The organism is Arthrobacter sp. LAPM80, assembly GCF_046736435.1.
GTDB lineage: Bacteria > Actinomycetota > Actinomycetes > Actinomycetales > Micrococcaceae > Specibacter.
This window is the reverse complement of sequence record NZ_JBCHVD010000021.1, coordinates 1-55,024: the sequence shown is the minus strand read 5'-3', so window position 1 is coordinate 55,024 and position 55,024 is coordinate 1. Positions and strand designations below refer to the sequence as shown.

Annotated in this window: 55 protein-coding genes and 2 pseudogenes; 28 read left to right on the top strand and 29 right to left on the bottom strand. The window is 61.8% G+C overall.

Translation table 11 applies throughout. From position 1 onward, the window contains the following. The first annotated feature begins 427 nt into the window (after nucleotides 1–427). Nucleotides 428–871 (top strand): glutaminase, encoded by a 444-nt coding sequence (locus AAGW05_RS16330; protein ID WP_411805616.1) that lies wholly within the window; start codon nucleotides 428–430, stop codon nucleotides 869–871. A 542-nt stretch (nucleotides 872–1,413) separates the two neighbouring features. Here AAGW05_RS16330 and AAGW05_RS16325 read toward each other — a convergent pair. Then, complete coding sequence (locus AAGW05_RS16325; protein ID WP_411805615.1) at nucleotides 1,414–1,725, bottom strand: hypothetical protein; 312 nt, start codon at nucleotides 1,723–1,725, stop codon at nucleotides 1,414–1,416. 144 nt (nucleotides 1,726–1,869) lie between these two features. Beyond that, on the bottom strand, nucleotides 1,870–2,268 hold the full coding sequence (locus AAGW05_RS16320; protein WP_411805614.1) for a hypothetical protein: 399 nt from the start codon (nucleotides 2,266–2,268) through the stop codon (nucleotides 1,870–1,872). 253 nt (nucleotides 2,269–2,521) lie between these two features. Here AAGW05_RS16320 and AAGW05_RS16315 point away from each other — a divergent pair, with 253 nt between their 5' ends. The 4 genes from AAGW05_RS16315 to AAGW05_RS16300 all read left to right on the top strand — a co-directional run bounded on the left by AAGW05_RS16315 (nucleotide 2,522) and on the right by AAGW05_RS16300 (nucleotide 5,122). Further along, nucleotides 2,522–3,094, top strand: coding sequence for an MFS transporter (locus AAGW05_RS16315; RefSeq protein ID WP_411805613.1), 573 nt, complete (start codon nucleotides 2,522–2,524; stop codon nucleotides 3,092–3,094). 51 nt (nucleotides 3,095–3,145) lie between these two features. Then, nucleotides 3,146–3,640, top strand: a complete 495-nt coding sequence (locus tag AAGW05_RS16310) for a MarR family winged helix-turn-helix transcriptional regulator (protein ID WP_411805612.1) — start codon at nucleotides 3,146–3,148, stop codon at nucleotides 3,638–3,640. Next, on the top strand, nucleotides 3,637–4,059 hold the full coding sequence (locus AAGW05_RS16305) for an organic hydroperoxide resistance protein (RefSeq protein ID WP_411805611.1): 423 nt from the start codon (nucleotides 3,637–3,639) through the stop codon (nucleotides 4,057–4,059). The genes AAGW05_RS16310 and AAGW05_RS16305 overlap by 4 nt, the downstream gene beginning before the upstream one ends. A gap of 85 nt (nucleotides 4,060–4,144) precedes the next feature. Beyond that, entirely contained in the window at nucleotides 4,145–5,122 is a 978-nt protein-coding gene (locus AAGW05_RS16300; RefSeq protein ID WP_411805610.1) for a zinc-binding dehydrogenase, read from the top strand. 142 nt (nucleotides 5,123–5,264) lie between these two features. On the opposite strand, the gene AAGW05_RS16295 is transcribed toward AAGW05_RS16300, so the two are convergent. Together AAGW05_RS16295 and AAGW05_RS16290 are read right to left on the bottom strand one after the other, a co-directional pair. After that, nucleotides 5,265–5,480: a hypothetical protein gene (locus AAGW05_RS16295; protein ID WP_411805609.1), complete on the bottom strand. Its 216-nt coding sequence runs from the start codon at nucleotides 5,478–5,480 to the stop codon at nucleotides 5,265–5,267. Then, the gene (locus AAGW05_RS16290; protein ID WP_411805608.1) at nucleotides 5,467–5,625 is read right to left on the bottom strand and encodes a hypothetical protein; all 159 of its coding nucleotides are present in this window, start codon (nucleotides 5,623–5,625) and stop codon (nucleotides 5,467–5,469) included. Before AAGW05_RS16290 ends, AAGW05_RS16295 begins: the two co-directional genes overlap by 14 nt. A 276-nt stretch (nucleotides 5,626–5,901) precedes the next feature. Between AAGW05_RS16290 and AAGW05_RS16285 the strand changes: the two genes are divergently transcribed. From AAGW05_RS16285 to AAGW05_RS16270, 4 genes are all read left to right on the top strand, one after another. Then, entirely contained in the window at nucleotides 5,902–7,056 is a 1,155-nt protein-coding gene (locus AAGW05_RS16285) for a hypothetical protein (RefSeq protein WP_411805607.1), read from the top strand. Between the two features lie 297 nt (nucleotides 7,057–7,353). Then, on the top strand, nucleotides 7,354–10,653 hold the full coding sequence (locus AAGW05_RS16280) for an RHS repeat domain-containing protein (protein WP_411805606.1): 3,300 nt from the start codon (nucleotides 7,354–7,356) through the stop codon (nucleotides 10,651–10,653). A gap of 768 nt (nucleotides 10,654–11,421) precedes the next feature. After that, nucleotides 11,422–11,994: a recombinase family protein gene (locus tag AAGW05_RS16275; RefSeq protein ID WP_411805605.1), complete on the top strand. Its 573-nt coding sequence runs from the start codon at nucleotides 11,422–11,424 to the stop codon at nucleotides 11,992–11,994. A 79-nt stretch (nucleotides 11,995–12,073) separates the two neighbouring features. After that, a complete protein-coding gene (locus AAGW05_RS16270) occupies nucleotides 12,074–15,040 on the top strand; it encodes a Tn3 family transposase (protein ID WP_411805604.1) in 2,967 nt (988 codons plus the stop codon). A 659-nt stretch (nucleotides 15,041–15,699) separates the two neighbouring features. Here AAGW05_RS16270 and AAGW05_RS16265 read toward each other — a convergent pair. The 10 genes from AAGW05_RS16265 to AAGW05_RS16220 form a co-directional block, all read right to left on the bottom strand. After that, nucleotides 15,700–16,758, bottom strand: a complete 1,059-nt coding sequence (locus AAGW05_RS16265) for a HoxN/HupN/NixA family nickel/cobalt transporter (protein ID WP_411805603.1) — start codon at nucleotides 16,756–16,758, stop codon at nucleotides 15,700–15,702. Next, nucleotides 16,758–17,621, bottom strand: coding sequence for an urease accessory protein UreD (locus tag AAGW05_RS16260; RefSeq protein ID WP_411805602.1), 864 nt, complete (start codon nucleotides 17,619–17,621; stop codon nucleotides 16,758–16,760). Before AAGW05_RS16260 ends, AAGW05_RS16265 begins: the two co-directional genes overlap by 1 nt. Then, nucleotides 17,618–18,235 carry an urease accessory protein UreG gene (gene ureG, locus AAGW05_RS16255; protein WP_411805601.1) on the bottom strand — a complete coding sequence of 206 codons (618 nt, stop codon included), beginning with the start codon at nucleotides 18,233–18,235 and terminating at the stop codon, nucleotides 17,618–17,620. The genes AAGW05_RS16260 and ureG overlap by 4 nt, the downstream gene beginning before the upstream one ends. Before the next feature lie 24 nt (nucleotides 18,236–18,259). Continuing rightward, nucleotides 18,260–18,967: an urease accessory protein UreF gene (locus AAGW05_RS16250; RefSeq protein ID WP_411805599.1), complete on the bottom strand. Its 708-nt coding sequence runs from the start codon at nucleotides 18,965–18,967 to the stop codon at nucleotides 18,260–18,262. Then, nucleotides 18,948–19,442 carry an urease accessory protein UreE gene (gene ureE / locus AAGW05_RS16245; RefSeq protein WP_411805598.1) on the bottom strand — a complete coding sequence of 165 codons (495 nt, stop codon included), beginning with the start codon at nucleotides 19,440–19,442 and terminating at the stop codon, nucleotides 18,948–18,950. Before ureE ends, AAGW05_RS16250 begins: the two co-directional genes overlap by 20 nt. Nucleotides 19,443–19,453: 11 nt before the next feature. Next, nucleotides 19,454–21,166, bottom strand: a complete 1,713-nt coding sequence (gene ureC, locus AAGW05_RS16240; RefSeq protein ID WP_411805597.1) for an urease subunit alpha — start codon at nucleotides 21,164–21,166, stop codon at nucleotides 19,454–19,456. Continuing rightward, nucleotides 21,163–21,528 (bottom strand): urease subunit beta, encoded by a 366-nt coding sequence (locus tag AAGW05_RS16235; RefSeq protein WP_411805596.1) that lies wholly within the window; start codon nucleotides 21,526–21,528, stop codon nucleotides 21,163–21,165. The genes ureC and AAGW05_RS16235 overlap by 4 nt, the downstream gene beginning before the upstream one ends. A 37-nt stretch (nucleotides 21,529–21,565) precedes the next feature. Continuing rightward, entirely contained in the window at nucleotides 21,566–21,868 is a 303-nt protein-coding gene (locus AAGW05_RS16230) for an urease subunit gamma (RefSeq protein ID WP_411805595.1), read from the bottom strand. Nucleotides 21,869–21,963: 95 nt separating this feature from the next. Then, nucleotides 21,964–22,281 carry an IS3 family transposase gene (locus AAGW05_RS16225; protein WP_411805594.1) on the bottom strand — a complete coding sequence of 106 codons (318 nt, stop codon included), beginning with the start codon at nucleotides 22,279–22,281 and terminating at the stop codon, nucleotides 21,964–21,966. Nucleotides 22,282–23,096: 815 nt separating this feature from the next. Further along, a complete protein-coding gene (locus tag AAGW05_RS16220; RefSeq protein WP_411805593.1) occupies nucleotides 23,097–23,672 on the bottom strand; it encodes an antibiotic biosynthesis monooxygenase in 576 nt (191 codons plus the stop codon). Between the two features lie 588 nt (nucleotides 23,673–24,260). On the opposite strand from AAGW05_RS16220, the pseudogene AAGW05_RS16215 reads away from it, so the two are divergent. From AAGW05_RS16215 to AAGW05_RS16195, 5 genes and pseudogenes are all read left to right on the top strand, one after another. Then, a pseudogene (locus tag AAGW05_RS16215) lies at nucleotides 24,261–24,428 on the top strand (mycothione reductase); the annotation flags it as partial. A 902-nt stretch (nucleotides 24,429–25,330) separates the two neighbouring features. Continuing rightward, a complete protein-coding gene (locus tag AAGW05_RS16210; protein WP_411805592.1) occupies nucleotides 25,331–26,002 on the top strand; it encodes a VOC family protein in 672 nt (223 codons plus the stop codon). A 271-nt stretch (nucleotides 26,003–26,273) separates the two neighbouring features. After that, nucleotides 26,274–27,143 carry a tryptophan 2,3-dioxygenase gene (gene kynA, locus AAGW05_RS16205; RefSeq protein WP_411805591.1) on the top strand — a complete coding sequence of 290 codons (870 nt, stop codon included), beginning with the start codon at nucleotides 26,274–26,276 and terminating at the stop codon, nucleotides 27,141–27,143. A 36-nt stretch (nucleotides 27,144–27,179) separates the two neighbouring features. Beyond that, nucleotides 27,180–28,419, top strand: a pseudogene (locus tag AAGW05_RS16200) (kynureninase). A gap of 17 nt (nucleotides 28,420–28,436) precedes the next feature. Continuing rightward, a complete protein-coding gene (locus AAGW05_RS16195) occupies nucleotides 28,437–29,261 on the top strand; it encodes a PaaX family transcriptional regulator C-terminal domain-containing protein (protein ID WP_411805590.1) in 825 nt (274 codons plus the stop codon). Nucleotides 29,262–29,292: 31 nt separating this feature from the next. Here the strand turns inward: AAGW05_RS16195 and AAGW05_RS16190 are convergent, their stop codons facing one another. After that, nucleotides 29,293–30,030, bottom strand: coding sequence for an alpha/beta hydrolase family protein (locus tag AAGW05_RS16190; RefSeq protein ID WP_411805589.1), 738 nt, complete (start codon nucleotides 30,028–30,030; stop codon nucleotides 29,293–29,295). On the opposite strand from AAGW05_RS16190, the gene AAGW05_RS16185 reads away from it, so the two are divergent. Both AAGW05_RS16185 and AAGW05_RS16180 read left to right on the top strand, forming a co-directional pair. Further along, nucleotides 29,960–31,330 (top strand): 3' terminal RNA ribose 2'-O-methyltransferase Hen1, encoded by a 1,371-nt coding sequence (locus tag AAGW05_RS16185; RefSeq protein WP_411805588.1) that lies wholly within the window; start codon nucleotides 29,960–29,962, stop codon nucleotides 31,328–31,330. The two genes, AAGW05_RS16190 and AAGW05_RS16185, sit on opposite strands and share 71 nt — an antisense overlap. Further along, a complete protein-coding gene (locus AAGW05_RS16180) occupies nucleotides 31,273–33,480 on the top strand; it encodes an AAA family ATPase (protein WP_411805587.1) in 2,208 nt (735 codons plus the stop codon). The genes AAGW05_RS16185 and AAGW05_RS16180 overlap by 58 nt, the downstream gene beginning before the upstream one ends. Nucleotides 33,481–33,750: 270 nt before the next feature. Here AAGW05_RS16180 and AAGW05_RS16175 read toward each other — a convergent pair whose 3' ends face one another. The 3 genes from AAGW05_RS16175 to AAGW05_RS16165 all read right to left on the bottom strand — a co-directional run bounded on the left by AAGW05_RS16175 (nucleotide 33,751) and on the right by AAGW05_RS16165 (nucleotide 35,399). Next, nucleotides 33,751–33,921 carry a hypothetical protein gene (locus tag AAGW05_RS16175; RefSeq protein WP_411805586.1) on the bottom strand — a complete coding sequence of 57 codons (171 nt, stop codon included), beginning with the start codon at nucleotides 33,919–33,921 and terminating at the stop codon, nucleotides 33,751–33,753. Nucleotides 33,922–34,333: 412 nt separating this feature from the next. Beyond that, on the bottom strand, nucleotides 34,334–35,164 hold the full coding sequence (locus AAGW05_RS16170; RefSeq protein WP_411805585.1) for an SDR family NAD(P)-dependent oxidoreductase: 831 nt from the start codon (nucleotides 35,162–35,164) through the stop codon (nucleotides 34,334–34,336). A 103-nt stretch (nucleotides 35,165–35,267) separates the two neighbouring features. Further along, a complete protein-coding gene (locus AAGW05_RS16165; RefSeq protein ID WP_411805584.1) occupies nucleotides 35,268–35,399 on the bottom strand; it encodes a hypothetical protein in 132 nt (43 codons plus the stop codon). A gap of 477 nt (nucleotides 35,400–35,876) precedes the next feature. On the opposite strand from AAGW05_RS16165, the gene AAGW05_RS16160 reads away from it, so the two are divergent. The 3 genes from AAGW05_RS16160 (at nucleotide 35,877) to AAGW05_RS16150 (ending at nucleotide 38,342) form a co-directional block, all read left to right on the top strand. Beyond that, nucleotides 35,877–36,572 (top strand): TetR/AcrR family transcriptional regulator, encoded by a 696-nt coding sequence (locus tag AAGW05_RS16160; RefSeq protein WP_411805583.1) that lies wholly within the window; start codon nucleotides 35,877–35,879, stop codon nucleotides 36,570–36,572. A gap of 27 nt (nucleotides 36,573–36,599) precedes the next feature. After that, entirely contained in the window at nucleotides 36,600–38,021 is a 1,422-nt protein-coding gene (locus AAGW05_RS16155) for a mycothione reductase (protein ID WP_411805582.1), read from the top strand. A 147-nt stretch (nucleotides 38,022–38,168) separates the two neighbouring features. After that, nucleotides 38,169–38,342: a hypothetical protein gene (locus AAGW05_RS16150; RefSeq protein WP_411805581.1), complete on the top strand. Its 174-nt coding sequence runs from the start codon at nucleotides 38,169–38,171 to the stop codon at nucleotides 38,340–38,342. 665 nt (nucleotides 38,343–39,007) lie between these two features. Here AAGW05_RS16150 and AAGW05_RS16145 read toward each other — a convergent pair. From AAGW05_RS16145 to AAGW05_RS16125, 5 genes are all read right to left on the bottom strand, one after another. Next, nucleotides 39,008–39,679 (bottom strand): DUF6596 domain-containing protein, encoded by a 672-nt coding sequence (locus tag AAGW05_RS16145; protein WP_411805580.1) that lies wholly within the window; start codon nucleotides 39,677–39,679, stop codon nucleotides 39,008–39,010. Next, the gene (locus AAGW05_RS16140; protein WP_411805579.1) at nucleotides 39,676–40,053 is read right to left on the bottom strand and encodes a YciI family protein; all 378 of its coding nucleotides are present in this window, start codon (nucleotides 40,051–40,053) and stop codon (nucleotides 39,676–39,678) included. The genes AAGW05_RS16145 and AAGW05_RS16140 overlap by 4 nt, the downstream gene beginning before the upstream one ends. A 129-nt stretch (nucleotides 40,054–40,182) precedes the next feature. Then, nucleotides 40,183–41,214 (bottom strand): aldo/keto reductase, encoded by a 1,032-nt coding sequence (locus AAGW05_RS16135; RefSeq protein ID WP_411805578.1) that lies wholly within the window; start codon nucleotides 41,212–41,214, stop codon nucleotides 40,183–40,185. 50 nt (nucleotides 41,215–41,264) lie between these two features. Then, complete coding sequence (locus tag AAGW05_RS16130) at nucleotides 41,265–42,119, bottom strand: NAD-dependent epimerase/dehydratase family protein (protein WP_411805577.1); 855 nt, start codon at nucleotides 42,117–42,119, stop codon at nucleotides 41,265–41,267. 91 nt (nucleotides 42,120–42,210) lie between these two features. Further along, entirely contained in the window at nucleotides 42,211–43,617 is a 1,407-nt protein-coding gene (locus tag AAGW05_RS16125; protein ID WP_411805576.1) for a PLP-dependent aminotransferase family protein, read from the bottom strand. Between the two features lie 91 nt (nucleotides 43,618–43,708). On the opposite strand from AAGW05_RS16125, the gene arfB reads away from it, so the two are divergent. Both arfB and AAGW05_RS16115 read left to right on the top strand, forming a co-directional pair. Further along, a complete protein-coding gene (arfB, locus tag AAGW05_RS16120; protein WP_411805575.1) occupies nucleotides 43,709–44,131 on the top strand; it encodes an alternative ribosome rescue aminoacyl-tRNA hydrolase ArfB in 423 nt (140 codons plus the stop codon). A gap of 126 nt (nucleotides 44,132–44,257) precedes the next feature. After that, nucleotides 44,258–44,968, top strand: a complete 711-nt coding sequence (locus AAGW05_RS16115; protein WP_411805574.1) for a hypothetical protein — start codon at nucleotides 44,258–44,260, stop codon at nucleotides 44,966–44,968. 5 nt (nucleotides 44,969–44,973) lie between these two features. Here AAGW05_RS16115 and AAGW05_RS16110 read toward each other — a convergent pair whose 3' ends face one another. Further along, nucleotides 44,974–45,921 (bottom strand): EamA family transporter, encoded by a 948-nt coding sequence (locus AAGW05_RS16110; protein ID WP_411805573.1) that lies wholly within the window; start codon nucleotides 45,919–45,921, stop codon nucleotides 44,974–44,976. Between the two features lie 83 nt (nucleotides 45,922–46,004). Here AAGW05_RS16110 and AAGW05_RS16105 point away from each other — a divergent pair, with 83 nt between their 5' ends. The 5 genes from AAGW05_RS16105 (at nucleotide 46,005) to AAGW05_RS16085 (ending at nucleotide 49,377) form a co-directional block, all read left to right on the top strand. After that, the gene (locus AAGW05_RS16105) at nucleotides 46,005–46,928 is read left to right on the top strand and encodes a LysR family transcriptional regulator (RefSeq protein ID WP_411805572.1); all 924 of its coding nucleotides are present in this window, start codon (nucleotides 46,005–46,007) and stop codon (nucleotides 46,926–46,928) included. A 142-nt stretch (nucleotides 46,929–47,070) separates the two neighbouring features. After that, entirely contained in the window at nucleotides 47,071–47,538 is a 468-nt protein-coding gene (locus tag AAGW05_RS16100) for an S-ribosylhomocysteine lyase (protein WP_411805571.1), read from the top strand. Then, the gene (gene mtnN / locus AAGW05_RS16095; RefSeq protein ID WP_411805570.1) at nucleotides 47,535–48,305 is read left to right on the top strand and encodes a 5'-methylthioadenosine/S-adenosylhomocysteine nucleosidase; all 771 of its coding nucleotides are present in this window, start codon (nucleotides 47,535–47,537) and stop codon (nucleotides 48,303–48,305) included. The genes AAGW05_RS16100 and mtnN overlap by 4 nt, the downstream gene beginning before the upstream one ends. 293 nt (nucleotides 48,306–48,598) lie before the next feature. Further along, nucleotides 48,599–48,910, top strand: a complete 312-nt coding sequence (locus AAGW05_RS16090; RefSeq protein ID WP_411805569.1) for a hypothetical protein — start codon at nucleotides 48,599–48,601, stop codon at nucleotides 48,908–48,910. Next, entirely contained in the window at nucleotides 48,907–49,377 is a 471-nt protein-coding gene (locus AAGW05_RS16085; protein WP_411805568.1) for a hypothetical protein, read from the top strand. Before AAGW05_RS16090 ends, AAGW05_RS16085 begins: the two co-directional genes overlap by 4 nt. Before the next feature lie 482 nt (nucleotides 49,378–49,859). On the opposite strand, the gene AAGW05_RS16080 is transcribed toward AAGW05_RS16085, so the two are convergent. Then, complete coding sequence (locus tag AAGW05_RS16080; RefSeq protein ID WP_411805567.1) at nucleotides 49,860–50,375, bottom strand: MarR family winged helix-turn-helix transcriptional regulator; 516 nt, start codon at nucleotides 50,373–50,375, stop codon at nucleotides 49,860–49,862. 119 nt (nucleotides 50,376–50,494) lie between these two features. Here AAGW05_RS16080 and AAGW05_RS16075 point away from each other — a divergent pair, with 119 nt between their 5' ends. Beyond that, entirely contained in the window at nucleotides 50,495–51,280 is a 786-nt protein-coding gene (locus tag AAGW05_RS16075; RefSeq protein ID WP_411805566.1) for an SDR family NAD(P)-dependent oxidoreductase, read from the top strand. Nucleotides 51,281–51,481: 201 nt separating this feature from the next. On the opposite strand, the gene AAGW05_RS16070 is transcribed toward AAGW05_RS16075, so the two are convergent. The 4 genes from AAGW05_RS16070 to AAGW05_RS16055 all read right to left on the bottom strand — a co-directional run bounded on the left by AAGW05_RS16070 (nucleotide 51,482) and on the right by AAGW05_RS16055 (nucleotide 53,987). Beyond that, nucleotides 51,482–51,760 (bottom strand): hypothetical protein, encoded by a 279-nt coding sequence (locus AAGW05_RS16070; RefSeq protein WP_411805565.1) that lies wholly within the window; start codon nucleotides 51,758–51,760, stop codon nucleotides 51,482–51,484. Between the two features lie 197 nt (nucleotides 51,761–51,957). Beyond that, on the bottom strand, nucleotides 51,958–52,251 hold the full coding sequence (locus AAGW05_RS16065; RefSeq protein WP_411805564.1) for a cupredoxin domain-containing protein: 294 nt from the start codon (nucleotides 52,249–52,251) through the stop codon (nucleotides 51,958–51,960). Between the two features lie 229 nt (nucleotides 52,252–52,480). Then, complete coding sequence (locus AAGW05_RS16060) at nucleotides 52,481–53,056, bottom strand: class F sortase (protein WP_411805617.1); 576 nt, start codon at nucleotides 53,054–53,056, stop codon at nucleotides 52,481–52,483. Nucleotides 53,057–53,228: 172 nt separating this feature from the next. Then, complete coding sequence (locus tag AAGW05_RS16055) at nucleotides 53,229–53,987, bottom strand: hypothetical protein (RefSeq protein WP_411805563.1); 759 nt, start codon at nucleotides 53,985–53,987, stop codon at nucleotides 53,229–53,231. A gap of 281 nt (nucleotides 53,988–54,268) precedes the next feature. Here AAGW05_RS16055 and AAGW05_RS16050 point away from each other — a divergent pair. Then, on the top strand, nucleotides 54,269–55,024 hold a 756-nt coding region (locus AAGW05_RS16050), incomplete at its 3' end, for a type 1 glutamine amidotransferase domain-containing protein (RefSeq protein ID WP_411805562.1).

The following is a 55,024-nucleotide window of genomic DNA, read 5'->3' as shown; positions in this document are numbered from 1 at the left end:
AACTTAACCGCGAGTGATATGGTTCCTGAAAAGTGTGAATGTATACCTTAGGGCTCCTTCCAGAGCAGGCACTTGCCACGTCGCTTGAAGGTGCACACAATGCTCCATAGATAAATATCCGCATTTCGGCCCACTCAAGGTTCCCGATACGGACAGGCTCCGGGTGGCTTCCATTGGCAAGCTCGAGTCCAGTGACCACCTAATTCAACTTGCCCTGAGCGTACGATTTTGTCCGTATTCTGTGGTGCCCCCCGTGTAAACGTCTATGGAGTGGAACAGCGGGTTTCCACCGGCACGCTTCCAGGCTGGGTGCAGGTGAATGCCATGGTCGTCGCCGCCCACGAGCGGAATCAGCCGTGCCGGGACGACGCTGTGCCAACTACATTCCCGTTCTGGCTAGGCTGATACCTGGCTGTTTGGGCTTTGCGTGGCCGAAGTCGACGGCGAATTGCACGTGGCCGGCGACGCTGACGAGGTGTATTCCATCCAGAAGGCATCCAACAAGCGAAACCGGGCGATCACGGGATTGCTTGAGAGCTACGGGCGGATCAAGCGGGCCCCGGTTGAGGTCGTGGATGTCTACACCAAACAGTGCTCCCTTCCGGTGAGTGCACGCGTCCTTGCCATCATGCGGGCAACCCTGGCCGACGGCGGCGTGAACCCGATAACGGGGATCCGTGTGGTTTCGGCCGACATCCTCATTACGATCGCACCCGGTAAGGCCGGAATTGGCGCCTTGAACCCGCCGGAAACAGCGTCAGCGGGCAGCGGCCTACCTCTCCCGCGTCCTGGGCCTGAACATCTTTGCCTCCCAGGTATTTACCCCAACAGACTGGGCCGTAGGCGCAGCCAGGGACCCTCCAGGACCTAAGGCAATCTGTGCGAACCGCTCCCCCATCATCCGGTGGGTTTCGCCGTCGGGGTGCAGGGCCTCCGGCAGGGGATGCCCGACGGCGTCCGGGGAACCGTAGAGTTCGGGCCCGTCCAGGTAGTGGATGTTTGGATACTCAGTTGCCCGCTCGGCAACAATGCGGTCCAGTTCGGCACGAATGATGCGCAGCGGCGTGTCCGGGTGGCCCTCGCGGATAGTGTCAAAAAACCGTGGACGGCAGGGCCAAAGGTACGCAGCCGCATGAGGTCACGGTTCACCACGTTGATGCACGTTTTGATGCTGATCGCTTCCGCCGGGGTGTCGCGGATTACCCGCGCCGTGGAGGGGGGCAAGCAGCGCACTTCCGCTGACGCCCAGGTTGGTTAGGTCGACCCGCCGAGCTGGGCAGCGACAGCCGGCCAAATCGCCGTCGGACGCGTTGCGTTGGAACTGTGGCTGATGGAACTGCCGTGATGCAGCCACCGACGCCGGGTGCCCGAGGTAGCGGCGTCCACCGGTGCGTTGGTGCGCAGGGCTACCAGCTAGGTCACCTCATTGTGCGGCAGCCAGATTTCAGTGTCCTTCACCCCCGCGGGGAGGTCCGTGAGGCTGCTGGTGCAGGCAGGCCCGATTTGCTGGCTGGGAACTCCGGTGGCCATGCCGATGGTTGTGGTGTTGCCGCCGCTGGTGACGGCACTGCCGAGGAACTCACCCTTGACCACGAGCTCCATCACACCGTCGGGACGTACCGGGGCGCCTGAAGAGGTGACCCGTGAGCGCAAGGTGTCCAGCTCGATCCCGGTGGCGTCTGTCCTGAAGGCCAGGCGGACACCGGATGGTTGGGATTTGGCCATCAGCAGCTGGGGGTCTTTGTTGCCCTAGACCCTCGCCTTGGCCGGAAGCCGGCCGGGATGGGCTACGTGGTGATCCAGTTCAATGTAGTCCTGCCCGGTTGCGGCTCGGTGTTCAATTGTTTCGGTGTTCAATTGGCAGGGTCCTTACTGCCGGCGTGCGCTCCATGCCCAGGCAACAAGGGGCGCCTGAAGGGGAAGCCGCAGTGCATGGACGCGCCGTGCCTGCGGCGTTCCTTCGGGACCCCACGCACGTTTAAGTGCTGACAGGTGCCCTGCAGTGAATCCCGCAAACATCAATGTGGTGGCGGTGGCGGCGGCCTTGCGCGTGCCCGGGATTAACAACCCCACGGCGCCCAATACTTCAGGCACGGCCGAGGCGAGCACCCATTGGTTTCGTGTCATCAGCCCAAATCTTCCGCCCTTGTCGCTGCACAACGACGGCGGTACAACCGGGTAGTAGAACCTGGGGTTCCGGAGGTGGTTCGCGGCACTGGCGCCCAGCAGGGTGGCCAACGCCAAGGCATTGAGAGTCTGTGGTTTCATAAGGCAATACTTGCACGTACCGGCTGCCGGAATCCGCCGGTGTCGACAGGCCGACGGCGTCAGCCATCCCGATGAATGCTGCGGCAATGAACAGCGGCCACGGATTCGGTACGCCCGGCGCAACCAGCAGTGCAGCCGCGGGGCAACCATCGGTTTTCCCTTCAGGGTTGGCCGCATGCCCCCGACACTAGTTGTGCCGTGCAACAGTGCGGCTCCACAGACTTTTTGATCCTCCACGATTCAGGACCCTCCTATGTCTAGCTCCACCCGCAACGCAGCCGACAGGCTCTCCGCACGGGACCGCACCACCAATACCGCCTTGCTGGTGTCGACGTTCGCGGTGATCCTGAACGAAACCATCATAAACGTGGCCCTGCCGCGCCGCATGGAGCAGTTCCAGGTTTCCCCACCCGCCATCCAGCGCCTGGCAACGGCGTTCATGCTCACGATGTCGGTTGTCATCCCTGCCACCGGCTATCTGCTGACCCGGTTCCCCCTCCGGACTGTGTTCATCCTTGCGATGGGCCTGTTCTCCGCGGGCACGCTGCTTGCCGGTCTCGCGCCGGGCGTCGAGGTCCTGCTCATGGCCTGCGTTGTCCAGGCTTCTGGCACGGCCATCATGATGCCGTTGGTGATGATAACCATCCTAGATCTTGTTCCCTCGCACCGCCGTGGCACTTGTGCTGGGCACGCGTCTACTTCCCCGTGGCAGCAAACGCAGCCGTTCCAAGCTCAACATTCCCTCCGTGCTGATCTCCATTCCCGCGTTCGGTGGCCTTGTGCGGGGCGTCACCGAAGACCCGCGGTGAATCCCAAACGCAAATAGATTGTGCACAAGCGACTTGCGCACAAGCTAATGACATGCAAGACTGTCGGCATGAGCGAGAGCAAAGATTTGACGGAGGCCGGGCCCGATCCTCTGGACCGGATGGTGTGCTTCGCGCTGTACGCAGCCGCGCGGGCAACGAACCGCCGTTACATCTCCCTCCTGGCGCCCTGGGGCCTGACATATCCCCAGTATTTGGTCCTGGTCCTGCTGTGGTCACACCGGTCACTGGCAGTCAAGGAGGTCGCCGAACACCTGATGCTGGACTCGGGAACGACGTCTCCGCTGATCAAGAGGCTGGAACTCCGCGGCTATATTGCGCGGGAGCGTTCCGCCACCGACGAACGGGCCGTCATCGTCACCCTGACCGACTCGGGCGTTGCCCTGAAAGACGAACTCGCCCACATTCAAGGCTGCCTGATCGAGGCCACGCAACTCACGCAGACCGAGGGAAAAGCTGCACTCTCCCTTCTGCACGATCTGACCCACCGGCTCTCCGGTGCATCTGCCGTCGGAGACAATCCTGTTGAAAGGCCCAACTCATGACTCCCCTTTACACTGCCGAAGCCCTCTCCACCGGCGCGGGCCGCAACGGCCATGTAAGGACAACCTCCGGCATGGTCGCGCTCGATCTGGCAATCCCGAAGGAAATGGGTGGATCCGGAAATGGCGCCAACCCGGAAGAGCTGTTCGCCGCCGGATATGCAGCATGCTTTCACTCCGCCCTGCAGCTGGTGGCACGCAAGCACAAGGCCGCCATCGCGGACACGTCGGTAGGAAGTCGCGTAAGCCTGCTGCCCAACGACCAGGGTGGCTTTATTCTCGCCGTCACACTCGAGGTTGCCATTCCCGAGATCGCCAGGGACCAGGCCCAGGCCCTGGTGGATGCCGCCCACCAGGTATGCCCCTATTCCAACGCCACCCGCGGCAACATCGAGGTCACCCTCACCCTCGTCGACGACTAAGCCCGGCACGAGCATCGCTTCAGTATCATCCACATGTACCGCGGTTCCCCCGGAAACCGCACAACAAAACACGATTGAGAGAACCATGCGCGCCCTCATGCATAACGAATTCGGAAACCCCTCGGAAGTCCTCACCGTGGAGAACATCCCCGTCCCGGATCCCGGAGCCGGTGAAGCCCGGGTCAGGCTGCTTCTTTCGCCCATCCACAACCATGATCTGTTGACGATTCGCGGCACGTACGGTTTCAAGCCTGAATTGCCGGCACGCACAGGTTCCGAAGCCGTCGGCATCATCGACGCCGTCGGAGATGGGGTAACGGAACTGGAAGTGGGCCAACGTGTGGCCACCGGCGGCACTTTTGGAGTGTGGGCCGAGTACTTCATCGCCAAGGCTGCAGCCTTGATTCCCCTTGACGACGCCATCGCCGATGAGGAGGCCGCACAACTGATTTCCATGCCTTTCAGTGCAATCAGCCTGCTGGACTCCCTGAATTTGAATAAGGGTGACTGGTTCGTGCAGAACGCTGCCAACGGTACAGTCGGGCGCCTCTTGGCCCAGCTCGCCGTCGCACGCGGGATCAACGTTGTTGGGCTTGTCCGTCGAAGTGCCGGAATCGAGGAGCTGGCCACCCAGGGAATCACCAACATCGTTGCCACTGACTCTGACGGTTGGGCCGCAAAAGTACGCGCCATCGCCGGCCACGCTCCTCTTGTCGCTGGCGTTGATTCCGTCGGTGGCCGCGCCAGTGGCGAGGTTCTTTCGCTCCTCGCCGAGAATGCGACGCTGGTTGTTTTCGGCGCCATGCAGTCCCCCATCATGGAAATCGGATCGGGTGACGTCATCTTCAAGCAGGCCACGGTCCGCGGGTTCTGGGGAAGCCAGGTCAGCGCGTCCATGCCGGCCCCAAAGCGTGGCGCGCTGCTGGGCGAACTCGTTGGCTACATCAGCAGCGGCGTGCTGACGCTTCCGGTGGAAGCTAGCTACTCGTTTGAGGAGGCAGGAACAGCCGCCAAGGCGAACTTCAAGCCGGGTCGCGCAGGCAAGGTCATGCTGCGCCCATAACGATGTGAACTACTGACGAAGGAACCTCACGGTGATTGCCGAGGGGTTCCTTTTTCGGCTTACCGGACGACAGCCATCGGGTAGCCGAATGCCCAGGGGAGTTCCGGCTTCACATCAAAGTTCATGTCATAGATGGCCGAGATCAACGTCGGGGAGAAGAAGATGGCCGCCCAACCCGGAGGACTGCGGTCATGGAGGAAACAGTGTGCTGGACATCGATGACCTCCTGACTGAGGCGGTAAATGCGCTCCGCGGCGGCTGCATTGCCGCTGAAGACCTGGCGTTCGATCTGCTCCCTGTCGGTCGAAAGCCCCTGCAGCACGGGGACGTAGAAGGAGATGGAACTAAGCCAATTCATCCTCCTCCCGGGCGTCGTCATAGCGGGCAAAGCGAACCACAAGGAAGAGCACGTCACCGTAGCTCTCGAGTTTGCGGCGCTGATGGCCGGTAATGACAGCGACCAGCATTGCTGTTGCCAGGCCTGCCCTGCCCTTGACGAACATTGGAACGGTATCCGGCGATAACGGTCCTGGTTTGTTGACCTGGGTGTGAATTCAGCGGCGGTGAAGCGTCGGCGGGAAAGTCTGTAACAGTCCTTCTGGTCTGTGCTGTTGGTCCGGTCTCGGGCCTAGGTTGGGGGTTATGCCGGTTAGGGTTCAGCCTTCAGAATGTCTCAGATAGTCGTCCCGCCATAAAATGTCTTACCTGGCGCCTTGACATTGAAGCTGCCCCAAACGCACCATGAATCGTTGGAGCATCACTAGGCAAGGAGCGCTGGCATGGCCAAACGAACTGCGTCCCCGAGTTCTTCGTCCGGATTGTCATCTGCTGCGCTGGATTCACTGCGGCCCCATGTGGTGGACCTGCAGGACGGCGCATTTTCAACCACCGCTGAACTCAAAACAACGGCCGCCGATGTTGACGCCATCTTCAGCACACACCTTCCAGCGTTCATCAAGTCCCGGGGCGGGCAGCCTGTGCCTGCTATGTTCTGGGCCCACGGAGGGCTGGTTTCGGAGGCATCGGCATTGGCCGTTGCCAGCCTGCAAATCCCTTGGTGGCTCAGCAACGGGATCTATCCAATCTTCTTCATCTGGCATACGGACTTATGGTCCACGGTGGGCGATTTGGTGGCCAACCATGTTCGTGCCGCTGGTTCTTTGCAGCCTGAAGCAGCTCCTGCCTTCAAGTTCTCCGACATCACCGATGCGGCCATCGAAGTGGCAGTCCGGGACCTTGGCGGACCGGCAGTTTGGGGTGCAATGAAGACCAACGCTGAGCGTTCCTCGGCGGCCGGGGGCGGGGCGGCCTACGTTGCCACGGCACTCAAGTCCTATGTTAAGGCCAACCCGGGTACCGTTTCCTTGCACGCCGCGGGGCATAGCGCGGGAGCCGTCTTTCATGCACACTTCGCCCCCACGGTGATTCAGCGGGGCGTCGTCGAATTCGAAACGTGCAGCCTGCTCGCCCCGGCAGTTCGAACAGATGTTTTTGCCAGGACACTGGAACCATTCATCGGTGCCGGAATCAAGTCAACGGCAATGTTCACCATGAATGAGACGGCCGAACGCAACGATAGTTACTTCGGTGTCTATCGAAAGTCACTGCTGTATCTCATCCGCGGGGCACTGGAGCCGGAGCGCAATGCCAACATTTTGGGACTGCAGCAATGCATCGAAAGTGACGCGGTCTTGACGAGATTGTTTCCTACAGCCCCCAGTGCCGGGGACGCCGAGGCCATCTGGTCCCCCACGAACACCGGACCGTTGTCCTCGCGCAGCAACGCGATAACTCATAGCGGTTTCAACAGCGACGTCAGCACCATGGACAGTGTGGCCCGGAGGGTTGCCAACACAGATAATATTCTTTCCTTTGCACTGAGCGGCCACCCCGCTGTTTTGGATGCCGCAACGACGACCCGCCGCCCGCAATAAGGGGTGGCTTGTGAAAAAGTGGAATATCCGACGCTAAGGTGCTGTGGCTCGGTCTGTTCCGTTTAGGGATCGCTGGATGCAGGGGCGGGACGGGTGTTGCTCTCAATGCACTTGCTTTTGTGACTCATGGCGACTCGGCATTTTCTCTGGACGGCTGTGATTTGCATGTATTTGTGGTCAAGTCAATGGGCGATGGAGGGTGTTTTCGAAAAAATAGCTTGATTCGATTCTCTTGCCTTCTGGTGTGGACGGGAGTAGACATAGCCCATCACATTCGCTTCGGTTTGGGGGACGACGATGTCTATGAAAACTACGCGCCGACGGCATTCTGTTGACGGTCAAGAGCACAGCTATTCAACGATTACACGCACACGGTGGGGTGCAGTGGGGCGGAAGTCCGTTGCCGGCACCGTGACGTTGGGGCTGGTGTTCGCGGTGGATTTGGGGGCTGCGGCCCCCTCGTTTGCGGCGTTGCCGACGGGTGATGTGTCCACGTTGGGGTTGTTGGGTGCCCGCCCTGGTGGAACCCGGCTCCCGGTCCCGGTCAGTGACCAGGTCAGCGGCTCGATCGATGTCGGCACCGGCAACCTCTCCCTGAGCGTGGGCGCGTTGTCGTTGCCGGGGATTGGCGGCACTGTGGGGTTGGGGATGAGTTTCAATTCCCTTTCGGCCGATACCGGCACGTCGGGGTTGGTGGCCCCACGCTGGACCCTGGCCCTGGGCTCCGCCGGGTCCCTCTCGCAAACATCGACGGGGGTGTTGTTTACCTCCGGTGACGGGTACTCGGCCCTGTTCACCCCCGTGACCGGGTCCACGACGGCCTACACCTCCCCGGCCGGGGTCAAAGCCGATCTGGTCAAGACCGGCACCACGGGCTGGACGTTGACGTCGCGGACGAGTGCGTCGGTGGTGACCTTCGATACGGACGGGAAGGCCACGAAGGTCACCGACCGGAACAACAACCCCACCACGATTACCTGGACCTCCGGGCGGCCCCGCACCGTGACTTCCACCCGGGGTGTGGCCGGGGCCAGGGTTGCAAACCTCGGCTATGACTCCAGCAGCGGCTTGCTGGCTTCGATCTCCCAGACCTCCGGCACCTCATCACGGTCGGTCTCCTTCGCCCGCGACGGGTCGCAGAATCTGGCCGGGTTCACGGACCTGGCCGGGAAAACCACCACCTTCGGATACACCGCCAACCGGGTCACCACCATCACCTCCCCCGCCGGCGGGGTCACGAACCTTAGCTACGACAGCACCGGACGGGTCACCCGGATCCAACAAGTCAATGGTTCTGCCGGCTCCCCCGGGGATTCCATCACCCGCCTGGCCTACCCCACCAGTTCCCAAACCCTGCTGGCCGGGCCGAACACGAACCAATCCGTGGCGGTCGCGACGGGCCCGCACACCACGTACACGCTGACCACCACCGCCCGGGTCCTCGCGGCAACGGACCCCATGGGCCGGGCCCGCTCCGGCACCTACACTGCGGACTTCGACACGTTGACCGCCACCCAGGGCACCGGCACCACCGCCGGAACGACCACCAACACCTACGGGGCCAACACCGGCCAATCCCTGACCCAATCCACCGCCCCGGGCGGGGCCGCCAACTCGTTCGCCTACGGCAACACGGCTGCCTCGACCAAGTATTTGCCGACCTCCTCGACCAGTGATGCCGGGGACACGTCCTTGTACACCTTCGATGGGACCGGAAACCCGCTCACGTCCGCCGATTCCCTGGCGGCGACGGCGACGCTGACGTACAACACGGACGGGACGGTAGCCACCGCGTTGGCGCCCGGGAACGGGAGCAACAAAACCCTGTACGGCTACAACAGCAATCACGAGCTGGTTACGGTGACCCCGGTCACCGGGTCCTCCCTGAACACCCAATCCAGGACCTACGACGTGTGGGGGCGGCTAGCCACCCAGACCACCGGGGCCGGGACGACGTTGACGTATTCCTACGACGGGGTGGGCCGGTTGGCCGGGACCAGCTTCTCCGACAGCACCCCGGCCATCTCCTACACATACAACGAGAACGGGCAGGTCCTGACCCGCACCGACGGGGCCGGGACCACCACCTATGCCTATGACCAGATGGGGAGACTCACTTCCCGGACCAACACCGCCGGGGGTGGCACGATTGGCTACGGCTATGATTTGGCCTCGAATCTGGCCTCCACGACCGACACCCGCGGGACCACCAGCTACGCCTACGACACCTCCGGGGTCCCGACCTCGTTGACGTATCTGCAAAACCTCGGCGGCGTCCCGAACGCCGGAACCCTCGGCTTTGCCACGGACGACCGGGGCCGGCGCACCGATACCTGGCTGCAAACCAACCCCGCCCACACCACCTGGACCGCCCACACCCACACCGACTACGACACCACCGGACGGGTCTCGCGCACCATTGCACAACAGGGCACCGGAAACACCTCCAACACCACCGTCCTGGACATCAGCTACTGCCACGCCGCCGGCTCCACCCCACCCACCTGTCCCACCACGGCCAGCGCGGATCGGGCGAACATCCAATGGGCCAAGGACAATCTCACCGGCTCCGCCACCGCCTACACCTATGACGGGGCGAACCGGTTGACGAAGGCCGCGACCACCGGCGGCACCACCCCGGCCATCACCTACTCCTATACCTACGATGTGCGCGGGAACCGGCTCACCGCCGCCACGACCGGAGCCACCACCACCAACCAAACCTTCACCGCCAACGCCGCCAACCAAATCACCACCACCGGCTACAGCTACGACGGCACAGGAAACCTCACCAAAGACCCCAACGGGACCTACACCTACACCGGGGCCTCCCAACTCGCCACCACCACCAAGGGTGGCACCACCTACACCTACAGCTACGCCGGTGCCTCCCAAAACGAGCTCCTGGCCCAAACCACCCCCACCGCGACTTACTCCTACACCTACGGGCGCACCGATACCCAGGGCCAGCCCATCATTGAACAAGTCCACGAAAACGCGAACACCGCCTACATCGAACACGACCCCGTCACCGGTGAACCACTCATGCTCCGCACCAGCTCCGGGCTGCAATCGTTGTACGTCAACGACGGCACCGGCAACCCGGTCGGGGTCATCACCACCGCCGGCTACCCCGGCTTCACCTACACTTACGACCCCTACGGTGCCCCGACCCTGACCCAAACAGCAGGAGGCAACGGCGTGCCTCAAAACCCGTACCTGTTCAAACAAGGCACCCAAGACCGCACCACCGGCTGGGTCAAATACGGGGCCCGCTACTACAACCCCACCACCGGCCGCTTCACCCAACAAGACACCCTCGACACACCCCTGAACCCAGCCAACGCCAACCGCTACACCTACGCCAACAACAACCCCCTCAACCTCTCGGACCCCACAGGGCTTATCAGTCAGTGCTCCCTCCTTACTGATGCATCACTGGGACTTGGTGCAGTTTCACTTGCAACTGGTGTAGGAGCAATATTTGCAACTGGAACGATTTTGGGAGCTCCAGCAGGAGCCTTCTTGACTGGAGTTTCAATAGCTTCAGGAGCACTCGGCTTGGTGTACGGTGTTGAAGCCTTATTCGCTTGCTGATCGGAGAAGGACATGCAACTCATCATAATTTTAGTAATCATCGGCGTGATCCTTGGAATACCTGGAACCGTCTACGCGGGCACGCACCAGCGGCAAAAAGGACAACCTTTCACTCCTGCACGACGAAAGTGGCTAGCTCTCACGCTGATAGGTGGTGCGTTCATCGTCGCCGCGTTCGTCGTTAGCTTGGTGAAAAATACGTAACTACTCTACAAGCTCAAAGGCATCACAGTTACACCGGCGTCGACGATCACAGACACCACCATCATCACCCCCGCAACCCCCGCGGACAAGGGCTCACGGCACCACGGAAACGCACAAATTTTCGACACCCACTGGCGCGGCGCAGCCGCCCATTCGCTACTCTCTACGTTTAGACGGTGGTGGCAGGTATCTAAGGAAGCCATCTTTGGAGTGTGCGCAAGGCGACGGAGGCTGACTGCTGACCTTGTTTGCGGGCGGTCGAGTGGTGGGAACGTTGCCGGACGAATGTTTCGGCGCCGTTCAGGGTGCGTAGGCAGGCGGAAATCTTCATGCTGATCTTCAGGGCTTACGTGCTCCCGAATGTGTCGGGAGCACGTAAGCCCTGAAGGGGTGGGTGAATTCGTCAAATATCCCACGCTAAGCCGACATGGCGTCCGGTAACGATCGTTCGTGAGACACTCCTTCTCCGGTTTGTTGGCCCGCGGATTCCTGCGGGGGATTTTGTAACGCTTGCCATGTACGCGGCAATGTAACGCTCAACCGGGTTGGTGATACATTTTTGGCATGCGAATCGGATATGGGCGTGTCTCAACACGCGATCAGCACCCCGAGGCCCAACACGATGCCCTGCGCGCGGCCGGCTGCGAGCAGGTCTTCCTCGACACCGCCTCGGGGAAACTCGCCCGCAGGCCTGAACTCGACAAGGCACTGCTCTCGGCCAACCGATCCGGCGATCAGCTCGTTGTCACCAAGCTGGACCGGCTCGGGCGGTCGCTGGAAAACCTCATCGACCTGTCCAAGTTGCTGCAGGAGCGCGGCGTGGACCTGGTGGTCCTGGACCAGGGCGTCGATACGTCCACACCCGCCGGGCGGATGTTTTTTCAGATCATCGGTTCAATCGCCGAGTTCGAACACGCGTTGATGTCCGAACGGACCCGTGACGGGCTGGCCGCCGCGCGGGCACGTGGGCGGACTGGTGGGCAGAAACCAAAGCTCGGTCCCCGCCAGGTCAAGCTGGCAAGAGAAATGTATGAGGAAAAAGATGCCGACGGGAAACGTGCCCATACCGTCGAGCACATCGCCCAGGAATTTGGCGTCAGCCGTCCCACCATCTACCGGCACCTGGCCAAACCATGATTCGCAGGCATGGTGCTCCGCAGCCGTACCAGGACAAGTCCATAGATCGCGGCCTTCCAACTAACAAGGACTTCTGACTGTGGCCCTTCGTTCCTTGCTCACGACTGCCGAACGCGGCCAAGTCCTTGAAATCCCCATCGGCACCGAGGACCTGGCTGCCCACTACACACTGAGCGAAACGGACATGTCGTTGATTCGACAACACCGCGGAGATGCCAACAGGCTGGGCTTTGCCATCCACCTGTGTCTGTTGCGGCACCCGGGTATCGCGCTGGCCGAGGACACCGAAGTGCCCACTGCAATGATCGACTGGGTCGCGGCCCACCTGGCCATCCCGGCAGAAGCCTGGGATGAATATGGGACACGTGGGGAAACTCGGCAGGAACACGGACGGGTGATTCGTGCGTATCTGGGCATGACCGCGTTCGGCATCACGGATTTTCGCCAGCTCGTGGAGCATGTCGGTGAGGTTGCCGCGCAAACGGACAAGGGCCTTGTCTTGGTCGAAGCAGCGCGGGACTTCCTGCAATCAAGGAAGGTCGCCTCGCCCGGAATCGGGATCATTGAAAGGGCCTGCGCGCAGGCCCTGACCCGGGCGAACCGGCGAATCCACACCACGTTGTGCGATCACCTCTCACCCGAACACCGAGGCCGTCTAGATGGCTTGTTGCTTCGCCGCCCCGACAGTTCTTTGACCCAAATCGGCTGGCTGCGGCAGGCACCACTGCGACCGAACGCACGGGCCATGAATGAGCACATCACCCGGCTCACTGCCTGGCGTGCCTTGGGCCTTCCCTGGGACGCGAGCAAACTGGTGCACCGCAACAGGCTATTGAAACTGGCCCGCGAGGGCGCCTCCATGACGGCAGCCGACTTGGCCAAGTTTGAACCTGGACGCCGGTACGCAACCCTCTTCGCCATGTCCGTGGAAAGCATGGCAACGGTCACCGATGAAATCATTGATCTCCACGACCGAATCATTGGCCGGATTATTCGCACCGCCCAGAACAAGCAAAACCGGAACACCCTGGCCTCCCGCACCACCGTCGCGGCCATGATGCGCCTGCACTCCAAGCTCGGCGATGCCCTGATGGCAGCCAAGGAAAACGGTGAGGATCCCTTCGCCGCGATCGACACAACCATCGGCTGGGAAACCTTGGCCGAAAGCATCGCCCAAGCCAAGGAACTGACCCGACCCGCCCTCGAAGACCATCTCGCCCTCGTCAGTGCCCACTTCACCACGATCCGTCGCTACACCCCGGCATTTCTTGCCGTCCTTGACCTCGAGGCAGCCCCAGCGGCGCAAGACCTGCTGGCCGCCATCAAGGTCATCTGCACCTTGAATACCACAGGTGCCCGAAAGGTCCCCGAAGATGCACCCACGTCGTTCATCCGGCCCCGCTGGAAGCCGCTGGTGTTCACCGAGAACGGCACAGACCGGGGATTCTACGAGTTCTGCGCCCTGGCGGAACTCAAGAACGCGCTTCGGTCCGGAGACATGTGGGTCACCGGTTCCCGGCAATTCCGCGACTTCGATGACTACCTGCTAGCAGGCTCCGACTACACGCTCATGAAGAACGCTGGGGAACTGCCCCTGGTCACAGCCAATGGCGGCGAAGAATATCTCAAGGACCGTCTTGCCCTGCTCAGCGAACGGCTGCACCAAGTCAACGCCCTGGCCTCCCGCGATGAACTGCCCGGGGTGCTGATCACGGAAAACGGCGTGAAGATCACCCCGCTCGAGACGATCGTGCCACAACACGCGCAACCCTTGATCGACCAGGCCAGCGCCATGTTCCCGCGAATCCGGATCACCGACCTGCTGATGGAAGTCGATGGCTGGACCGGATTCACACGCCACTTCACCAACCTCAAATCCGGCCAACCCTCCAAGGACAAGCAGCTCCTGCTCACCGCCATCCTGGCCGACGGAATCAACCTGGGATTGACGAAGATGTCCGAATCATGCACCGGCGTCACCTACGCCCAATTGGACCGCCAGCAGGCTTCCCATATCCGGGATGAAACCTACAGCGCCGCCCTGGCCGAGCTGGTCAATACCCAGCACGCACACTCCTTCGCAGCGCACTGGGGCGACGGCACCACCTCTTCCTCGGACGGGCAACGCTTCCGCGCCGGCAGCCATGCCGAATCCACCGGCCATGTGAACCCGAAATACGGGGCCGAGCCCGGACGGATGATCTACACGCACGTCTCAGACAAATACTCACCCTTCCACAGCAAACTCATCAATGTCGGTGACCGCGACGCGACCTACGTCTTGGACGGGCTGCTGTATCACGAGTCCGACCTGGCGATCCAAGAGCATTACACCGACACCGCAGGGTTCACCGACCATCTCTTCGCGCTGATGCACCTGCTCGGCTACCGGTTCGCACCCCGGATCCGCAACATCGGCGATACCCGCCTCTACACCCCCACCAACGATCCAGACCTTGCCACCTTGGCGCCGCTGATCGGCGGCACCATCAACACCAAAACCATCGCCGCGCACTGGGATGAAATCCTCCGCCTGGCCACATCCATCAAAACCGGCACCGTGACCGCATCGTTAATGATGCGCAAACTTGGCGCCTATCCACGCCAAAACGGCCTCGCCACCGCCCTGCGGGAACTGGGCAAATTGGAACGAACTCTCTTCCTGCTGGATTGGCTCCAAGATCCCGACCTGCGCCGTAAGGTCACAGCCGGGCTGAACAAGGGAGAAGCCCGGAACACCCTGGCCCGGGCCGTTTTCTTCAACCGGCTTGGAGAGATCCGCGATCGCTCCTTCGAGCAGCAGCGTTACCGGGCCTCGGGGCTGAACCTCCTCACCGCGGCTATCGTTCTCTGGAACACCGTCTACCTTGACCGCACCATCACCACCTTGAATCAGGAGGGCAACGCCCCGGACCCTGACCTGCTGCGGTTCCTCTCACCCCTGGGATGGGAACACATCAACCTCACCGGCGACTACACCTGGCCACGCACCAACCACATCAAACCCGGCAAATACAGGCCCCTACGACGCTCAACAAAACCTTAGCGTCGGATATTTCACTTTTTCACAAGCCACCCCAATAAGTCACTGGTCTCCAAAAAACACCGTGACCGGAGAGCCGGTCGGGCTGACTGGATTGGCCAGCTGGCTCTGATGCTTCACCACGTCAGTCGCAGAGGGTACGACCGTGGCACACTGCCCAGCGTCAGGATTTGCCACGAGCGGAGACGGAATAAGCTTAAACGCGGTGGTTCCCAAGGGTGACTTGCCCTCTTCCATCCGCATTCCAGCAAGGTTCGGCACTGTGTCCTTAACTCCGGTGGCCTTGGCGGAGAAGTAGAAGGCAATCGCCGCACCAACTGAGGCAGTGACTCCGCCGATCAATCCACTGCGAAGGGCAGTATCTTTCCGTCACGCGCCTGGGGGTGGTACGAGTCAGCATGATAACGATCGACACAACCACGACCAGGATTGCAACGATTCCTAAGGCAATGAGACCACCCAGCGTCTACAAGGCGTCGGGGTGACTGGAGCATCGATAGCGGAGATTCCAAACGGTAGCTGACCGCAGACTGACAACATCATGATGGACATGTGAACCTCCCTTATGGATTTCCCTCACGCTTTCGGCTCCAGTGCGAAATCTACTCCCATCGCCGCCCATGTCAAGGAAAAGTGGCGCACAGTTGCTATCGCCAGGCACATCAGGCCATGAGATTGCCAGGCTGGGACAAACGACGGCGGCGCCAGCCCAGCGCCGCAATCCCCCACATCGTCAAGAACAGCCCGACCAGGATCAGCCCAGCGTGGCCGAGGTCAAGGTTAGCCAGCCAGCTGGTGACGGGATCGGTCAGACCAAGGACATCGTGCAGGATTGTGGCGATAGTCAGCAGCGAGATGAACAACGCTGACGTTGCCGACAACCCGGTGACAACCATGTTGAATCCGATGCGCCTGGCCGGATTCATCACGGCCGATCTGTACATCTTCATCATGGCCATGCCGTTGGCGGTGTCGCACAAAGTCATGGCAGCTGTGAACGCCAGCGGCAGCGCTAGCAGGGCTGCGATGGAGATCCCAGCCAAGGCGGCCGATGCCGTCAGCAGCAGGAACGCAATCGTGGAGGCAGTGTCAAAGCCCAACCCAAAGAGGAATCCCAACACGTAAATGTCCCTCGGCCGCTTCACCCGTGACAACGGCTTGTCCATGAGCCGGGCGACCATGCCTGTGGGGGCCAGTTCGTCATCGTCCACCGCCCCTCCCCCGCGCACCCGGCGGAACAACACATTTGCTTTCAGGAACGCCGAGCCATTGAACAAGCCGATGGCAAGCAGGAACAGCGCCGATACGCTGGCACCGAAGAGTGACAGCACCATGTTTGCAACTGACCCTTCCTGCAGCACGGTTCCCATGATCCCTGCCCCGCTGACCACAAGGACCCCAGCCAGCATGACAACGGAACTGTGGCCCATGCTGAACGCAAAGCCCACACTGACAGGAGCCCTGCCCTGGGCGGCAAACTTGCGGCTGGAGTTGTCGATGGCGGCGATGTGGTCCCAGTCGTAGCTGTGCTTCACGCCTGCGAGATACGCGGTGATCACCAGGCCAATGGCCAACGGGTGGACGTCGTGCAGCAGCGAATAGGCCAGCAGTCCGGCCACAATGATGTGCAGTGCGGCCACAGCCGAAAATGTCACACCCATCCTTCTGGCGACCGGGAGCTTTTCGCGTTCCAGATATCCAAGGCGGGCAGTGGCCGACATCAGTACTTCCTTAAGTTCAGTGCTTCCTGACCGTACCAGCGCAGACGCAGGTGGTCCACGGCGGTCGCCAGCATGCTGTTCAATGGTTCGGTCGCGTGCGACAACGCACGCAGGGCAAGGCCGGGCCCCTCAAGCAGGGTTATTCCCAGCTGGCCTTGAGGGTCGATGGGTGCCAGCAGTGCGTGGAGCTCATCAATGAGGCTTGCATCAACCCGCCCGTCCATCACCAGCAGCGAGCCCAGGTGGGTGTAGTGCTGCATGAAGCAGCTGCTGTCCACGGGGGAACCGGTGCCGGGGCGGATCAGCAAATTATCCAGCACCGTCAGCCGGCCGCCGATGGAAATTTCGTTGCGCATCCGGATCTCGTCGTACCTGAAAAGCCTGCCGTCGGGCGACCATCCGGGAGTCACAACCTCGGCCATGACAAGCGAAGCCGTGGGGTCCATGTCCACGCAGGTCACCTGCCCGTAGCTGGCTTCTCGGTAGACAATCAAGGGATCCGGCAACAGTTCCAGCCGGGCCCGGCCTTCCAAGCGAACGTGCATGTGCTGCTCTGCCCTGTCGCGGGGCGTCCGGTAAACCTTCGTCGCCGACTGCGTCGTCAACAACAAGTCGGCCCCGTCGGCGACGGAAACCTCAATCAGGTACTTGTCCCCGCCCAGGAAAGCCCCGCCCGGGTTGATCACCACGTAGCAAACCTGCCCGGAGTTATCGAGGTAATGCGGCCGAAGGATCCGCAGCGCACCGTCGTGGAACTGGCGCACCGCAATCGAACGGCTTTCGCGGCGGTCGATGTCCAAGGAAAGCGTGCCCGCCCACTTATCAGGTGCGGCGAGACGCCCTACGGTCGCGGCTGCGGTCACCGTGTTTCCAGGTCAAGCATGAGCACGTCGCGCCTGATCCAGTTCAGGACCTGGTCCAAGCCGTCGTCGGTCTTCAGGTTGGTGAAGCAGTACGGCTTGTGGCCGCGGAATTCCAGGGTGTCAGCCTCCATGACGGACAAGTCGGCACCAACATAGGGGGCAAGGTCGGTCTTGTTGATGATGAAAAGGTCGGACTTGATCATGCCCTGCCCCGCTTTACGCGGGATTTTTTCCCCCTGCGCCACGTCAATGATGTAGATGGAGAAATCAACCAATTCGGGACTAAACGTTGCCGACAAGTTATCCCCGCCTGACTCGATGAAGATCAGCTGCAGGTCCGGGTGGCGGGCCTCCAACTCGGCCACTGCGGCCGAGTTCATCGAGGTGTCCTCGCGAATGGCCGTGTGCGGGCAGCCGCCGGTTTCTATGCCGATGATCCGATCCAGCGGCAGCACGCCGTTCGCGGCCAGGATCTTGGCGTCCTCAATGGTGTAGATGTCGTTGGTGATGGCAGCGCTTGACACTTCCCCGTCAAGGGCGCGCGTGAGGCGTTCCACGAGCTGGGTCTTGCCGGCGCCAACCGGTCCGCCGATGCCAATTTTGATCGGTTTCATTGTGCTCCTTCTAAGTTTTGTTGGTCAGGACATGAACATGCGCGCGCGTTGGCGCTCATGCTGCATTTGGCCGATTTCCAGGCCGGGGGCAGTGACGCCGAAGTCCTCGCGGCCCAGCGTTTGGATCAGCACGACGCCGTCACCCACCTCCTGGTGGGCAGCACGCAGGACACGCTGGCCGGCGCTTTGGCCCAGGGGGATGCCACGGATCGCGTTCTGCGTCAGCGAGGTGACGGCTGAAAACAGGTACGTACCCAGCAGTTCGGCCAATGGCACGCCCAGATTCTTTCCGGCGATGGCGAAGGCCAGTGCCGGGTGCCCGGCACACTCGCCGTTCCTGACAGCTTCAGCGTAGCCTTCAAGTTCCTCACAGGGGAACACTGAACCCGCGATGTCAAGCATGCGCACACCCATCTTCACCCCCGCTTCCCGGATTTCCCGGGGCAGGGCAGCCGCGTGCAGTTCCCTGTCCACGCGGAAAAGCTGTGCCTGTGTTTGTGCCTCAAAAGCGAAGCGGATGGCTAGCCCGTCGGAGTGCACGAGCTGGATGCGGATGAACTGGGTCAGCCAGTTGGCGAAGGTCTCCTCGTCATGGACCAGCCCCTGGTCCAGGTGGGTCTCCAGGCCCAGCGAGTGGCTGAACGCGCCGGTGGGCAGGGCCGAATCGCTCAGCTGCAGCAGCGGCAGCAGGTAACTCGGTGCGCTCCTCACCTCAGTGCGTGTGTTCTGCATGGCGGAAGGGCACGGGCATGACACGTTCCTGCCGTGAGTACGGGACCCCAACGTGCTTGAGGTAGTCCTCCACCGTGTGGTCGTACGCAAGCACCATGACCTGGGCGCCGTAGTCGCTGTCCCCGTCAAAGAACTGCGCCTGCATGTGCCTGTTGCCCAGGTTGTGCGCCACAACGCCCATGTCCTTGATGGATCGGGGTGCGATCACCAGGACGTCGCTGTGTTCGACACTGATGACAATGGCGTCCTTTTCATCGACATGCAGGACGTCGCCATCGCGCAGGTCGGCAACCGAATCGCCTGACAGGCGGATGCCCAGCTCCCGGCCGTGGTCGGTGGTGACACGTTGGATCCGCTTGACCAGCAGGGCCGAGGGCAGGATTACGCGTTCTTCATGCAACTTCTCCAGGGCTGCAGGGTCAAAGGTGTCTGTCGCGGGGTCAAATTTGTTGCCAAGAATTGTTTCAATGATCAATGGTTCTCCTGTTAAAAAAGGAAGTAGCGCTGCGCCATGGGCAGCACGCTGGAGGGTTCGGCCGTGACAATCTCGCCGTCGACACGAACCTCATAGGTTTCGGGGTCAACCTGGATGTCGGGTGTTTCGCCGTTGTGCTTCATGTCCGCCTTGGTCAGGTTGCGGATGCCGTGACAGGCCCGCACCTGGTGCTGCAGGCCAAGTTCGGCGGGAACACCGGCGTCAACGGCGGCCTGGGACAGGAACGTGATGGAGGAGGAATGCACGGCCCGGCCCATGGAGGCAAAGTTGGGCCTGAACGTGCGCGGCTGCGGGGTGGGGATGGAGCCGTTGGGGTCACCCATGATGGACATGACCATCTGCCCGCCCTTGATGACCATTTCCGGTTTCACACCGAAGAAGGCCGGTTCCCACAGGACCAGGTCGGCAAACTTACCCTCCTCGACACTTCCAACATAGTCGGAGATGCCGTGGGCGATGGCCGGGTTGATCGTGTATTTCGCAACGAAACGCTTGAGGCGGGCATTGTCGCCAACCTCGGGGTCGTCGTCGTACTTCCCACGCTGACGCTTCATGGCATCAGCCACCTGCCAGGTACGCAGAATAACCTCTCCCACACGGCCCATGGCCTGAGAGTCGGAGGAGGTGATGGAGAAGATGCCCATGTCGTGCAGGACGTCCTCGGCGGCGATGGTTTCCTTGCGGATGCGGGAGTCGGCAAACGCCACATCTTCGGGGATGTCGGGGCTGAGGTGGTGGCAGACCATGAGCATGTCAAGGTGCTCGTCGATCGTGTTGATCGTGTAGGGCAGGGTGGGGTTGGTCGACGCCGGCAGCACGTTGGGCAGGCCTGCCACCTTGATGATGTCGGGGGCGTGCCCGCCGCCGGCACCTTCGGTGTGGAAGGTGTGGATGACACGGCCGCCAATGGCCTTGATGGTGTCCTCGACGAATCCGAATTCGTTCAGGGTGTCGGAGTGGATGGCGACCTGAACGTCGAACTCGTCGGCGATCTTCAGTGACATGTCGATCGATGACAGGGTTGCACCCCAGTCCTCGTGGACCTTCAGTCCGATCGCCCCGGCACGGATTTGCTCGGCCAGCGGCTCGCGGGCACTGGCGTGGCCCTTGCCCAGGAAGCCGATATTGATGGGGAGGTTGTCAACGGCCTGCAACATGCGCGAGATATGCCAGGGACCCGGCGTCACTGTGGTTGCTTTGCTGGCCTCGGATGGCCCGGAACCGCCACCGATGAGAGTTGTCACGCCACTGGAGAGAGCCACCGGGATCTGGTCGGGGCTGACAAAGTGCACGTGCGTGTCAATGCCGCCCGCGGTGAGAATCTTCCCTTCGCCGGCAATGATGTCCGTGGCCACGCCGATGGTGATGTTCACGCCGTCGGAAATATCAGGGTTTCCGGCCTTGCCGATCTTGAAGATGTGACCGTCGCGCAAGGCGACGTCGGCCTTGTAGATGCCTGTGTAGTCGAGGACGACCACATTGGTGATGACAGTGTCGGGGATGTCCTGGTCACGGCTGCGCTGGCCGTTTTGGCCCATGCCATCGCGGATGACCTTCCCGCCGCCGTACACCACTTCCTCACCGTATTTGGTGTGATCAGCTTCGATCTCGGCAAACAGTTCCGTGTCGGCGAGGCGGATGGCGTCGCCGGTGGTGGGCCCGTATAAGTCCGAGTACTGCTTGCGACTCAGCTCAAAGCTCATTTCGCGGCGTCCTTTGCTGATTGTGCGTCCTGGGGACCTTTCGGTGCATCCGGTGCTGTAAGTGGTCCGTTGACGTGATCCCGGAAGCCGTAGACGGCCCTGGCGCCGGAAAGCTCAATGAGGTGCACCGTTTTGGCATCGCCGGGCTCAAAGCGGACGGCGGTTCCTGCCGGTATGTCCAGCCGCCGCCCATAAGCCGCAGCGCGGTCAAATTCCAGGGCGTCGTTGGTTTCGGCAAAGTGGTAATGAGAGCCGACTTGGATGGGTCGGTCGCCTCGGTTGGTGACCTTGAGCAGGCGTGGTTCACTTCCCGCATTGCAGGTCACTGCGTCCGAACGTAAAATATATTCCCCGGGAATCATGAGATTAGCTCCTTTGGCGCCTCTGCAGGCCGTGGCTTCAGCGGATAGGGTTGTGCACTGTGACGAGCTTGGTGCCATCGGGGAACGTTGCCTCGATCTGGACATCCTTAATCATCTCGACCACCCCCTCCATGACGTCGGTGCGGGAAAGAATGGTACTCCCCCAGCTCATGAGGTCGGCTACGGTCCGGCCGTCACGGGCCCCCTCAATGAGTTCGTAGGACAGGATGGCGACGGCTTCGGGATAGTTGAGTTTCAAGTTGCGGGCCTGCCTGCGCCGGGCTAGATCGGCGGCGACAACGATCATGAGTTTTTCTTGCTCACGGGGCGTCAAATGCATGTATTCCTCCTCAAGGAACTAACGGATTCAAGTGTCCACCCGTTATCTGCGACCGGCAAGTGAAGTTGCCGGGAGGACCGTGGAATAAGGCAACATTAGCAGAGTGAAAAGACCTCGTTGAACGCCTCGGAATCGGCCGGGGTCAGGGGGAACAAGGCGGCAATTCCCCGGCCGCCGGCCATGCCCGTGGCTGGCGGGTCGTTGCGGGTCCCGACAAACGCCCCCACGGATGAAAAATGAACGGCTCCCCGGACGGTGGACCGGCTGTTTACGAGTCTGTGCAGCGTTAACGGGATGCGGTCGTGGCCGTACCAGTGGATATAGTCTTCGAGTTCGGTCAGAAACCCGTCGGTGTCGGTGAATTCTTGCCGGTGGGACATTTCTTCCTTAAGGAGCCCGAAGAAATGTTCCATCCCCGAGCCATCTAGACGATTTCCCTTGCGCGACATGGATTGGAGCACGTCAGCGCCACTGAGGTGCTTCTGCCAGCCGCGGCGCATCAGGACGGCCCTTGGCATTGGGGCGCGGGCCCATGCTCGCAAGAGGTCCAAGGAACTGAGCTGAGGCATCCGGGCAAGGCCCTGCCGCGTCGCCTCCGCGTCGAGATACGGGCGAACAACCGCCCGCTGGGACTCAACGGACTTCCCCTTCTTGGTTGGTTTGTTTTCCGATGCTGCCCTAGCCCCAATCTTGAACCGACTCTCCTCCTTGCAGATTGCCGACCCTCTGACTCCCTGGATCGAGGATACCGCGCGATAACCAAACCCTTCCTCAAACAGATCGACCAACGGCGCGACCCCCTTGTTGATCCGCCACGACGGGCAAGTGTGGGCGAAGCACCTCAATCTCACGTCGTTCCTGGATGCCGCAGTCAGGGCTGGAGTCCTGCATGTGGCCATGGTCGATTTCCTGGGCGGAACCACAGGGGGCAGGAATTGAGCGAGCTAGGCGGGCCCACTGTCTCCGGCGCGAGCTAGGGCGGCCTTGCCGCGCTGTGGCGCTGCGACCGGGCCGGGCCGCTGTCGCGGGTCCTGGGCCGGTGGTGTTGCGATTGCAGACGGGTATTTATGAGCCGGACATCCACCAAACCTCAACCAAGCGGCTCGATGATCTGGAACCGCTAGGCGCCAACATCCATCTGACCAACGAAACCGGTGGCCACGACTGGGCGTGGTGGAATCCGTGGGCTGCGGGAGCTGCTGGGCTAGTCAGCCGTCCTGGCCCTTTCCTAGGATGAGCGGGGTTTGCGCGGGGCCTGCAGCCAGGGGCGGAGGATCCGGGTGCTCAAAGGCAGGAAGAGGTAGGTCATGATCGGCGTCAGGAGGAAGACATTGAGCAGCACGGTCAGAACCAGCGGCCAAGAACCAGTGACGGGGTGAAGCAGGAAGTTCGCCAGCAGGCTCAGCGGGTAGAACGGCAAGAAGATGCTCACGGCCTGCTTCCAGCGCGGCGGGACAACTGTTTCGGGCACGGTGATCGACACGTCCCCGGGCTGGTCGAACCAGCCCTCAATGCCCGTGCGGTGCTCTACCCGGGTGATTTCCATGAGGCTGCCACTGCTGTCAATCCACCATTTGCGCTCGTGCGACTCGTCCCAGTCGCGCAGCGTTTCAGCAGAGGAAAAGCGGTACATCACATGCCATTCATCCGACTCCGGGGCCGTCCTGACCCAGCCTGAACCCAGATATCCGGGCCATTCGCGGGCCAGCTCCTGGCCGGCATGCGCCCACGCGGCAAATTGGCGGTGGTAGCCCGGCTGGACTGTACGGGCGATGGATACTGTCACGGGCTGGGAATTTGGCACCGGCCTATTCTATGGCCAAATTGCAACCGCCATCCACCATGTGGACGGTGGTTGCGACTTTAGTCCCTCGACGCCCTGCGAAACCAGCCCTAGTGGCTTGGCCTCTTGTACTGCCCGTGGGTGGCAACCAAACCCATGATGATGGTCACGACAACAATGACGCCAATGACAACAACCAGTCCCCACATGTTCATGACGGGTCAGCTCCTTAAGTCGCGGCGGTGTTCGCCTACCTCCATCATGCACCCGCGGACCGAATGTCTCTAGGGGTTCCTGCTCGGCCGCGGAGCCGGGGGTGGCTCCGTTCTTGAGCGAGATGACCAGCCTGAGGCTCGGGCTCCGGATCCAGAGAAGTCCGAGTCTCGTCTCCTGCGGAACTAACCGCACTGTCCACTCCAGTGGATTCGCCCCGCCCTCCGCGAGTCGGCAAATCACGCCCTCATGTGATGAAATTCGCGAGAATGAGGGCGTGAAATGCGAAGCCACGTGCGCTGGCGTGGCCGACGACGTGGCTCGGTCTTCACCACTGGTTTCACGAACAGCGATCCTTCACCCATGCATCGAAACTGCTAGCGAAGGTGCGCCACCATGCAGCACTTTGACCTCGTTACCAACGGCACGGGATCGGGAAATTCCCTCCCTGGACCGGAATTCGACCACTGGAACATCGCCATCGTCGAGGACGCCCTGTTCGGCGGCACGTGCCTGAACGTGGGCTGCATCCCGACGAAAATGTTCGTCTACCCGGCGCGCGTACCGCGAGTGCCCGGAGTGCCCCAACATCACAGTTGTCGCCGGGGGACGGTTCACAGGGCGCAAAATCCTTCACATTGACCTGCACGACGGCGGCGACCGTGCCCAGCAAATCCTTGCACACCTCGGACTCCATCATGCGTTTAGCGGACCTGCCGGAAGCATCGTGAGCCTGGGTGGGGGTTACATTCCGCGGAGTTTGCGCAGGTGTTTTCTTCATGTGGCGTCCAGCTCACGCACGTGGCGAACCCCGGCGCTCCCAACAGCTCCGACCACCGTTTGGTAGCAGCCACCGTATTTACGGATCCGCAAATCGCCTCCGTCGGCATGACGGAGAGGCACGGGGTGAAGGCTGGCATCCCGCCTGCTGTGAAGGTGCAGGCGTACGCGAACACGGGGCTGTTGCTGGGGGCTCCCGTCGATCGAGCGTTTTCTTGGTGACGAAGTCCTGCTGGAACGCCCTAAGGGGAAGAATGGCCATGGGGTATTTCTTGGAGGTTCCAGCACCTGCGCAGTGGTTGTGCCAAGGCCATGCATGGTGTGTGGCGCACGACATCTACGCTCGAAGCGTTCTCGTGGCCGCTGACGCAGACTGCATCAAGGCGCTATTCGCCCATCCGTATTTTGATGTCCATTCCGTAGGAATCACAGACGTCGTGCTGCCGGAGGGCTACCAGCCACAACGCCAAGACCCCTGGGTGGGCTGTGTAGTTCGAGCCGACTACCCATGGTGCAGGGCACCCGTTTGACCTCCAGTTGGCTGGAGCTAGTTCGATGGATTCATACGCCTTTGGTCACACGGCGGATCCTGACCGCCCTATTTCCTGCAGGAGTTTTCGGTGGAAGAATCTTCCACGTCCGAAGGCATCCTGCAGCACCCATTTCAAACTGAAGGCAACGCACAAATGAAAATCCTCAACGTCACCATCACAGTCCAAGACCTTGCGAAGGCCGTGCAGTTCTACCGTGACACACTGTTGCTGCCCGTCGAGCTGACCCCTGCAGGCGCGGCCGTGACCATTGGTTCAAGCAGGCTGATGTTGTCCCCCGGCGACACCTTTGCGGGCGTACACCACCTCGCGTTTGGAGTCCTGCCGTCCGAGTTTGAACTGGCACACGCCTGGCTGGCGGCCCGGGTCCCCCTGCTGACGGCGGATGGCTCAGAGATCATCCGCGGTTCGGACGACTGGAAATCCCGCTCGTTGTATTTCCTGGGCCCCGAAGGCATCATCCTGGAACTCATTTCACGTGCGGCTGACGCGTCCACGATGTCCGGCAAGGGCGACACCCCGCGAATTCTCTCCATCAGTGAAGTCGGCTTTGGCGTCGACGACGTATTGGACACCGCAGCAACGCTCACTCGGGAATTGGGCATCCCCCATTTCCATGATCTCTCCAGGAGCTTCGCATCAATGGGCAGCGATGATGGCCTCCTGATCCTTGTACACCAGAACCGGGTCTGGTTCCCCACCAAGTCCTCTGAACCTGCTCGCGGACCCCTCACAGTTCTCATCGAATCACCGGCGGTGAATTCGCAGGTACAACTCAACGCGAGAATCTCGATAGTCAGCGAATAGCGAGACCGCCCGCTGGTCGAGATCCAGGGTCTCTGCCAGCTCGACCATGCACGTCGATCAGGAAGAGACCGCCGAGCGGCATCGTCGTCCCGGCACACGCCCCTTCCCGCACCGCCTGGAAGCTACGTTCCTGACTGTGATGATGGTTGCGCCGGGAGAGATCGTCCAACTGGATATGCCGCTGTCGCCTTCATCCGCGCTTCCCCACGACCCACCCACATTGGCACTTTCATCCTTGTGACGTCCGTCAATATATTGATACAGTAGCTGCATGAGCTGCCCCCACGCAGAAACTCCCCCCGGTGTCCGCGAAATTGAAAGCACAGTGCGCACTGACTTCCACAGCGCCATGTCCTACGGAAGCTACCTGGATCTGGATCGCCTGCTCTCGTCGCAGCACCCTGTGAGCTCCCCTGAGCACCACGATGAAATGCTCTTCATCATTCAGCACCAGACCAGCGAACTCTGGCTCAAACTTGTCCTCCACGAGCTAAACGAGTGCCGCCGCTTGATGGACAAGGACGACATCGGCAAAGCATTGAAGTGCCTTGCGCGGGTCAAACACATCCAAAAGACTCTCACCGAGCAGTGGTCGGTACTGGCCACCTTGACCCCACGTGAGTACGCTCAATTCCGCGGAGCCCTCGGTTCCTCCTCCGGCTTCCAGTCCTTCCAATACAGGGCTGTTGAGTTCATCCTGGGCAACAAGCACCGCGGCATGCTCACGGTCTTTGAATCCGATCCGCAAGCTCACAAACTACTCTCCACACTCTTGAATGAGCCCACCGTCTACGACGCATTCCTGCACGCACTGGCCCGTGCCGGATATGCCATCCCGATCAGCATCCTTGAGCGGGACGTCAGTGAAGCGTGGGTCATCCACGAATCGCTGGTGCCGGTGTTCAAGGAAATCTACGAGTCGGACACGACCCAGTGGAGCTTCTACCAAGCCTGTGAGGATCTGGTGGACCTTGAAGACAACTTCCAAGCATGGCGGTTCCGCCACATGAGCGTCGTCAAGCGGACCATCGGTTTCAAGGCCGGCACTGGCGGCTCCTCCGGCGTGGATTTCCTCAAGCGAGCCCTGGACCTGACGTTTTTCCCCGAGCTTTTCGCGGTCCGCACTGAAATCGGAAAATAGTCCCACTCCCTGCCCCGCCTCACGAAGGACACCCCGATGACCAAAAGCACGGAACTTTCCCCTCCCACCAGCAAACAGCTTGATGACAATGACAAGCTGGCCCCCTACCGCGAGCGCTTCGTCGAACCCGAGGACGGCTCCGTCGTCGCCTATCTTGATGGAAACTCACTGGGGCGGCCCTTGCGCGCAACAGCGGGCAGTCTTGGTGCCTTTGTCCAGGGAGATTGGGGCAGCGGTCTGATCAGGTCGTGGGACAAGAAATGGATGGACGAGCCCACCGTGCTCGGAAACCGGCTTGGCGAAGTTGTGCTGGGTGCGGCGCCGGGGCAGACCTTTTATCGGAGATTCGACGTCCGTACTGCTCTATAAGTTGCTGCGCGCGGGACTGGACGGACAGCCCGGACGCAACCAGATCGTCCTTGACCGGGACAACTTCCCCACCGATCGATTCATCGTTGAGGGCATCGCCGCCGATCGCGGCGCGGAGATCGTATGGATAGATCCGGATCCGACGACAGGCGTCACACCCACGAATGTTGCCGCTGCCGTCGGGCCCCGCACTGCAGTGGTCCTGCTAAGCCATGTTGCCTACCGCTCCGGGTTTCTGGCCGACGCCCGGGCGATCACGCGTCTGGTCAAGGATGCTGGCGGGTTGATGCTGTGGGATCTTAGCCATTCCATTGGCTCCGTCCCCTTGGAACTTGATGCCTGGGGTGTGGACCTTGCCGTGGGCTGCACGTACAAGTACCTCAATGGCGGCCCCGGCGCACCGGCGCTCGCCTACATCAATAGTTCGCTGATTTCCCGACTGCGGCAACCGATCTGGGGCTGGATGGGCGCGGCGGATCCTTTCGGGATGTCAGCCCACTTTGAGCCAGCTGCCACCGTGCGGCGGTTCATTACCGGCACTCCACCCATCCTGGCCATGCAGCCACTCAAGGACATGACCGAGCTGATTGCCGACGTCGGCATGGCTGCCATTCGGGAGAAATCGATCGCACTCACCGAGCATGCCCTTCACCTGGCGGAGGAGCAACTGGAGCCGCTCGGCGTGGAAATTGCCAGTCCCCGCGATCCCTCGCAACGCGGATCTCATGTGAGCTTTAACCACCCGATGTTCGCCGATGTCACGGCCCGGCTGTGGGAGCAGGGAGTAATTCCGGACTTCCGCCCGCCCTGTGGACTGCGCATCGGCCTCTCACCGCTGAGCACAAGCTTTGCCGAGGTGCAGCTGGGCATCGAGGCAATCCGGGATGTCTTGGTATCACTGCAGTGACGGCGGTTCTTGATGACATGGACTCCAGACCCGGAAGCACCACTTCACTTTTGCGTACAGTCATCGGGTTGTACCTGAGGGAGGCAGGGGGGTGGATGGCATCCAATGCCCTGGTCGAGCTGATGCAGGCCATGGACGTCCCAGCAACCCTGACACGGACTGCCTTGACGCGGCTGCGGAAAAAGGGTGTGGTGGTTGCGGCGGTGCGTGGTGGGATGGCCGGGTATGAGCTGGATTCACGTGCGGCGCGAATGCTGGAGCGTGGCGACAGGCGCATCCATACCCCGCGATCCATGGGTGCGCAGGATCCCTGGTGCCTTATCTCCTTTTCCCTGCCAGAGTCCGAACGCGAACGCCGGCACCAGTTGCGCCGTCAATTGCATTGGATCGGGTGCGGGATGGTCTCCCCGGGCTTGTGGGTGGCGCCGGAATATCTGCGCACGGAGGTCGAAGAGATCCTGGACTCTTTGAGCATGCGCGGGCGGGCGGTGTTATTCACCACCTCGCGCCCGCACGTCGTTGGAGAACTGTGCGATGTGGTCGCCGGCTGGTGGGATCTTGGTGCCGTTGCCACCCTGTACCTGGACTTCATCAAGTTTCACGAGGACGTCCCCACGGGTGCGGTGGGAGCCGACCCTCGAACGTTTGCCACCTATGTGAACTTGATTGATCGCTGGCGCATGATTCCCTATCTGGACCCTGGGTTGCCAGCCGACTGCCTTCCCTCAGACTGGCCAGGTGTCCAAGGCGTCGCGATATTCCAGCGGATTACCAATTCCCATGCCCTGGCCAGCAAGGCCTTCGTCAGTTCCATGGTCGGTTCTGGCTCAATCCGAGCTTGATTCAATACTCGACGACGGCGCTCCGGGCTGGTCAGCGCTGTTCCATCCAAAGAACTGCGCCTTCCCAATGCGGAGCCGCCGGGTCTATCGCACCCATATGATCCAACCCCCGGGACTTCCGGAAGTCGACGACGTCTCCAGCCGCCAGTGCCGCGGCAACAAAGTCCTCCGAGTGCCCCTCCGGAACCCAAACATCGGCATCCCCCTGAATGACGAGCATCGGCCGGTCAATGGGCACCTGGCAGATCGGTGAGGCCAAGTCATACGCGGCTGGCATATCAGCATAGTGTCCGCCCATGAAGCCGAGCGCTGCGTTGTCATCCAGCTCCTCGGCGTCGACACGCCGCACGTCAGTCACCGGAGCCAGAGCCACGACGGCGTCGGCATGGTGGGCGGCCAGAAGCGCCAGCTGACCACCCACGGAATGGCCCACATTGACGACGGCGCCCGCGGCACACCACTGCGGGCGCGCGTCCTTGGCGCACTGGATGCCAGCCAATACGTCCTCGAGTGTGGCAGGCCAGCCGCCGCCGTTGCCTACACTCCGGTACTCGATATTGGCCACGGCCCAGCCACGGGCTAGCAGATCCTCGGCGAGGGAGTGCATGAGCGTGACATCCCACATGGCCCGCCAGTACCCGCCATGGATCAGGATGGCGTAGCCTCTCGGGGGTTGAACTTGGGGCGCCCAAAGCTCAATGAACTGTGGGCCCGATGCCCCATACCTCACTATGTCCGGCTCAACGATCGTCGGCGATGTGTTTCCCATGCACTCACACTACCGAAGGCCCTCTCACTACACGCTCGGAGCAATGGGCATGCTGGATGAAGGAAGAATCCTGCACAATGCAGTGGTCCCCTGCGTGAGGTGCCGGGTCGGAGCCGCCCCAGGACCTCCCTGCAGTAACGTGGTTCACAATGCCTGGTGGATAACCTGTCGTGTGCAGATCCCTGGAAGGTGGGACATTGCTGATCGCCATCACCCTCGAGCCCGCGGCCGTGACGGGCACGATCTGGCGCAACGGTTGTTCGCACCCTTGGGCTGGACAATCGAGCAGCGGCCCATCCCCTTGGACCCGGACTACCACTTATGGGATGACTCGCGTTACAGCAGTCTGGTGCTCACCGGGATGGTGCCATTGCACGCAGCCCTGCGCCAGCTTTATGTCCTGCTTCCGGTATTGGATGACAGCAAGCACTATTGGGTCACCGAGGATGAGTCCAAGAAATTGGTGCGCCAAGGCGAGGGGTGGCTGCCAGGGCATCCCGAGCGTGGCTTGATCTCCCACCGGTATCTCGCCCACCAGCAGGACCTGGTGGCTGTGGCGGATGCACGAATTGCAGGAGAAACCTATGTGCCCGCAGAGAACACCACGGCGCCGTCCCCCTCCACTGGTGCGCCAGCGCAGCCGTTGCGCGTGCAGCGTGCGGAGGCGGTCATGACGGCGCTCAAGGATTGCGGCGCCCATCAGGTGGTGGATGTTGGTTCGGGGTCAGGTGCGTTGTTACGCCGGATGCAGGAGGATAGGTTTTTCACACGGATCCTCGGCACAGATGTATCGGCTCATCCGCTGGAACAAGCAGCCCGCGCCATGAACCTGGACGAGCTCGCTGACACCGACAAGGCCCGGATCGGTTTGCTGCACAGCTCCGTACTGTACCGGGACGAACGGATTGAAGGTTTTGATGCGATGGTCCTAATGGAGGTCATTGAACATATCGAACCAAGCAGGCTTTCCGCGCTGGAGGATTCGATCTTTGCCGGGGCCGCACCGCCCACCGTGATCGTGACGACCCCGAACGCTGAGTACAACCACTTGTATCTGGCATTGGCTGAGGGAAGCCTGCGGCATGATGACCACCGGTTCGAATGGACGCGGGCCGAGTTTGCCCAATGGGCGGAGGCGGTCGCGGAACGCCAGGGCTACGGCGTCGAATACCGCCCCGTGGGTGAAGCGTCGGTGAGCGCCGGAGCGCCCACTCAGATGGCAATTTTCCGAAAGGCGGCAGCATGCGCGAGATTCAGATCCCGCAAGTCGGGCTGGTGCTGCGGGTCGGCAATGACATGACTGACCAGTCCGTGACGCCGGCGGCTTTTGAGGCTTTGAATTTCGTGGCCACCAAGCATTTGGAAGCCGGGCTGCTGACAGTCGTGGATGCCACGAATGTGCAGCCCTCCGCCCGGCAGAGCTTAGTGGACGTGGCGAGGTCACAGGACGTGTTGGTTTCGGCAATCGTGCTGAATGTGCCCCTGGAGCTATGCCCGGAACGCAATGAAGAGCGTGGGACCAGGGACGTCGCCCCGACGGTGATTGCCCGCCAGCACCGGCAGCTGAGCAAGTCCCTGCGTGGAATGCGGCGGGAGGGTTTCTTGCGGGTGCATGTGTTGTCCTCGCAGGAGGAAGTCGACGACGCGACAATCCGCCGGCACAATCTGCTCAATGATTTCCGCGACGAGCACGGGCCGTTCGACCTGATTGGGGACGTCCACGGCTGCCTGGATGAACTGTTGCTGTTGCTTGAGGAACTGGGCTACACAGTGGCCAGTGATGAAGCTGGTCCTGCCACTGATGCCATCCATCCCGAAAGTCGTCGGGTTATTTTTGTGGGCGACCTGGTGGACCGCGGTCCTGACTCTGCCGGTGTTCTGCGGCTGGCCATGGGCATGGTCGGAAATCGCCATGCGTTGTGTGTGCCTGGCAACCATGAGGAAAAGCTGGTCCGTGCGTTGCGTGGGCGCAAGGTTGCCCTGACCCACGAGCTGGATGCCCTGGTACTGGATGACGGCAATCTGGTGATCGCCCACGCGGGGCTGATCCAGCAATACCATGGCCGGGCCTCCAAACGGGTGCGTGCCTTTGCCCTCTACGGGCAGGTGAGCGGAGAAATTGATGAATACGGCCTGCCGGTGCGCCACCCTTGGGCCAATGAGTATCGCGGGGACGCGATGGTGCTCTACGGGCACACCCCGGTCACGGAGGTGGCGTGGATCAATAAAACCGCATGCTTGGATACCGGCTGTGTCTTTGGCGGTGCACTCAGTGCCATGCGCTGTCCCGAACGTGAGGTCATCCAGGTCAAGGCGTTGAAGAAGTATTGCGAACCGGGAAGGCCGCTGGAGTCCCCGCGCGGTCCGGAGCGCAAGCCCGGTGTTCTGTCCATGGAGGACGTCACCGGTCCGCTTCATTTGAGGTCCGAGGGTCTGGGAACGGTTCGAATAAGCGAGACCCAGGCCGCTGGCGCCTTGGAAGCCATGAGCCGGTACGCCATCGACCCGCGGTGGCTGTGCTATTTGCCGCCAACCATGTCTCCGGCCGAATCGTCCTCCCAGGCCGGTTACTTGGAGCACCCGGACGAAGCATTTGGCTACTTCAGGCGGCAGGGTGTCACGCAGCTCATCTGCGAGGAGAAGCACATGGGTTCCCGCGCGGTGATGCTCCTGTCACAAAATCCCGGACGATTCGACGCCCCTGAAGGCTGGCTGGGTGCACTGCATACCCGCGCCGGGCTGTGGGACGAGATGGGCAGCGACTGGCTGATTCTCGATGGCGAGTTGATGCCATGGTCACTGAAGGCTGAGCCGCTGATCAAAGACACATATGCCTCGGTGGGCGCTGCAGCGATTGCGGCGACCGATGCCGCCGTCGCAATCTTGGAAAGCACTACCCGCACCGGCATTGACGTCCACGACTTGCTCTCTCGTACCCGTGCGCGCAACTCGAATGCCAAGGCGTTCCGGGAATCCTATCGGCGCTATGTAGGTTCGGCCGAGGACTTGCGTGTCGCTGCTTTTCAAGTGATGGCTGCCGAGGGACAGAGCTTTGAGACCCGGAACCACGGATGGCACTTGGAGATCAGCGACAGGCTCGCTGCGGTGCGCTGGTGGGAAGAGGCAACGGCTACTGGTTCCGAAGGGATGGTGGTCAAGCCGTGGCAGAACCTTACCAAGTCGAAGCGAGGCTGGGTGCAACCAGGCATCAAGGTACGCGGACGGGAGTATTTGCGGTTGATTTATGGCCCGGACTACTTGGAGGAAGCCAACCTCGAACGCCTGCGCCAGCGTGCCACGGACAAGAAACGCAACCGTGCCCTACAGGAGTACATTTTGGGTCTTGAAGCCTTGCGGCTGACATCCGCGGGAGCACCACTTTGGAAGATACACCAGATGGTTTTCGGAGTCCTCGCTCTCGAATCAGAACCCCTGGATCCCCGGTTGTAGTCGGGACAGGCGTGCCCATTCAGGCTGGCGTGCACACGTCGAATTTTTCGCCCATGTCTCTGTGCTGGCCGTTCCAATGATGAAACCGCGAACCCGCCGACAGGCTGATGGCGAGAGCACTCAAGGCGGCTGTTGCTTCCGGGATGACCGCCACCACTCCGAGTGGTTCAAGCCACTTGCCACAGCCAAAGCGATTACAGGCGGTCGCCGTAGGTGCGGTGTTTGACCGGCGCGGCAACAGCAGGGGCGGTGACGTCCCGTGAAGTGGTGTTACCGTTTTGTGATGGCCACGGTGGTCTTCCGGCCGTCGCCATTGACCAGGACACCGACGACGCCGGTTCCGGCCAGGTGTCTGATCGAGTAGGCCCATGCGGCAATTCTTTCGGCGACAATGGTGGTCTGTACCGTGGCGAGGGTGGGGCTGGCAGGAACGCTGCGCAATCCGGTGACACCGTAAAATTCTCGTCTGCCCGGAGCGGCTGTTCCAGCTTTTCTGACGCCGCCATGGCCCGGGGCACCAAGGCCAGAAGCCGGCCCAGCCTGGTGCGCCTGCCGACGCTTGCACCCATCCGCAGTGGCCCGGCGTCGACCGTGAGGATCTCACCCCCGCCGGCGGACCGCCCCCAATGAGTGCTTACCGGTGCTAGCAGCACCTCGTCGAAGGAATAGGTGGCTTGGATGAAGTTGGCGATTTCCTGCCGGGGGGCCACAAGGAGCCGCCTGCCCGCCGGCAATTCCACCATGGCGTCGGCGAAGGCCCCGTAAGGGGACTCGTCCCAGATCCCCACCACCGCGCGAAGCCCAGACTGGCTGCCGATCCCTGCGATGCGCCCTCGAAAAATCCAGCGTTCGCTCATGGCAACCAGGCCGCCACCATGTTCGCGCTCTCCTCCCACAGCTGCCTGGCCAGAATGCCGTCCTTGGCCGCCCGGCTGGTCCTGGCCGGTTTGGATTTGGCAAAGTATTCGCCTGAACGCCAGTCCAGGCCGGGTTCACCGATGGCCAGCCAGACCAGGGTTTGCGCACCCTGTGCAGGGGTGAGCATGTAAGTGCGGAAACCGCTGCCGTACATGAAGCGCAGGGGGCTTTTGGATCCTGCCGAAAAGTTCGTCGCCACCCCGCCCGGGTGGAAGGCTGCTGAACTGAGTCCCTGTTCGTTGAAGCGGCGGTGCAATTCGCGGGTGAAAAGGATGTTGGCCAGCTTGGCGTTACCGTAGGCACGGCTGGATGAGTACTTTTTGGTCAACTCAAGGTCGGCAATGTCCAGCTTTCCGAACAAAGCATGAGCCACGCTGGAGGTGCTGATCACCTTGGCTGCGCTGGCGAGCAGTGTGTCTTCAAGGAGGCGTGTCAGGAGAAAGGGTGCCAGGTGGTTCACCTGAAACGTTTTCTCATGGCCGTCCACGGTGAGTTCACGGCCTGCCATGATGCCACCGGCATTGTTGACCAGAACGTCGATTCTTGGGTACTTGTCCTTGAGGGCCACTGCCAGTTCCGCCACTTGGTCAAGCCGGGAAAAATCGGCAATAAAATGATCGGCGCCAATGTCGTCGGCAACAGCCTGGGTTCGCTGCACCGACCGCCCAACGACGACGATGGTGTCGCCTGTCTGGGCCAGCGTTCGCGCCGCGGCCTCACCAATCCCACTGCTGGCACCGGTGATGACGATGGTGCGTGGCTCCATTGCGTTACTCCCAAAAGTGAACATTTCCCCGGCCATTGTTCCGGTTTCGTTTACGTTAGCGCACCCATGTGCAATGTCCCCCTCCCTGCGCACGGTGCATGATTCAGTCCAGCTCCCCCGTGGTGTCAAGGTAATGCGCACCGGCCGCGAGCGCGGCCTCGACGGTGTACTCGACCTGGACGACGTCGGACTGGGCCGTCTCGAAGCCCGGCACCTTCTCAACCACCTCCTTCACACGCTCGCCGTCGCGCCCCGCTGCGATGAAGGGGACGCTGAATTCGCTCAGGCACTCAATGATGAGCCGGTCTCGGTGATGAATCCGGCTGCGTCGGAGGCGATGTTCACCAGGATGTCCAGTCCGCCCAGTGCGTCCATCACTTGGGGCATTGTTTCATCCCAGCTCGCTTCATCGGTGACATCCAGGTGCACAAAGCTGGTTTTTGGCCCCGCCTGCCACCAGCGACTCGCGGCCTGTCAGGTCAAATTGGCTCATCTAAAACTCCCCCTTGAGTTTGATGTACCGATCCATGCACCGCCCTTGCCGCGCCGGCTATCGGTCCCTCCGATCGCCATAGGACGGCCATGGGACACCGTCAAGAGTTTTTTGGCCACTTGTATAAAACTTACAAGGTGACATGCCCGACCCGAACGTGTCACACGCCACAGGGTGAGGTGGCTTCGGGGCTATAGTGGCGATAGAGGGGAGGCTGTCGTGGCCAATCGAACGGCATTTGGGGCACTGAACACAACTGATTCACCGGACGGGCGGGCGATGGATGCCGCCGTGGGGTCCAAAGGCTGGGCTGTGGACAAATTCTCTGCGCGACGGGCCGAGCTTGCCGCTGCGGCACTGGCCACGCTCTCCGACTTTGGATATGCGCACACCAGCCTGCGCGAAATTGCCCAAAAGTCTGGATTCGCACACGGCGTCTTTCATTACTACTTCCGCGACAAGGTTGACCTGATCACGTACTGCGTGCGCGAGTACAAGGCGGCCTGCATCAGCCACTATGACGAGATCACCTCGGGCGCGACAACGGCCGAACAGGTCAGGTTGGCCTTTGCTGCAGCCCTTGCCGCGTCTGCCCGGGACGATACGGCCATGCACCGGCTTTGGTACGACCTGCGCAACCAAGGCATGTTTGACAAGGACTTCAAGGCCGATGTCGCCGAGGTGGATGACAGCCTTGAACGGATGGTCTGGCGCATCGTCACCACCTACGCCCGATTCCTTGATACCGACGTGGCGCTGTCCAAACACACCGTGTACGCGCTCGTCGACGGCCTGTTCCAGCAGGCCATCCTGAGCCTGAACGCCGGAAACGAGGACGCCGTCGCCTCCCTCCATGAAGGGGTCTGGCAACTTCTTCCCCGGCTTTTGACAGGTTTCCCCGCGGCATCTAGCTGAGCACCGACCGCGAACGAAAGCAGAACCATGGTCCACTTCGACCTCGTCATCATCGGCACGGGCTCGGGCAACTCCATCCCCGGCCCGGAATTCGACCACTGGAACATTGCCATCGTGGAGGACGGCCTGTTCGGCGGCACCTGCCTGAACGTCGGCTGCATCCCCACGAAAATGTACGTCCACCCGGCCGAACTGGCTGACGCCGCACGGCACGGGCGGGCGCTGGGCATCGACGCGCAGCTCAACTCCGTGGACTGGCCGGGCATCAGGGACAGGATCTTCGCCCGCATCGACGCCATCGAGGCCGGTGGCAGAAAGTACCGCGAGGGTCCGCAGTGCCCCAACATCACAGTCTTCGCGGGGCGGGGGCGGTTCACCGGACACAAGGCCCTGCACGTTGACCTGCACGACGGCGGCACCGCCGAGGTGACTGCCGGCAGGTTTGTCCTTGCCGCAGGATCCCATGCAGTGGTCCCGGACATTCCGGGCCTCGTTGCGGGTCCTGACAGGGCCGGCATGGCGACCTTTCACACCTCGGATACGATCATGCGCCTTGAAGCACTGCCGGCGAGCATCGTCATCCTGGGCGGCGGGTACATCGCCGCTGAATTCGCGCATGTGTTTTCCTCCTTTGGCGTGCACGTCACTCAGATCGCCCGCGGGAAACGGCTGCTCAAGTCCCAGGACGCCGATGTCTCCGCCCAATTCACGAAGGAGGCCTCGGCACGCTATACGGTCCTGTTCGAGACCACCGTGGCATCCGTGGCGGACTCGGCCAACGGCGTCGACATTGAAGTGCACGGGCCCCTCGGGCCGCACACTCTGCGGGCCGAGGTGCTGCTGGTGGCCACTGGCCGCAGGCCCAACGGGGCGGGGTTGGACGTGGAATTGACGGGGGTGGGCCTTGACGGCCACGACAGGGTGGTGGTTGACGGGTTCCAGCGCACGGCGGCCGATGGCATTTACGCACTCGGCGACATCTCCTCACACTTTCAGCTCAAGCACGTGGCAAATCACGAGGCTAAGGTTGTCAGGCACAATCTGTTGCACCCTGAGGCACCCATCAGCTCCGACCACCGTTTTGTGCCGGCCGCGGTGTTCACGGACCCGCAAATCGCATCGGTGGGAATAACTGAAGCACACGCGGTCAGGGCCGGGATCCCCCACGCCGTGAAGGTGCAAAAGTATGCCGACATTGCGGCGGGCTGGGCGCGTGAGGACAGCGGCCACTTCCTGAAGGTGCTGGCCGACCCTGCCACGGGTCTGCTGCTGGGTGCCCATGTGATCGGCCCGGAGGCGGCAACGGTCATCCAGCCGCTGATCCAGGCCATGCACTTCGGTCAGAGCGCCCATGACGTGGCAAAGAACCAGTACTGGATCCACCCGGCCCTGTCCGAGCTGGTCGAAAATGCGCTGCTTGGCCTGCCCGAACCACGCCCCGGCGGCTGAGCCCGGCCCGACTCTACGGCGTCAGGGCCCAGCGCGGCGCGGCACCGGCCATGGCCTCCAGCGGGGCAAGCCCGGCAGCCGGCGTTTCGGCTCGCCTGACCCCAGAGCTATCCAGAGATCCCGGTGAGCATGTCCACTGAGCAACCCATGAGCAACCATGTCCAGCGCATTGCCGAACTGGAACAACAGCTTGCGGCATTCGCCAATGAGCGCGCGGAAGATTTCCGTATGGCATTGCGGATGATCGAGGGAACAAGGCCTGAGCAACCAGCTCCCGGCGGTGCTCGCCGATGGCGAAACTTTGGACGGCGCAACGGCTGAGCATCTTCGGACGCTACCCCAGATAGCGTAAGCCATCCTCATATCGGTAAGGTTCGAAAATAAACGAGTACCCAATACTCTTTGTTTTTCCCAGATATTCCTAGATGCTAGTAACGCATTCCGAGCCATGCCCCTGCCACGGAATGCCGCAGGGGATAAAACCGGTTGTGGCGGAAACCCATGGTTTCCGTCCCGTTTTCGGCATTAGGAGTCTCATGTTCAAACTCAAACGCTCCGTTATCCGTACCGCAGCCACCTCCGCAGGAGTGGTTGGGTTGATCCTCGCAGGGTCAGTCCTCCCCGCACAGGCCGCAGGCAGCCATTTGCTAACCGTGCATGTCAGCAGCAGCAACTGTCCTTGGGGCTATGGCGGAGGGGTCAAGTCCATACAGCTCGGCGTCGTGCCTTCTTCATCGAAGAACCCCTATCCTGTGGCGGGGTCTACACAGACTTTCACGGTCCCCGGTACTGCGCAGCTTTTCACCATCGCTGGAAACATCACATGTGGGAAGTCTGGATGGAACATTTTTGGTAAAGCGGCCACCAACGCGTATCTGGTTAAGTATGTAAGTCTCACGGCCACTCAACGAGACGTGTACGTCTAGCTCGTGTTGCGATGGCGCCGGTCGGAACCGGCACCATCGCAACATGGCAGGAAACAAGAATTAGTCGACACGCCGCTCATCTACGCGGCCGCCTGCGCCACCTGTGCGCCCAGGCTGGGGGCCACGGCGATCAGTGCGGCAGACAGTGTCCGCAGCGCGCCCCAGTCGGTTGAACCGGTGCGGGCCCTGGTGCAGTGCACCGCCTGGATGGCGGCCTCGAGCTGAAAACGCCCCGGTGACCTGCTCCTCGAGCGGGGCGCCGTCCGTGGCACTGCTTGCCGGCGCACGGGCAAGTGCAAGCGTGATCAATGCTGCAAGGCCCCACGCCTCAGGCTCGGTCCGCAGCATCCCTGACAGTGTCACAGCCAGGTACGGCGCCTCGCCGCGGAGGTCGCCGGGGATGCGCTGCTGCTGCATCCCGAAATCCTGAGGTCCGGACTCCTGCCACGCAATGGTGTGGCAGCCGTACACCGCCTCTAGCACGGCGAAGGCCGCCCCAATCCGGGATGCGTCGAAGCCAAGGACCGTTTGCAGCATCAACGGGGTGCGGACAGCAGGGTGGGCGCAGACAAACAGCAGCTCAAGCCGCTTGTCGCCAATGGTGTCGAAATCCAGTGCGTCAGGGCTCCCCTCGGGCACCCCGTCAATTGGCCACGTGGTGAGCGCCACCAGCCGCCCGTGGGAGGCGCTGGCAATCCGCTCGGCGGCCGCCCGCGCCTCCACGGTCGTCATGTATTTGGCGTCCAGACGCCGTCGACGGTAAAGGTGGCGCCAGGCCGGACCTCCACGGCACCCCATCCGATGGCCGGAGCCTGCCCGGCCCACCCGATGGCGGCCTCGAGGTCGGGCACATCAATGACGAAGGTGCCGCCCAGCTGTTCCTTGGTGTCGGCAAACGGACCGTCCTGCACGTGCAGGGCGCCACCGGACATCGTCAGCGTCGTGCTTGAAGATGAAGGCTGGAGCATCTCGGCCCCCACCAGGACACCCGCCTTCTGCAGTGTTGCCGCGTAGCTGCTAAAGGCACGCTGCCCATCGGCCATGGCCTGCGGGCCAATCGAGGCGCCATCCATTTCGGGATAGTGCAAAAGAAGTGTGTAACGCATGATCAATTCTCCTTCAGTGCCTGTGTGCCGCCCCAGGGACGACGGCGGTCTGCCTGACGGTGCTTGTGCGCCGGGGTCCTGCACAGTGATGACGATTGACCTGCGCCGGGATCGACAGTTCCCCTGCCCTTACCTGCCCCCTTCGATTCTGCGGCTGATCTGGTGGCGGGCCATCAGGCCGTAGGGGTAGGCGTCAAGGCGTGGCTCGCTGGCCGCCGTCAGCCGCTGGACTTCATCGTCGGAGAGTTCCAGGTCCGCGGCCGCCAGATTGTCCTCGAGCTGTTGCGTGGTGCGGGCTCCAAGGATCACCGATGTGACGGCCGTGCGTCCCGCAAGCCAGGCAAGCGAAACCTGCGATGCCGAGGCGCCGTGGGCTGCGGCGACCTCCTGCACAACCTCCAGCACCTCCCAGGTCTGGGGGTTGTCGTTGCGCTGCTGCCAGGCTTCCATGCCGCGGGTGGGGTTCTCACCCAGCCTCGTGGCGCCGGTGGGCACCTCATCCCGTTTGTATTTGCCGCTCAGCCAGCCTCCAGCCAGCGGGGACCACGGCAACAGTCCCATTCCGGCATCCAGTGCGGCGGGGACAATTTCGGCCTCGATCCCGCGGACCAGCAGGCTGTATTGGGGCTGCAAGGTGACCGGGGTGTTCCAGCCGTGGGCCCGTGCCAGATGCACGGCCTTGGTCAGGTGCCAGCCGAGGAAGTTGGAGAATCCGTAGTAGCCGATCTTGCCCAAGGTGACAGCATCTTCCAAAAAGCGCAGCGTCTCCTCAATGGGAGTGATCGGGTCCCAGGCATGCATCTGGTAGAGGTCGATCTGCTCGACCTTCAAGCGGCGCAACGAATCATCCAGGGCCCGGGTCAGATGCCTGCGGGACGTGCCGACGTCGTTCGGGGACGGGCCCATCGGGAACCGGGCCTTGGTGGCCAACACCACCTTGTCCCTAGCCCCGGGCCGTGCGGCCAGCCATCGACCGATGATCTCCTCCGAGACTCCAGCGCTGTAGACATCGGCCGTGTCGATGAAGTTGCCGCCGGCTGCCACATAGTTGTCGAGGATGGCGTGGGACGTGTCCCTGTTGGCCTCGGCCCCAAACGTCATGGTGCCGAGGGCGTAGTTGGAGACAACAGCGCCGCTGGTGCCCAAGGTGCGATACTGCATGGCATTCCTCATTCCTTGATGTGGCAGGGCCCTGACAGGTGCGGGGCCGGCTAGCCCTGGTTCAGCTGGGCCCGCCAGCTGTGTTCGGGTTCGAACCCCAACAGGCGCCTGGCCTTGTCGATGGAGAGCAGGGTCTCGTGCTCGCCCAGTTCCTTGCGCACTTCTACGGTCGGGAACACCTCGGCGGCCAGGCCTGCGCTTGAACGGGACATGACGGTGTCGGCGTTGGCGATGATGAAGGCCTCGAAGCCGGGGGTGGCATTTTCAAGGGCACGGGCCACAGCCTGCGCCCCGTCCCTGCCGTCAATGTAGCCCCACAGGTTCCATTTGCGCGCCATGGCATCGGAGTCGAAGGACGGGAACGCCGCGTAGTCCTCCACGTCCATGACATTGGAGAAGCGCAGCGCCGTGATGTCCAGTAGTGGATCCCACCGCACCAGCTCCCGTGCCATCTGCTCCTCGAGGTGCTTCACGAGCGAGTAGGTGCTCTCGGGCCGGGCCGGGTATTCCTCATCGACGGGCAGATAGGGAGGGTCGAGGTCGAACGGAAGTCCCAGCACCGTCTCACTGGAGGCATACACAAGTTTCTTGATTCCGGCCCGCCGGGCTGCCTGGAACACGTTGTAGGTGGAGAGCATGTTGTTCTCGAACGTCGCGGCGTCCGGCAGCAGGCCCGGTGCCGGAATGGCACCCAGGTGCACGACGGCGTCGAACCCGCCGTGCCTGTCGTCCACACCAAGGAGGGCATCAAGCACCTGTCCGTAGTTCCGCAGGTCCACGAGGACCAGTCCCGGCCCGCGCTCACCGGCCCGGTCAAGGTTCAGCACCTGGTGCCCGTCGGCGGTGAGCCTGCGCACTACATGCCGTCCCAATTTTCCGCTGCCGCCTGTCACTGCAATCTTCATCCGAACTCCTACTCGTGGTCTGGTCGTCAATCCAGCCTAGGACCAACAGCCCCGTGCGTCCATGGACGTCCAGCCACGGCTACTGTCGCTACTAAGCCCGCTCGGCAGCGGCGGACAGGCCCGGCAGAAGTGTGGCGACGCGGCGGACTCCGGCCTGGATCTGGGCGATGGACGCTGCACTATAGGACAGGCGAATGTAGGGGGCGGGCGGCTCGTCCACGTAATACTGTCTGCCGTCACCAACAAGCACACCCGCCCTGTTGGCCGCGGCCGTGAGCGCGGTGGAGTCTGTTCCGTCGGGGAGCTTCACCCACAGGTGGATGCCCCCGGTGGGGACGTTGACAACCCTGGCACCGGACATCGATGAATGGATCTCCGCGACCATGGCGTCGCGCCGCTCCAGCAGTCCCGTTCGCAGGCGCTTGAGATGCCGGGGCCAGGCGCTTGAGGTCAACAGCGCGAGTGCGATCTCCTGCGTCAGCGCAGGAACGCACATGTCATCGGCGATTCGTGCGGTGCGCAGGCGCTCGCCGGCGGGGCCCCTGGCTGCGATGGCCCCCACGCGCAGCCCCGGGGCTGCCGGCTTGCTCAGTGTGGCAATGGAAACAACGTGCCCATCAGGGTCCTGGGTAAACAGGGGCGGCGGGGCCGAACCCTCAAGGGACAGGTTCCTGGCCCAGTCGTCTTCGATGATGAATGCGCCGTACTGCTTGGCCAGGGCAATGACCTCCAACCGCCGTTCAGGACTCAGGACCGAACCTGTGGGGTTCGCAAAACAGGGCTGGAGGTAGATCAGCTTGGCGCGGGTGCGTTCGAGGGCCTCGGCGAGGTGGTCGGTGCGGATGCCGTGTTCATCGGCGGGGACTGCGGTGAGGTTCAGTCCGGCAGCCTGGGCGGCAATGGTAGCACCGGGGTAGCTGGGACTTTCGGTGATGACGGTGGTACCAGGGTCGGCAAGAGTGCGCATGGCAAAGGCGAGTGACTGCTGGCCGCCAGGCATGATCAGGACGTCGCCGGGTTCGGCACTGAGTTCCTCGGCAAAGACACGGCGCAATTCGGGCAGGCCCATGGGCGGTGCCATGGTCCAGGCCCGGTGGCTTTTCGCACACCGGGATCCAATGGTGCGCAGCTCATCGAAGGGCTGTAGTTCTGGTGCCAGGTAGCCCCACGACAATTGGACGTGCTCGGCCGTCCCGTTTCCGCCGAACTTCCCGGCGCGGCCGGGATCGACGCGCGAGCGCCCCAAGGTGGAGGATTGCCAGGCAAAATCAGGCTCGGCGGGACTGTTTCGCCCGGCAACGAAGGTGCCACGCCCGGGTTCGGCACGGACCACTCCCTGCGCGGAGAGCGACGTAATGGCCTGCGTGATGGTGACAGGGCTCGCCGCGTACGTTTTTGAAAGCTCCCGGACCGAAGGCAGTTTCTCTCCCACCCGCATCAAGCCCGCCTGCAGTTTGAGCATGTCCGCAATTTCATCAGCCCTGTTACCAGTAAACATAGGATAACTAGATAACGTTACTTTCCGTGTGTCAAGAGTGTTACCTAGTGTTGCCTACGCCTGCACCACGCGGGCATGCAAGACTTGTCGCATGGATCTGGAGGTATCACCGGCGTTGACTATTCCCGCAGCCGAACTCGGGTGGCGCTTCTCGCGGTCTTCAGGTCCGGGCGGCCAGCACGTGAACACCTCCGACAGCCGTGTTGAGCTTCTGTGGAACATAGCGGAATCGGCCGCGCTCACCGATGCGCAGCGACTGATGCTGACCAGCCGCCTTGTACGCCGCCTGAACGCAGGGGTGCTGAGCGTCACCGCATCCGAGCAGCGCTCGCAGCTGCGGAACCGTGAAATCGCCCTTGAAAAGCTCGCCGCGATTGTCACCGCGGGCCTTGCCCCCGATGCGCCGGTACGCCGCGCGTCCAAGCCAAGCAAGGGCTCCCGCAGGAGGCATCAGGCCGCAAAACAACAACGTTCGGCCACCAAGGCGCTGCGGCAGCGGCCCCGGTCGGAGTAATGCGCGAATCACCACGTGAACTTCAGTTCCGCTGCCCATTGCGGTGAGCATCACGGGAATTCATTCGATGAATCCCTCGGAAGACTGGGAAGATCTAAGTGCAGCCTTTACCGATGGAGAACCCCCGTGAATACCCTGTTCCAAAAATTCCTTGCCCTTTTTTCCTCTGCCGCACCGGAGCACCCCGCGGCTCCCGACGCCGCCCTCCCGCTAGGTGGGATGCCATTGGCCAGCGCCACCTACCTGCGCGAGTTTGCCCAGCGGCTCGGGCTGGAAGTGGACGACCTCTCACCCGCTGAGCAGGCAGAATTGACGTCCCGCCTTGACCGCTCCATGGACTTCCGGGAAGAAAACTACAGCTTCCTGTACCACGAGGTCTACCAGCTTGGACATGGCTTTTCCCTAGCTGATGCAAGCCGCGTCAGCGCCCTGATCAACGAGATCACCGCCGAGTCAACGGCCAGGGCCTATTTGGATTACCGCGAGAACGCGGTAGCGGCTGAGGCATTGATGGCAGCAGGTGCCCTCCTTGAGAAGGAAGGCGACGCCCTCGCTGCAGCACGGTTGTTCAAGCTCGCGGATGCCCGCCGCCACCGCAGCTCGCTATTGGAGATCAACGCGGCTAACGAACCGGCAGTGAATCCTGTTGCAGAGACAACGGTGGCGGAGGAAAAGGACACCCCCGCGGCTTCTGATGAGGTGGCCACTGAGGTCTCAGTCGATGACTTGCCCGCCAATGGGCACGTAGCCGACGGTGGACAGGCCACCAACGCCGAAGAAGGCGGACTTGCAGGGCTCATGGACACCGCAGTGGGAGCTAAGAAGAAGACCAGGTAGCCCGGCTACCCCTGTTTCGGCGAGGCTGGCACCAACAGGGGGTCCGCCGTCGTGCTTTCTGATGGTGGCATGAGCACGCTTGGCCGGCGGCGTCCAGTACGGGTGGCCCCGATGCCCGCGGCGATGACAAGCACGATCCCTGCCAGTGCTGCGGGGCGCGGCACCTGGCCCAGTGCCAGCAGGCCGACAAGCGTCGCAATGGCGGGTTCGAGACACATCAGCGTCCCGAAGGCGGCCGTTGTCAGCCGGCGCAGGGCCAGCAGCTCAAGGCTGAAGGGAATGACGGGCAGCAGCAGTGCCAGCGCGAGGCCGATGAGCACCAGCTGCCAGTCGAGTTGGCCCACCACCCCCGGGCCCACGAAAAAGGTTGCGGCCACCGCGGCGACAGGCAGGGAGATGGCGAGTGCACTGACGCCCTGCACGGCGTCACCCGCCTTCTGGGTCAACAGCACGTAGCCGGCCCAGCAGGCGGCGGCGCCGAGGGCGAAGAGCACGCCCGCCATGTCTGTGGCACCTTGCCATGGCTCCGTCAGGGCGAGCACCCCGGCCGCGGCGGCAAGCGCCCACCAGCGCGCGACTCCCCTGCCCTGGATCACCGCAATGGAGAGCGGGCCCAGGAATTCAAGCGCGCTTGCGGTGCCCAGCGGAATCGTCCGCACTGCCAGCATGAAGCCCATTGTCATCCCTGCCGTCGCCACGCCCAGCAGGGCACACATGGACAGGGTTGAGCGGCTGAACTTCACCCGCCAGGGACGGGCAATGGCGACCATGATGACAGCGGCCCAGGCGAGCCGCAGCCAGCCGACGCCCTCGGCACTCATTTTGTCCATGAGGCCAACGGAAGCGGCGAGCCCGAGTTGGACGCAGCACATGGCGGCGACGGCCATGATGGAACCGCTACCTGCCGTGTTCTTTGCGGGGCCGGGCGCTGATGCCGTCGATGGGGATGCCATGGTTCCAGTAGACCGGATGGCTCCGTCCACGTCCACGTTGGATTTTGCAGTTGATTGTTCGGAATTCATGGACAATGGGATCCATGGACACCAGAAGGCTTCGATACCTGCTCGAACTGTCCCGCGTGGGATCGATGCGCGCCGTCGCCGACCTGCTGGGGGCAACGACGTCGACCGTGTCGCAGCAGATTGGGCTGCTCGCCCAAGACACGGGAGCCCAGCTCATCGAGCCTGACGGCCGCGGGGTGCGCCTGACCCCGGCCGGACATCGCCTGGCCGAACACGCAGCGATCATCCTCGCCGCGGTGGATTCCGCGCGCCTGGAACTTGACCCGGCGGCCGAACCCTCAGGCATCCTGCGCGTGGCCGGCTTTGCGACGGCGATCCGGAGGACGCTGATGCCGATTATCCACGAGGTGGCACAGCTTCATCCCAGGCTGGAGATCGTGGTGCTCGAGCACGAACCCGCCGAGGCGCTGAAGAAACTGGCCATCGACGAAATCGACCTGGCACTCACTTACGACTACAACCTGGCGCCGGACCAGGCCGGTCCAGGCGTCGATACGCTGCAATTGTGGTCGGCCCCCTGGGGACTTGGGGTGCCGTCGGCCGGTGCCGGCAGCTTGCTTTCGACGGAGGACGAGGCCGTATCGGTCTTCTCCGCCTTTCGCGGCCACGACTGGATTGGGAATTCGCGCAATGTGGCGGACGAAACCGTGCTCCGGACGATTGCCTCCATGGCGGGCTTCGAACCGGCACTGCGCCACCAGTCGGACAGCCTTGACCTGGTGGAGGACCTCATCATCGCGGGCCTCGGCGTGGGCCTACTCCCCCTTGACCGCCTCCCGCGGGAAGGCATCACCATCCTTCCACTGAAGAATCCCGGGGTGCAGCTGCGTGCGTTCGCCAGGACCCGCCAGGGTCGCAGCGCGTGGCCTGCCCTGGCATTGGTCCTTGACAGGCTCGGGCATTCCGGGGATGGACTTCAGGTCCCGCTTCCCCGATAGGCCAGCGCGGCAATGGCGTGCCGTTAACCTGCCGGCGGGCCGGACCCCGAACAAGCCAGTACCGCCGCCAGCTACTATGAATGTGGCAAGAAATTGGCCCCGAGGAACCCCCGCCTCGGCACTTACGCAGGAAAGCACAACCATGAATCCCTCACGAATGAACGCAGAGTCCTTCAACCTCGACCACCGCACGGTCGCAGCACCGTATGTGCGTGTTGCGGACCGCAAGGAGCTTCCCCACGGTGACGTCATTACCAAATATGACGTGCGGTTCACGCAGCCCAACGTAGCGCACCTTGAGATGAAGGCGATCCACTCGCTCGAGCACCTCTTTGCCGAATGCTCGCGAAACCACTCGCAGGCCGTCATCGACTTCTCTCCGATGGGCTGCCAGACCGGGTACTACCTCATTCTTCAGGGCGAGCCGGATGTCGAGGCAGTCATGGCTCTCATTGAGGCCACCCTGACGGACGTTTTGGACGCATCTGAAGTCCCGGCGGCGAACGAAATCCAGTGCGGCTGGGGCGAAAACCACTCGCTCGCGGATGCACAGGACGCCGCCCGGACTTTCCTGGCACAGCGTGCACAGTGGCAGCAGGTGTCGGCATGAGCGCGGTTGAAATAATCGTCATTGCCGCCATGGAAGAGGAGATCACCCCTTTCCTCCATCGCGCCAGCTCCGTCGGTGATCCTGTCCAGGTCGGCAATGCCATCCACCATTTAGGTGTCATCCACGGCCGGAACGCCCTCTTTGTCCAGGGCGGCATCGGCCTTGTCAACGCGGCAGGGGCGGCCACGTCAGCGCTGCTGCTGGCGAACAGGGACACCCCCGGCGCGCCGCCTCCCCTTGTCATCAGTGCCGGCAGCGCCGGCGGACTGGGCGAGTCAGTGCGGGTCGGCGATGTAGTGATTGGCACTGACACCATCAACGCCGACGCCGATGCCCGCGCCTTCGGTTACGTGCTTGGACAGGTGCCAGGCATGCCGGTTTCCTACCCTGTCCCCGACGTCCTGGTGGCGGCCAGCGCCGTCGGCACACCCGGGGAGCGCCTGGTTGACACGGTGCATCACGGACTGATGGTGTCCAGCTACGCCTTTGTGGGCAACGAGCGTGCCGTGGTCATCAAGGGCCAGTTTGACGAGGTTCTTGCCACAGACATGGAGTCGTCTGCGATTGCACAGACGTGCCACGCCTACAAGGCGCCGTTCCTTGCCATCCGCGGAATCTCGGACCTGTGCGGTCCGGCATCCGAAGCCGACTTCCTTACCCACGTTGACGACGCCGCCGAGCGTTCGGCGGAGATTGCCACGGCAGTCATCGGGTCCTGGATCGATGCCGGGACACCCCGCCCGGAAGCCAAGACCGCCATTTCCTGATGCGGCGGGGCTGCATGTGACCGGTGAATCGGCGATCCCCAGGATGTCGTCGAGAATGCCCAGGCCACGGCTTGCGTCCTCAACGCTGATGTTGCACGGGGAATCACGTGGATGCGGTTGAAGTTGCTGGAGGTAATCAAGCCCCGCTCCTTGCCTGCCGCCTCGATCTGGGTCCTTACCGGCGAGGAGCTGCCGTACGGGGCCCACGGGTGGCCGGAGTAGGTCAGGCCGACTGGGTAGACGCGCGAACCAGAAGACGTACATCACTCAAAATTTGGAAGAGGCGATGCTAAGTGGCCCACCCCAGCCCCGATCTGGCGGAGGAACTCCTCTCCGAACGACGCGTGCGACTCGATGCGGACACGATCATCGACGCAGTACTGGTACTGGCTCGCGAGGAACCACAGTCGCGTTTCACCTTCAAGAGCCTCGGCGAGGCCCTTGGCGCCAATCCAACGGCCATGTGCCGCCACTTCCGCAACTGCGACGCAATCCTGCAGGCAGCGCGCTCTACAGGCGGTTCATCATGGCGTTTGAGGGAGGGACTACGACTCAGGCTCCGAAGGAGTGGCGCCCAAGGCTTGAGCGCTGCCTCAACGCCGTGATCGATGTCTTCATCAAATACCCGTCGATCGGCTGCGATGCCTTTGCCACGGACACCTTTGGCCAGGGCGAGCTCCACACCATCGAATTCGTTCTTGGTTGCCTCAAGGATGCCGGCCTGCCCGGGGATCGCATGGTGCATTCTTACGGAGCCCTGGAAGGCTCCACCCTGGGTTACGGTTCAGGACTCGCCCGGGAAGTGCTGGCGAAACCAAACGCCGATGGCCATGACCCCTGGCTTGAGGCAATTGCTGTGGCCTCGGTCACTGGTTTTCCATTGATCCAGGAACTTCGTCAGCGTCTTCTTGACCTTGACGGCACCCGTGTTTCGGCCGCACCCATCCATTCCCCATGGAATGATGATGTACCAGTTGATCAACTTCATCATCCGGCAGGTCTCTTCGGCCCAGACGCACGACGCCATCAAGCCGGCCACGGGCGCCATCCTCGCCACGAGGCGAAGTTCTGAGCGAACGTGCCAAGGATTCCCCATAGGTCGAAAGTAGCCGGAACGGCAAACCACTGCGGCTGACCCGGACCTTTGACATGCCGGCGCGCCCGTAATTGGGCGAGGCCCAGGTTCTTTGAACGCAAGGATCTTTCCTCGTTGATCTGCTTGATACCGGTGGCAGGCACCGCGGCCGTCGAGCCCAGCAACAATGCCGTGACCTAGGAAATGCTCGACGTCGCCTACCTTGCCGCCCGCGCATCCCAGGAGCGCTTTGCGGCGGGCGGTTCGCAGCTCGGCGCAATGGAAGACCTTCTGTTGCGCGCCCTCCATGGCACGTTGGGGGGGTGTTACCCACAACCCGTAGAACACGGAGCTGACGCCTGGTGGTTCATCCGGCGGTTCGGGCGTGGCCCTTTCCGCCGGCGAGAGCATTTTGGGGCCACCGCAGAAATCGGAAAAATCGTACGCTATGGGCAAGTCGAGCCCGATGGCTGTCGGTGTTAGTCCGATGCTGCGCGAGAGTGGACACTTCGCTGTGGTCGCCATCCTTCTTGGGTTCTGATGGCCTGTTGGATGCTCAAGGTGATCTCGTGCAGCTGGCGTCTTTGAGTGGTTGTTAGCGGATCAAGGACTAACCTTCTGACGGTTTCAACATGACACGGGGTTGCTTCATTGAGCACCTCCAAACCATCGTTGGTCAGGGCCGCACGAGTAGATCTCCCGTCCGCGGGGTCTGGTGAGCGCCGAACCCAGCCGCGCCTTTGCAGCCGTGACACAGCGCGAGATAGCCGCGAGAGGGAGCTATTGGCAAAACCCGCCAGATCACCCATGCGAAGCGTGTGATCCGGTGCGCCTTTTAAGGCGAACAGGATGCCGTACTCGAAGTGGGTGAGGTCAAAATCATTCACTAACGGCGCATCGAGCGCAGGTGGCAACCACTCCAGAACCGTAGCAAGTCCCGCCCATGTCTGAAGGTCAGGCCCAATGAGAACTCGAGGATTAGAGGTATCAGTCATAACTTCAGAGTACGAGACTGAAACGGAATGCACCGCTCAGTTAGTTGACCAGGCAATCATTATTCCGTAGCCTTTAGTTTCCCAAGCAACTAAAAAGCGAGGATAGCAAGAATATGGATATGCAGTTAGCGACCAAGCGAGCCTTCATCAGTGGATCCACCAAAGGCATTGGTTACTCCATTGCGGAAGCGCTTCTCCGAGAGGGAGTTTCCGTCGTCATCAATGGACGCCTTGAGAGTCGGGTCGAGAGCGCGGTGCAGAAACTGAGGTTGGACGTACCAGGCGCGAACGTCTCAGGCATTGCTGCAGACTTCAGAGAACCCACACAAGTCCAGCATCTACTGGGTTCGCTGGGAAACATCGACATACTTGTGAACAACGTCGGTCTCTTCGAAGTGAAACCCTTCGAGGAGATCTCTGACCATGAATGGGCGCGCTACTTCGAGATCAATGTTATGAGTGGTGTCCGGCTATCTCGCGCGCTTCTTCCACAGATGATTAGCACGGGATGGGGCCGGATCATTTTCATTGGGAGCGAATCGGGTGTGAACATCCCTGCGGATATGACGCATTACGGAGTTACCAAAGCGGGACTGCTCGGTTTGAGCAACGGACTGGCTAAGCTCACCCGCGGTACTGGCGTTACTGTGAACACGATCCTTGGTGGACCCACCTATTCAGACGGTGTTGCCGAAACAATCGAGCAAATCGCCAAGACCCAGCAAATCACAACAAGTGAGCTCAAGTCGGTCATTATCGGCGGAAATCAGACCTCGCTCCTAGAGCGGTTCATCGAACCTGAAGAAATCGCTAACCTGGCAGTATTCCTCGCAAGCCCGCTCTCCTCCGCGACAAACGGTACCGCCGTGCGCGCCGATGGCGGCGTGCTCACCTCAATGCTCTAACCTGCATGAACGCGCTACGACAATTCAACGCAACCACCGGGTCCAGAGCCGGCTGACAAATCTAGAACGCCCGGAAACGTGAATCTCGACGCCTAGCGGCTCCTCAAGAGGGACCTTTTGTGGGCCGCCAGCAGGTGGTTGAGGGGTGCGGTTTCAGAGGATGTCTCCCGCGGGCGGGTGGGTGAAGGCAAGAGAGGCAGGTTAGCCGGTGAAGGAGCGGGTAGGTCGGTGGAGGGTAAGTGCGATGATGGCCAAGAGGATGACGAATGCTTGGGATAGTGCGGTCAGGGTTTTCTCGAAGAACCAGATGGGTTCGTACATGGCCGGGAAGGGCCCGAAAGCCGGGATATCGAAGTAGCGGTAAAGGAGTAGCACTGCCAGGCCACCCCCAGCGGTCAGAAGAGCCACGATCCAGGCCAGGCGGCTGCCCCGGATGAGGACGTAGAGTCCAGCTGCGGCGGCGACTGCGGCTTCTGCCAAGAAGAGGTTACCTTCTCCGAAACCCCCGGGAGAGGCGGACTGATAGCCACCGGCGAGTCTGGCGTGGACGATGGCGTCCACCGCCAAAGCTGCCGTTGCCAGCACCCGAAGTATTATGGCCAAGGCTGTGGGACGGTGAGGGCGGATCGATTCCGAGGGTTCCCTGTACGGGCTTTGACTGGAGCTTTTATCCGAGGTCATTTTACGACCAGGGTTCCGTGCATACTGGAGTGGTAGGTGCAGTGGTACGTGTAGGCACCGGGTTTTTTTGGTGCGGTAAACGTGACATTGCTACCTGGCTTGACGACGACGTCAAAGGAGCCGTCATCTGCGGTAACAGTATGTGCTTGGGCGTCCATGTTCATCACGGAGATAGTCGCTCCAGCTGGAACACTGTCCGGTCCCGTATAGGCAAAAGATTCGATGTGAATCGTGAGCTCGGCTGGGGTCGCTGTGGAACCCGTGGTAGGCCCGGTGGGGGTTCCGTTCATACTTGGCTCCATCGATGCAGCTGATGAGGCTGCCGTCGATGGGGGTACCACTGATGGGCCGGACCCCGTCCCGGTGCTCCCGCAGGCGCTGATACCGATGATGATGGCTGCGGAGACTAAAGCGAGGCCGAGACGTTGGTGCGTTTGGTTCGTTGTCATGGGGTTCCCATTTCATGGAGCTAACAAAAAAGATGCTGAACATTTTCCGGTGTCTTGGTCACAGTGAGGACTACACCGGGTGGCTGGCGGTCAAGGTGGCGTACACGACCGTGTTTTCGAGGTATTCCCCCGTGGCCCGGTCATAGCCTCCACAGGTGATGAGTCGAACTTCTGGACGGGTAGCGTTTCGGTAAACCTCCACGGTCGGGAAAGTGGCTTTGGGGTAGGTGTCGTTTTTGTCAACAGTGAATACTGCCGCAGTGTGGTCGGCGCGTATGACGGTGATGGTCTGACCCGGGGTGAGTTCGTGGAGTCGGTAAAACAAGCCTTGGGCGGAATTGTTGGTGTTGACGTGGCCAAGGATGACGGCGGAACCGGTTTGTCCGGGGGTGGGTGAGTGCGTATACCAACCCCCGGGTGAGCCGGCCTCGCCAGGCGGGGTCTCAATTTCGCCATTGGCCTGCTTACCTAATTCCAGCAAGGCTGCGTCTACACCGATCGATGGGATCTCCATCCGGATCGGAACGGAAGCAGGTAGCGCAGTTTCCGGAGCAACAGGAACGGGTAGCGCAGGGGTGGAAGTGTGCGCGGGCGGGATCGGAGCCGGGTCAGGGGTTGGTGTTACGGCCAATGCAGTACCACTCATGAAAGGTGCAGCGGCGGTTGGACTGCTGCCTCTCTCCGGTGCCAGAGGTGGAACATGGAGTCCAAAGCCGATGGTTGTGACGCCACCGGCTAGCAGCAGGGCAGCCGTCGCGGACGCGGCAAGGCGTCCACGACGGCTGCTTGTCTCAGATCGCATTAGTTTCCTGCGCCTATCAGACCTTGGTGCTCATCCGGCGACGGATCGCGTAAGCTCCGCCAGCTGCCAGAACGAGACCGCCACCGGCCGCAACGATACCCAAATTGGGTCCATCCGAGGAGACCTGGGTAGTAATACCGGTTCCGGGGGCTCCGGCAGGCATGGCGGTCAATGTACCGCACAAGGCCGGTGAGGTAGCCGCCAGTGGCAGTGTGGGGACCAGGTCACTCGGCTCCTTCTGGGCCGCAGCGGGCAAGGTGGCCGGATCCAAGCCGTGAACGACGACGACGGCCGTTCCGGCCTTGAGAGAATCAGCGGTTTTCGCATCCAAGGTAAAGGTCCGCTCGTAGGTGTATGAGGCACCCATGCCGGCCACTTCCAAATTGGTGGCGGCAGCCGGGCTAGTATCACCGCTGGTGGACAACGTCACGCCGATCCCCCCATAGAACGGGGCACCTTCGGTGGTACTGATGACGCCATCCTTGCTGGTGTCCGCTGACATGTCCGGGCACGTGCCCTTCGCGCCGATGTGGATGTGCTGGACGTGTGGATAGGGCTTGCCATCGAAAGTTGCGGCCAGGCCCGAGACATTTTCGGTGACAGTGGCCTGGTCGCCATTGACCGTGACCATGAATGTTCCGGAAGCATTGCTGCCATTGATCGCAGCCAGATTAGCCTGATAGGTGCTGCTGTCTGCAGCCAGAGCCGGACCAGCGGACAGAGCGAGGGCGCCCAAGGCAAGTGCCGGGACGATCAGATACGTGGACTTCTTCACGAGATTTCCTCCTATGAGAATGGACATTCCCCCAATGGGCACGGCCATAGGTCTGACCATAACTGATTATTGTGTTCTATGTCACAAGAATTAAAAGATTAGCGAAACTGTCACCGAAAGGCTGATTCCTAGTAAGAGGTGAATGCCAAGCCCCGTTTGGTGGCCCACCACACGGAAGAGATCCGGCTTCCAGCAACGTATTTCGAGCCGGAGACGCACTGTTGCTCTGGCAGGATCTCAAGCACACGCCTAGGGTGGGAATTGGATGAAAGGAGCATTCCATGAAAAAAATTCTCATGGTCTTGACCAGCATTTCCGAAATAGGCGATACAGCAGAGAAGACCGGCTACAACGTGGCCGAGGCCGCGCATCCGTGGAAGGTCTTCAAGGATTCCGGGCATTTTGTCGACTTCGCGTCCATCAAGGGCGGCCAGCCCCCGCGCGACGAGGTGGACTCCCACGATCCCATCCAGGTTGCCTTCACCGAAGATGAGGCCGCGCGAGCTGGCCTCTACAACACTGCCCGTGTCGACGTCGTTGATCCCGAACAGTACGACGCCATCTATCTTGTGGGCGGCCACGGCACCATGTGGGACTTCCCGGACAGCGAGGGCCTGCAGAACCTGGTGGCCAGCGTCTACAACGGCGGTGGCCTAGTTGGCGCAGTGTGCCATGGACCGGCCGGCCTGGTGAACGTGAAATTGCAGAACGGGCTTGGCCTCGTTCAGGGCCGGAATGTGGCGGCCTTCACCAACGACGAGGAGGTGGCTGCAGGCAAAGACAAGGTTATCCCGTTCTTCCTGGCAGACCGGCTGGTGGAACGAGGCGCAACCCACGTCTTCGCCGCTGTCTTTGAGGAAAAGGTCGTTGTCGACGGGCGGCTGGTGACCGGACAGAACCCGGCCTCGGCCGCCGGCGTGGCCAAGGAGATGGAGAAGCTCTTTGCGGAGGTCATCCACCACGAGAAGGCTGAAGAGCACAGCGAGGCGGAGGCGCTGCGTGCAGCGAAGGACGCCGAGAAAAGCGCCAAGAAAAAG

Coding starts and splice junctions, on each gene's coding strand:
- AAGW05_RS16110 (WP_411805573.1), bottom strand. CDS start 45,921: ATGGCATCCCCATCGACGGCATCAGCGCCCGGCCCCGCAAAGAACACG.
- AAGW05_RS16075 (WP_411805566.1), top strand. CDS start 50,495: ATGCAGTTAGCGACCAAGCGAGCCTTCATCAGTGGATCCACCAAAGGC.
- AAGW05_RS16280 (WP_411805606.1), top strand. CDS start 7,354: ATGTCTATGAAAACTACGCGCCGACGGCATTCTGTTGACGGTCAAGAG.
- AAGW05_RS16210 (WP_411805592.1), top strand. CDS start 25,331: ATGAAAATCCTCAACGTCACCATCACAGTCCAAGACCTTGCGAAGGCC.
- AAGW05_RS16315 (WP_411805613.1), top strand. CDS start 2,522: ATGTCTAGCTCCACCCGCAACGCAGCCGACAGGCTCTCCGCACGGGAC.
- ureC (WP_411805597.1), bottom strand. CDS start 21,166: ATGAGCTTTGAGCTGAGTCGCAAGCAGTACTCGGACTTATACGGGCCC.
- AAGW05_RS16065 (WP_411805564.1), bottom strand. CDS start 52,251: ATGAACGGAACCCCCACCGGGCCTACCACGGGTTCCACAGCGACCCCA.
- AAGW05_RS16310 (WP_411805612.1), top strand. CDS start 3,146: ATGAGCGAGAGCAAAGATTTGACGGAGGCCGGGCCCGATCCTCTGGAC.
- AAGW05_RS16105 (WP_411805572.1), top strand. CDS start 46,005: ATGGACACCAGAAGGCTTCGATACCTGCTCGAACTGTCCCGCGTGGGA.
- AAGW05_RS16140 (WP_411805579.1), bottom strand. CDS start 40,053: ATGCGTTACACACTTCTTTTGCACTATCCCGAAATGGATGGCGCCTCG.
- AAGW05_RS16190 (WP_411805589.1), bottom strand. CDS start 30,030: ATGGGAAACACATCGCCGACGATCGTTGAGCCGGACATAGTGAGGTAT.
- AAGW05_RS16135 (WP_411805578.1), bottom strand. CDS start 41,214: ATGCAGTATCGCACCTTGGGCACCAGCGGCGCTGTTGTCTCCAACTAC.
- AAGW05_RS16150 (WP_411805581.1), top strand. CDS start 38,169: ATGAGCAACCATGTCCAGCGCATTGCCGAACTGGAACAACAGCTTGCG.
- AAGW05_RS16195 (WP_411805590.1), top strand. CDS start 28,437: ATGGACTCCAGACCCGGAAGCACCACTTCACTTTTGCGTACAGTCATC.
- AAGW05_RS16290 (WP_411805608.1), bottom strand. CDS start 5,625: ATGTTCGTCAAGGGCAGGGCAGGCCTGGCAACAGCAATGCTGGTCGCT.
- AAGW05_RS16080 (WP_411805567.1), bottom strand. CDS start 50,375: ATGACTGATACCTCTAATCCTCGAGTTCTCATTGGGCCTGACCTTCAG.
- AAGW05_RS16285 (WP_411805607.1), top strand. CDS start 5,902: ATGGCCAAACGAACTGCGTCCCCGAGTTCTTCGTCCGGATTGTCATCT.
- AAGW05_RS16185 (WP_411805588.1), top strand. CDS start 29,960: ATGAACTGTGGGCCCGATGCCCCATACCTCACTATGTCCGGCTCAACG.
- arfB (WP_411805575.1), top strand. CDS start 43,709: ATGGATCTGGAGGTATCACCGGCGTTGACTATTCCCGCAGCCGAACTC.
- kynA (WP_411805591.1), top strand. CDS start 26,274: ATGAGCTGCCCCCACGCAGAAACTCCCCCCGGTGTCCGCGAAATTGAA.
- mtnN (WP_411805570.1), top strand. CDS start 47,535: ATGAGCGCGGTTGAAATAATCGTCATTGCCGCCATGGAAGAGGAGATC.
- AAGW05_RS16275 (WP_411805605.1), top strand. CDS start 11,422: ATGCGAATCGGATATGGGCGTGTCTCAACACGCGATCAGCACCCCGAG.
- AAGW05_RS16305 (WP_411805611.1), top strand. CDS start 3,637: ATGACTCCCCTTTACACTGCCGAAGCCCTCTCCACCGGCGCGGGCCGC.
- AAGW05_RS16100 (WP_411805571.1), top strand. CDS start 47,071: ATGAATCCCTCACGAATGAACGCAGAGTCCTTCAACCTCGACCACCGC.
- AAGW05_RS16225 (WP_411805594.1), bottom strand. CDS start 22,281: ATGGAACATTTCTTCGGGCTCCTTAAGGAAGAAATGTCCCACCGGCAA.
- AAGW05_RS16325 (WP_411805615.1), bottom strand. CDS start 1,725: ATGGCCAAATCCCAACCATCCGGTGTCCGCCTGGCCTTCAGGACAGAC.
- AAGW05_RS16180 (WP_411805587.1), top strand. CDS start 31,273: ATGCGCGAGATTCAGATCCCGCAAGTCGGGCTGGTGCTGCGGGTCGGC.
- AAGW05_RS16230 (WP_411805595.1), bottom strand. CDS start 21,868: ATGCATTTGACGCCCCGTGAGCAAGAAAAACTCATGATCGTTGTCGCC.
- AAGW05_RS16155 (WP_411805582.1), top strand. CDS start 36,600: ATGGTCCACTTCGACCTCGTCATCATCGGCACGGGCTCGGGCAACTCC.
- AAGW05_RS16300 (WP_411805610.1), top strand. CDS start 4,145: ATGCGCGCCCTCATGCATAACGAATTCGGAAACCCCTCGGAAGTCCTC.
- AAGW05_RS16125 (WP_411805576.1), bottom strand. CDS start 43,617: ATGTTTACTGGTAACAGGGCTGATGAAATTGCGGACATGCTCAAACTG.
- AAGW05_RS16235 (WP_411805596.1), bottom strand. CDS start 21,528: ATGATTCCCGGGGAATATATTTTACGTTCGGACGCAGTGACCTGCAAT.
- ureG (WP_411805601.1), bottom strand. CDS start 18,235: ATGAAACCGATCAAAATTGGCATCGGCGGACCGGTTGGCGCCGGCAAG.
- AAGW05_RS16295 (WP_411805609.1), bottom strand. CDS start 5,480: ATGAATTGGCTTAGTTCCATCTCCTTCTACGTCCCCGTGCTGCAGGGG.
- AAGW05_RS16170 (WP_411805585.1), bottom strand. CDS start 35,164: ATGGAGCCACGCACCATCGTCATCACCGGTGCCAGCAGTGGGATTGGT.
- AAGW05_RS16265 (WP_411805603.1), bottom strand. CDS start 16,758: ATGTCGGCCACTGCCCGCCTTGGATATCTGGAACGCGAAAAGCTCCCG.
- AAGW05_RS16250 (WP_411805599.1), bottom strand. CDS start 18,967: ATGCAGAACACACGCACTGAGGTGAGGAGCGCACCGAGTTACCTGCTG.
- AAGW05_RS16320 (WP_411805614.1), bottom strand. CDS start 2,268: ATGAAACCACAGACTCTCAATGCCTTGGCGTTGGCCACCCTGCTGGGC.
- AAGW05_RS16130 (WP_411805577.1), bottom strand. CDS start 42,119: ATGAAGATTGCAGTGACAGGCGGCAGCGGAAAATTGGGACGGCATGTA.
- AAGW05_RS16145 (WP_411805580.1), bottom strand. CDS start 39,679: ATGACGACCGTGGAGGCGCGGGCGGCCGCCGAGCGGATTGCCAGCGCC.
- AAGW05_RS16060 (WP_411805617.1), bottom strand. CDS start 53,056: ATGAGTGGTACTGCATTGGCCGTAACACCAACCCCTGACCCGGCTCCG.